50 protein-coding genes and 1 pseudogene (1 of these 51 running past the window's edge) are annotated in these 57,671 nt (G+C 72.4%); 21 read left to right on the top strand and 30 right to left on the bottom strand.

Going from position 1 to position 57,671, the window contains the following annotated elements:
* The 7 genes in view from sufC to ATL31_RS00230 are tightly spaced (at most 54 nt apart) and all read right to left on the bottom strand, a layout consistent with a single transcriptional unit that may run on beyond the window.
* Positions 1-46 carry the beginning of a Fe-S cluster assembly ATPase SufC gene (sufC, locus tag ATL31_RS00260; protein WP_101394006.1) on the bottom strand. 719 nt of this gene lie to the left of the window's left edge, so only the first 46 of its 765 coding nucleotides appear in the window; its start codon is at positions 44-46; its stop codon lies off the left edge, out of view.
* A 6-nt stretch (positions 47-52) separates the two neighbouring features.
* Positions 53-406 (bottom strand): non-heme iron oxygenase ferredoxin subunit, encoded by a 354-nt coding sequence (locus ATL31_RS00255; protein WP_101394005.1) that lies wholly within the window; start codon positions 404-406, stop codon positions 53-55.
* Positions 403-1,581 (bottom strand): Fe-S cluster assembly protein SufD, encoded by a 1,179-nt coding sequence (sufD, locus tag ATL31_RS00250; RefSeq protein WP_101394004.1) that lies wholly within the window; start codon positions 1,579-1,581, stop codon positions 403-405. The genes ATL31_RS00255 and sufD overlap by 4 nt, the downstream gene beginning before the upstream one ends.
* A gap of 46 nt (positions 1,582-1,627) precedes the next feature.
* Positions 1,628-3,049 (bottom strand): Fe-S cluster assembly protein SufB, encoded by a 1,422-nt coding sequence (sufB, locus tag ATL31_RS00245; RefSeq protein ID WP_101394003.1) that lies wholly within the window; start codon positions 3,047-3,049, stop codon positions 1,628-1,630.
* The gene (locus tag ATL31_RS00240; protein ID WP_101394002.1) at positions 3,046-3,741 is read right to left on the bottom strand and encodes a helix-turn-helix transcriptional regulator; all 696 of its coding nucleotides are present in this window, start codon (positions 3,739-3,741) and stop codon (positions 3,046-3,048) included. The genes sufB and ATL31_RS00240 overlap by 4 nt, the downstream gene beginning before the upstream one ends.
* A gap of 54 nt (positions 3,742-3,795) precedes the next feature.
* Positions 3,796-4,761 (bottom strand): CDP-diacylglycerol--serine O-phosphatidyltransferase, encoded by a 966-nt coding sequence (pssA, locus tag ATL31_RS00235; RefSeq protein ID WP_101394001.1) that lies wholly within the window; start codon positions 4,759-4,761, stop codon positions 3,796-3,798.
* Positions 4,758-5,426: a phosphatidylserine decarboxylase gene (locus ATL31_RS00230; RefSeq protein ID WP_101394000.1), complete on the bottom strand. Its 669-nt coding sequence runs from the start codon at positions 5,424-5,426 to the stop codon at positions 4,758-4,760. Before ATL31_RS00230 ends, pssA begins: the two co-directional genes overlap by 4 nt.
* A 25-nt stretch (positions 5,427-5,451) precedes the next feature.
* On the opposite strand from ATL31_RS00230, the gene ATL31_RS16710 reads away from it, so the two are divergent.
* From ATL31_RS16710 to ATL31_RS00215, 3 genes are read left to right on the top strand one after another with little or no spacing between them, the layout of a single operon-like run.
* Positions 5,452-6,162, top strand: a complete 711-nt coding sequence (locus ATL31_RS16710; RefSeq protein WP_101393999.1) for an ABC transporter ATP-binding protein — start codon at positions 5,452-5,454, stop codon at positions 6,160-6,162.
* Positions 6,159-6,902, top strand: coding sequence for an ABC transporter permease (locus ATL31_RS16705; RefSeq protein WP_101393998.1), 744 nt, complete (start codon positions 6,159-6,161; stop codon positions 6,900-6,902). Before ATL31_RS16710 ends, ATL31_RS16705 begins: the two co-directional genes overlap by 4 nt.
* A 53-nt stretch (positions 6,903-6,955) precedes the next feature.
* Entirely contained in the window at positions 6,956-7,888 is a 933-nt protein-coding gene (locus ATL31_RS00215) for a COX15/CtaA family protein (protein WP_211283935.1), read from the top strand.
* A 135-nt stretch (positions 7,889-8,023) separates the two neighbouring features.
* Here ATL31_RS00215 and ATL31_RS00210 read toward each other — a convergent pair whose 3' ends face one another.
* Positions 8,024-8,953, bottom strand: coding sequence for a heme o synthase (locus ATL31_RS00210; RefSeq protein ID WP_281256275.1), 930 nt, complete (start codon positions 8,951-8,953; stop codon positions 8,024-8,026).
* A 197-nt stretch (positions 8,954-9,150) separates the two neighbouring features.
* Between ATL31_RS00210 and tkt the strand changes: the two genes are divergently transcribed.
* From tkt to ATL31_RS00175, 7 genes are all read left to right on the top strand, one after another.
* Entirely contained in the window at positions 9,151-11,436 is a 2,286-nt protein-coding gene (gene tkt / locus ATL31_RS00205) for a transketolase (RefSeq protein WP_211283934.1), read from the top strand.
* A gap of 7 nt (positions 11,437-11,443) precedes the next feature.
* Positions 11,444-12,559, top strand: a complete 1,116-nt coding sequence (gene tal / locus ATL31_RS00200; protein WP_101393997.1) for a transaldolase — start codon at positions 11,444-11,446, stop codon at positions 12,557-12,559.
* On the top strand, positions 12,556-14,181 hold the full coding sequence (locus ATL31_RS00195) for a glucose-6-phosphate isomerase (protein ID WP_101393996.1): 1,626 nt from the start codon (positions 12,556-12,558) through the stop codon (positions 14,179-14,181). The genes tal and ATL31_RS00195 overlap by 4 nt, the downstream gene beginning before the upstream one ends.
* A complete protein-coding gene (zwf, locus tag ATL31_RS00190; RefSeq protein ID WP_101393995.1) occupies positions 14,178-15,722 on the top strand; it encodes a glucose-6-phosphate dehydrogenase in 1,545 nt (514 codons plus the stop codon). Before ATL31_RS00195 ends, zwf begins: the two co-directional genes overlap by 4 nt.
* Positions 15,723-15,822: 100 nt before the next feature.
* Positions 15,823-16,959 carry a glucose-6-phosphate dehydrogenase assembly protein OpcA gene (locus tag ATL31_RS00185; protein ID WP_101393994.1) on the top strand — a complete coding sequence of 379 codons (1,137 nt, stop codon included), beginning with the start codon at positions 15,823-15,825 and terminating at the stop codon, positions 16,957-16,959.
* The gene (pgl, locus tag ATL31_RS00180; RefSeq protein ID WP_101393993.1) at positions 16,956-17,702 is read left to right on the top strand and encodes a 6-phosphogluconolactonase; all 747 of its coding nucleotides are present in this window, start codon (positions 16,956-16,958) and stop codon (positions 17,700-17,702) included. The genes ATL31_RS00185 and pgl overlap by 4 nt, the downstream gene beginning before the upstream one ends.
* Position 17,703: 1 nt before the next feature.
* Positions 17,704-18,171 (top strand): hypothetical protein, encoded by a 468-nt coding sequence (locus ATL31_RS00175; protein WP_101393992.1) that lies wholly within the window; start codon positions 17,704-17,706, stop codon positions 18,169-18,171.
* Positions 18,172-18,249: 78 nt separating this feature from the next.
* Here ATL31_RS00175 and ATL31_RS00170 read toward each other — a convergent pair whose 3' ends face one another.
* The 11 genes from ATL31_RS00170 to ATL31_RS00120 all read right to left on the bottom strand — a co-directional run bounded on the left by ATL31_RS00170 (position 18,250) and on the right by ATL31_RS00120 (position 28,802).
* Positions 18,250-18,600 carry an RNA polymerase-binding protein RbpA gene (locus ATL31_RS00170; RefSeq protein ID WP_101393991.1) on the bottom strand — a complete coding sequence of 117 codons (351 nt, stop codon included), beginning with the start codon at positions 18,598-18,600 and terminating at the stop codon, positions 18,250-18,252.
* 14 nt (positions 18,601-18,614) lie between these two features.
* Positions 18,615-18,857, bottom strand: coding sequence for a preprotein translocase subunit SecG (secG, locus tag ATL31_RS00165; protein ID WP_055812386.1), 243 nt, complete (start codon positions 18,855-18,857; stop codon positions 18,615-18,617).
* Between the two features lie 100 nt (positions 18,858-18,957).
* Positions 18,958-19,755 (bottom strand): triose-phosphate isomerase, encoded by a 798-nt coding sequence (gene tpiA / locus ATL31_RS00160; RefSeq protein WP_101393990.1) that lies wholly within the window; start codon positions 19,753-19,755, stop codon positions 18,958-18,960.
* Positions 19,756-19,775: 20 nt separating this feature from the next.
* Complete coding sequence (locus tag ATL31_RS00155) at positions 19,776-20,975, bottom strand: phosphoglycerate kinase (RefSeq protein WP_101393989.1); 1,200 nt, start codon at positions 20,973-20,975, stop codon at positions 19,776-19,778.
* A 21-nt stretch (positions 20,976-20,996) separates the two neighbouring features.
* Positions 20,997-21,998, bottom strand: coding sequence for a type I glyceraldehyde-3-phosphate dehydrogenase (gap, locus tag ATL31_RS00150; protein ID WP_101393988.1), 1,002 nt, complete (start codon positions 21,996-21,998; stop codon positions 20,997-20,999).
* 160 nt (positions 21,999-22,158) lie between these two features.
* Positions 22,159-23,139: a DNA-binding protein WhiA gene (whiA, locus tag ATL31_RS00145; protein ID WP_101393987.1), complete on the bottom strand. Its 981-nt coding sequence runs from the start codon at positions 23,137-23,139 to the stop codon at positions 22,159-22,161.
* 20 nt (positions 23,140-23,159) lie between these two features.
* On the bottom strand, positions 23,160-24,116 hold the full coding sequence (locus ATL31_RS00140; protein ID WP_101393986.1) for a gluconeogenesis factor YvcK family protein: 957 nt from the start codon (positions 24,114-24,116) through the stop codon (positions 23,160-23,162).
* Positions 24,113-25,009 (bottom strand): RNase adapter RapZ, encoded by an 897-nt coding sequence (rapZ, locus tag ATL31_RS00135; protein ID WP_101393985.1) that lies wholly within the window; start codon positions 25,007-25,009, stop codon positions 24,113-24,115. Before rapZ ends, ATL31_RS00140 begins: the two co-directional genes overlap by 4 nt.
* 12 nt (positions 25,010-25,021) lie before the next feature.
* Complete coding sequence (gene uvrC / locus ATL31_RS00130; protein ID WP_101393984.1) at positions 25,022-26,962, bottom strand: excinuclease ABC subunit UvrC; 1,941 nt, start codon at positions 26,960-26,962, stop codon at positions 25,022-25,024.
* A gap of 187 nt (positions 26,963-27,149) precedes the next feature.
* Positions 27,150-28,067 carry a type IV toxin-antitoxin system AbiEi family antitoxin domain-containing protein gene (locus tag ATL31_RS00125; protein WP_101393983.1) on the bottom strand — a complete coding sequence of 306 codons (918 nt, stop codon included), beginning with the start codon at positions 28,065-28,067 and terminating at the stop codon, positions 27,150-27,152.
* 264 nt (positions 28,068-28,331) lie between these two features.
* Positions 28,332-28,802: a Rieske (2Fe-2S) protein gene (locus tag ATL31_RS00120; RefSeq protein WP_101393982.1), complete on the bottom strand. Its 471-nt coding sequence runs from the start codon at positions 28,800-28,802 to the stop codon at positions 28,332-28,334.
* A gap of 237 nt (positions 28,803-29,039) precedes the next feature.
* On the opposite strand from ATL31_RS00120, the gene ATL31_RS00115 reads away from it, so the two are divergent.
* The 6 genes from ATL31_RS00115 to ATL31_RS00090 all read left to right on the top strand — a co-directional run bounded on the left by ATL31_RS00115 (position 29,040) and on the right by ATL31_RS00090 (position 35,619).
* Entirely contained in the window at positions 29,040-30,272 is a 1,233-nt protein-coding gene (locus tag ATL31_RS00115) for a branched-chain amino acid ABC transporter substrate-binding protein (protein WP_101393981.1), read from the top strand.
* A 202-nt stretch (positions 30,273-30,474) separates the two neighbouring features.
* Positions 30,475-31,440: a branched-chain amino acid ABC transporter permease gene (locus tag ATL31_RS00110; protein WP_245861802.1), complete on the top strand. Its 966-nt coding sequence runs from the start codon at positions 30,475-30,477 to the stop codon at positions 31,438-31,440.
* The gene (locus ATL31_RS00105; protein ID WP_245861801.1) at positions 31,437-33,140 is read left to right on the top strand and encodes a branched-chain amino acid ABC transporter permease; all 1,704 of its coding nucleotides are present in this window, start codon (positions 31,437-31,439) and stop codon (positions 33,138-33,140) included. The genes ATL31_RS00110 and ATL31_RS00105 overlap by 4 nt, the downstream gene beginning before the upstream one ends.
* Entirely contained in the window at positions 33,137-33,958 is an 822-nt protein-coding gene (locus ATL31_RS00100) for an ABC transporter ATP-binding protein (protein ID WP_245861800.1), read from the top strand. Before ATL31_RS00105 ends, ATL31_RS00100 begins: the two co-directional genes overlap by 4 nt.
* Before the next feature lie 5 nt (positions 33,959-33,963).
* Entirely contained in the window at positions 33,964-34,668 is a 705-nt protein-coding gene (locus ATL31_RS00095) for an ABC transporter ATP-binding protein (RefSeq protein WP_245862575.1), read from the top strand.
* A 45-nt stretch (positions 34,669-34,713) separates the two neighbouring features.
* Positions 34,714-35,619, top strand: a complete 906-nt coding sequence (locus ATL31_RS00090) for an SCO6745 family protein (RefSeq protein WP_101393978.1) — start codon at positions 34,714-34,716, stop codon at positions 35,617-35,619.
* A gap of 41 nt (positions 35,620-35,660) precedes the next feature.
* On the opposite strand, the gene uvrA is transcribed toward ATL31_RS00090, so the two are convergent.
* Positions 35,661-38,702, bottom strand: coding sequence for an excinuclease ABC subunit UvrA (gene uvrA, locus ATL31_RS00085; RefSeq protein WP_101393977.1), 3,042 nt, complete (start codon positions 38,700-38,702; stop codon positions 35,661-35,663).
* 27 nt (positions 38,703-38,729) lie between these two features.
* Here uvrA and ATL31_RS00080 point away from each other — a divergent pair, with 27 nt between their 5' ends.
* From ATL31_RS00080 to ATL31_RS00065, 4 genes are all read left to right on the top strand, one after another.
* Positions 38,730-40,523: a glycoside hydrolase family 15 protein gene (locus ATL31_RS00080; protein ID WP_101393976.1), complete on the top strand. Its 1,794-nt coding sequence runs from the start codon at positions 38,730-38,732 to the stop codon at positions 40,521-40,523.
* 9 nt (positions 40,524-40,532) lie between these two features.
* On the top strand, positions 40,533-41,225 hold the full coding sequence (locus ATL31_RS00075; protein WP_101393975.1) for a maleylpyruvate isomerase family mycothiol-dependent enzyme: 693 nt from the start codon (positions 40,533-40,535) through the stop codon (positions 41,223-41,225).
* Positions 41,226-41,230: 5 nt separating this feature from the next.
* Complete coding sequence (locus ATL31_RS00070) at positions 41,231-41,893, top strand: MBL fold metallo-hydrolase (RefSeq protein WP_101393974.1); 663 nt, start codon at positions 41,231-41,233, stop codon at positions 41,891-41,893.
* A gap of 65 nt (positions 41,894-41,958) precedes the next feature.
* The gene (locus ATL31_RS00065; RefSeq protein ID WP_101393973.1) at positions 41,959-42,831 is read left to right on the top strand and encodes an EamA family transporter; all 873 of its coding nucleotides are present in this window, start codon (positions 41,959-41,961) and stop codon (positions 42,829-42,831) included.
* Between the two features lie 3 nt (positions 42,832-42,834).
* Here ATL31_RS00065 and ATL31_RS00060 read toward each other — a convergent pair whose 3' ends face one another.
* The 9 genes from ATL31_RS00060 to rpsA all read right to left on the bottom strand — a co-directional run bounded on the left by ATL31_RS00060 (position 42,835) and on the right by rpsA (position 53,895).
* The gene (locus ATL31_RS00060) at positions 42,835-43,866 is read right to left on the bottom strand and encodes a TerC family protein (protein WP_101393972.1); all 1,032 of its coding nucleotides are present in this window, start codon (positions 43,864-43,866) and stop codon (positions 42,835-42,837) included.
* Between the two features lie 71 nt (positions 43,867-43,937).
* Positions 43,938-46,049: an excinuclease ABC subunit UvrB gene (gene uvrB / locus ATL31_RS00055; RefSeq protein ID WP_101393971.1), complete on the bottom strand. Its 2,112-nt coding sequence runs from the start codon at positions 46,047-46,049 to the stop codon at positions 43,938-43,940.
* 55 nt (positions 46,050-46,104) lie between these two features.
* Positions 46,105-47,295, bottom strand: a complete 1,191-nt coding sequence (gene coaE, locus ATL31_RS00050; RefSeq protein WP_101393970.1) for a dephospho-CoA kinase — start codon at positions 47,293-47,295, stop codon at positions 46,105-46,107.
* 27 nt (positions 47,296-47,322) lie between these two features.
* Positions 47,323-47,793, bottom strand: a complete 471-nt coding sequence (locus ATL31_RS00045; RefSeq protein WP_101393969.1) for a PPOX class F420-dependent oxidoreductase — start codon at positions 47,791-47,793, stop codon at positions 47,323-47,325.
* A gap of 65 nt (positions 47,794-47,858) precedes the next feature.
* Positions 47,859-48,956, bottom strand: coding sequence for an ABC transporter ATP-binding protein (locus tag ATL31_RS00040; RefSeq protein ID WP_101393968.1), 1,098 nt, complete (start codon positions 48,954-48,956; stop codon positions 47,859-47,861).
* A gap of 16 nt (positions 48,957-48,972) precedes the next feature.
* Positions 48,973-50,268, bottom strand: a complete 1,296-nt coding sequence (locus ATL31_RS00035) for an ABC transporter substrate-binding protein (RefSeq protein WP_101393967.1) — start codon at positions 50,266-50,268, stop codon at positions 48,973-48,975.
* 98 nt (positions 50,269-50,366) lie between these two features.
* The gene (locus ATL31_RS00030) at positions 50,367-51,296 is read right to left on the bottom strand and encodes a carbohydrate ABC transporter permease (protein ID WP_211283933.1); all 930 of its coding nucleotides are present in this window, start codon (positions 51,294-51,296) and stop codon (positions 50,367-50,369) included.
* On the bottom strand, positions 51,293-52,252 hold the full coding sequence (locus ATL31_RS00025; RefSeq protein WP_101393966.1) for a carbohydrate ABC transporter permease: 960 nt from the start codon (positions 52,250-52,252) through the stop codon (positions 51,293-51,295). Before ATL31_RS00025 ends, ATL31_RS00030 begins: the two co-directional genes overlap by 4 nt.
* A 164-nt stretch (positions 52,253-52,416) precedes the next feature.
* A complete protein-coding gene (gene rpsA, locus ATL31_RS00020; protein ID WP_101393965.1) occupies positions 52,417-53,895 on the bottom strand; it encodes a 30S ribosomal protein S1 in 1,479 nt (492 codons plus the stop codon).
* Positions 53,896-54,049: 154 nt separating this feature from the next.
* On the opposite strand from rpsA, the gene ATL31_RS00015 reads away from it, so the two are divergent.
* Entirely contained in the window at positions 54,050-54,853 is an 804-nt protein-coding gene (locus ATL31_RS00015) for a class I SAM-dependent methyltransferase (protein ID WP_211283932.1), read from the top strand.
* Positions 54,854-54,868: 15 nt separating this feature from the next.
* On the opposite strand, the pseudogene polA reads toward ATL31_RS00015, so the two are convergent.
* Positions 54,869-57,578 (bottom strand): annotated as a pseudogene (polA, locus tag ATL31_RS00010) (DNA polymerase I).
* Positions 57,579-57,671: the final 93 nt, after the last annotated feature.

Here is a 57,671-nt window from a genome sequence, read left to right as displayed (position 1 = left end):
CGGTCTCGACGGTGACGTGGAGGTCCTTGATCTCAAGGGTGGACATGGTGGCTCAGCTCTCCTCGGACAGGGCGACGTGGACGTCGTCACCCTCGATACGGACGGTGTGGACGGCGATGGGGGTGATGGCCGGCGGGCCGGTGGGGGTGCCGGTGCGCAGGTCGAAGCGCGACCCGTGCAGCCAGCACTCGAGGGTGCAGCCGTCGAGCTCGCCCTCGGACAGCGCGACGTTGGCGTGGCTGCAGGTGTCGTCGACGCAGTGCACCTCGCCCTCGGCGGTGTGCACCAGGGCGACCCGGCGGCCCTCGATCTCGGCGGCCGCGGCCCCCACGGCGGGGAGCTCGTCGAGGCGGCAGACCCGCACGAAGCGCTGTGCGGTGTCGGGCTCGGTCTGCTGCTCGCTCATGCGGCACCCGCCGCGAGCTCACGCTCGATGGCCAGCATGAGGTGCTCCTGGACCTCGGGCACGTGGATGCGCCCGACCACGCTGGCGAAGAAGCCGCGCACGACGAGACGACGGGCCTCGGGCTCGGGGATGCCGCGGGCCATCAGGTAGAACAGCTGCTCGTCGTCGAACCGGCCGGTGGCCGAGGCGTGCCCCGCCCCCTCGATCTCGCCGGTCTCGATCTCGAGGTTGGGCACCGAGTCGGCGCGGGCGCCCTCGGTGAGCAGCAGGTTGCGGTTGAGCTCGTAGGTGTCGGTGCCCTCGGCGGCGGCCCGGATGAGGACGTCGCCGATCCACACCGTGCGGGCGGTGTCGCCCTGCAGCGCGCCCTTGTACTCGACGTTGCTGCGGCAGTGCGGCGCCTCGTGGTCGACGAAGAGCCGGTGCTCGAGGTGCTGGCCGGCGTCCGAGAAGTAGACGCCCAGGCCCTCGAAGGAGCCGCCGGGCCCGCGGTAGGTCGCATTGGTGTTGAGCCGCACGACCCCGCCGCCGAGGGTGACGGCGATGTGGCGGGCGGTGGCGTCGCGGCCCACGACCACGTCGTGCTGGGCCAGGTGGTGGCTGCGGTCGTCCCACTCCTGCACGGTGACCAGGGTGACGTCGCTGCCGTCGCCCGCGATCACGGTGAGCATCTCGGAGTAGTCGGCGACCCCGGTGTGCTCGAGGACGACGGTCGCCTTGGCGAACCGGCCGACGCGCACGAGCAGGTGGCCGTGGACCAGCCCCTGGTCGGTGCCGTCGAGCCGGATGCGCACCGGCTCGGTGAGCTCGGCCTCGGCCGGGACGTCGACCAGTGCCACGCCGCCGCTGTGCGCGGCGGCCACGGCCGCGGCCCGGTCCTGAGGGGCCGGCACGCCGAGGGCGCGCCACTCCTCGACCGAGACGGTCGAGAGGGTGACACCCCCCGGCAGCTCGTCGGCCCAGGTCAGGCTGGCGCCGGTGGCCTCGTCGCGGAAGAACGCCCCGAGGCGGTCGACCGGGGTGAAGCGCCACTCCTCCTCGCGCCCGTGGGGCACGGGGAAGGCGCTGACGTCGAAGGACGCCGTGCGCTCGGCGCGCGACTGGTCGGGGACCATGGTCGCGACGCTGTCGGTGTGGGCGCCCCCGCCGGGGCGCTGGGGGGTCAGCAGGCTCATGCAACGTCCTCGCAGGGGGTCGGGATGGTGGGTCGGCGCAACGGCATCAGCCGACGGCGCCTTCCATCTGGAGCTCGATGAGGCGGTTCAGCTCGAGGGCGTACTCCATGGGGAGCTCCTTGGCGATGGGCTCGACGAAGCCGCGCACGATCATCGCCATGGCCTCCTCCTCGGACATCCCGCGGGACTGGAGGTAGAAGAGCTGGTCAGCCGAGACCTTCGAGACCGTGGCCTCGTGCCCCATCTGCACGTCGTCCTCGCGGATGTCGACGTAGGGGTAGGTGTCGGAGCGGCTGATGGTGTCGACCAGGAGCGCGTCGCAGACGACCGAGCTGCGCGAGCCGTGGGCGCCCTCCATGATCTGCACCAGCCCGCGGTAGGACGTGCGGCCGCCACCGCGCGCGACCGACTTGGAGACGATCGAGCTGCTGGTGTTGGGCGCCGCGTGCACCATCTTGGAGCCGGCGTCCTGGTGCTGGCCCTCGCCGGCGAAGGCGATGGACAGGGTCTCGCCGCGGGCGTGCTCGCCGAGCAGGAAGACGGCCGGGTACTTCATGGTGACCTTGGACCCGATGTTGCCGTCGATCCACTCCATCGTCGCGCCCTCGGCGCAGGTGGCGCGCTTGGTGACGAGGTTGTAGACGTTGTTGGACCAGTTCTGGATGGTCGTGTAGCGCACGCGGGCGTTCTTCTTGACGATGATCTCGACGACCGCGGAGTGCAGCGAGTCGCTCTTGTAGATCGGCGCGGTGCAGCCCTCGACGTAGTGCACCGAGGAGCCCTCGTCGGCGATGATCAGCGTCCGCTCGAACTGGCCCATGTTCTCGGTGTTGATCCGGAAGTAGGCCTGCAGCGGGATGTCGACGTGCACGCCCGGCGGCACGTAGATGAACGAGCCACCCGACCACACCGCGGTGTTGAGCGCGGCGAACTTGTTGTCGCCGGCGGGGATCACCGAGCAGAAGTACTCGCGGAAGAGGTCCTCGTGCTCGCGCAGGCCGGAGTCGGTGTCGACGAAGATGACGCCCTTCTCCTCCAGGTCCTCGCGGATCTGGTGGTAGACGACCTCGGACTCGTACTGGGCGGCGACGCCGGCGACGAGGCGCTGCTTCTCCGCCTCGGGGATGCCGAGCCGGTCGTAGGTGTTCTTGATGTCCTCGGGCAGGTCCTCCCAGGAGGTGGCCTGCTGCTCGGTGGACTTCACGAAGTACTTGATGTTCTGGAAGTCGATCCCCGTGAGGTCGCTGCCCCAGGTCGGCATCGGCTTCTTCTCGAACAGCCGCAGGGACTTCAGCCGCAGCTCGCGCATCCACGCGGGCTCGCCCTTGCGGTCGGAGATGTCGGTGACGACCTCGTCGGACAGCCCGCGCCGGGCGGTGGAGCCGGCGGTGTCGCTGTCGGCCCAGCCGTACTCGTAGCGGCCGAGGTCCTTCAGACCCGGGTTGAGCTCTTCGATGTGGCTCGTCATCGCGATGGCCTCTCGGTGGTGGGGGTCGGTACGAAGGTGGTGCAGACGTGGTCGCCGTGGGCGAGGGTCGCCAGGCGTTGGACGTGGACGCCGAGCAGGCGCGAGAACGCCTCGGTCTCGGCCTCGCACAGCTCGGGGAACTCGGATGCGACGTGCTGCACGGGGCAGTGGCCCTGGCAGAGCTGCACCCCGGTCAGCGCATTCGGGGCGCCCGGTGTTCCCACGGGGCGGGCCGAGGCGGCGTAGCCCTCGACGGTGAGCGCTCGCACCAGGGCGTCGGTGCGGTCGCCGGGGTCGTCGCCCACGGCGTCGAGGTGCTCGGCGATGCGCTCCTCGAGCCCGGCGACGCGCTCCTCGGCGAAGGCCTGCACGGCGCTCTCGCCGCCCGTGCGGCGCAGGAAGCGCAGGGCCTCGCCGGCCAGGTCGTCGTAGTCGGAGGCCAGCGCGCGGTGCCCGGCGGCGGTGAGGACCCACACCTTGGCCGGCCGCCCGCGGCGACGGGGGCCGCCGGCCTCGCGGGCCTCGACGAGGCCGTCGGCGTGGAGGTTCTCGACGTGGCGGCGTACGGCGGTCTCGGTGAGGCCCACCCGGTCGACCAGGGCGGTGATGTTGACCGGCCCCTCCTGGCTCACGACGCGCAGCACCCGGTCGCGGGTGCGCGACTCGTCGGTGCGGACGTCGGTATTAACCACACACCCATGTTAGGTAATTGCGAGGACCACGTCCAAGGAAGGGTCGCCTAACCCTCAACCGCGGGGCTCGTCGGGCTCCCTGGCGCAGGCGCCTTCGAGGTCGAAGACGTCGATGACGTCGACCTCGTCGTCGTCCTCGATGCTGAGGAAGACCGACGGCATCCGGCTGCGGGGCGGCGCCACCGAGTCGGGGCCGAACAACCGGGCGCGCACCGGCGCGGTGAGCACGCCGAGGGGGGCGGTGAGCACGTAGCCGTAGGCCAGGACGAGGCCGGTGAGCCCCGGCGCCACCGCGAAGCCCAGCAGCACCAGGACCGCGACGACCGCGGTGCCCAGCCGCGCCCGCGGCGTGCCGGGCGCCAGCAGGTTGCGGAACGAGCGGAACCGGATGGTCATCACCATCAGCAGCGCCGGGACGATGCTGACCAGCATCGGGAACCAGGCCCGCCAGGGGCCGGAGCCGGGGCCCCACATCGGGGAGTCGAGCGCGAAGATCGTGGCCACGACGACCACGGCGGCGCCGGGCGACGGCAGCCCCACGAAGTAGCGCTTGTCGGCGGCCGGGTCGATGGTCACGTTGAAGCGCGCCAGCCGGAAGGCGGCGCAGGCGAGCCAGAAGAACGCCACGAGATAGGCGAGCAGCGGCCACTCGTCGAGCGCCCAGGTGTGCACGAGCACCGCCGGGGCCACCCCGAACGAGATGAGGTCGGCCAGCGAGTCGAGCTGGAGCCCGAACGGCGACGTGGCGCCCACCAGCCGCGCGACGAAGCCGTCGGCGATGTCCATGACGATCGAGAAGGCGATGAGCACGGCGGCCAGGGTGAAGTGGCCGCGGAACGCGAGCAGCACCGAGGCGAACCCGCTGATCATGTTCAGCGTCGTGAACACGCTCGGCGCCAGCAGGCGCGCCCGCTCGCGCTTGGGCAGCTGCCGCAGCGACACCACGGCGGCGCCGCTGGGCGAGACGAGCCGCCAGCGGTCGAGGATGCGGCGACGGCCCGGGGTGGGTGGCGTCGTCATCGCGCTCCCCCCACCACGGGCCAGCGGGCGATGACGGTCTCGCCGGCCACGACCCGCTCACCGGCCGCGACCAGCAGGTCGCACTCGAGCGGGACGAACACGTCCATCCGCGAGCCGAACTTCATCAGACCCACGCGCTGGCCGGTGGCGACCTCGTCGCCGACCGCGACGCGGGTGACGACCCGGCGCGCCATCAGGCCGACGATCTGGCGGAAGTGCACGCGACGCAGCTCACCGTCGACCTCGCGCTCGACGGTGATGTCGGCACGCTCGTTGAGGTGGGCGCTCTCGTGCGTGTACGCCGCCAGCCACCGGCCGGGGCGCTGCACGACCTCGGTGACCCGGCCGCCGTAGGGCGCGCGGTTCATGTGCACGTCGAAGGCCGACAGGAAGATGCTGACCTGCTGCCACTCCCCCGCGGGCGCCACCTTCTCCTGGCCCGGCCCCGCGTACATCACCTTGCCGTCGGCCGGCGAGAGGACGTCGTCCGCGGGGACGGTGCGCCCGTCAGGGGTGCGGTCGGGGTCGCGGAAGAACGCGGCGACGGCGAGGGGCAGGGCGGCGAGGGCCAGAGCGACCCGGGGGCGGCGCCCGAGGAGCGCGAGGGCGGCGGGGACGGCGGCGACCGCGGTGGCGGGTCCGGCCTCCCGGTCGATACGTGGCATGACCCCCACCCTAGGATGAACAGTCATGGGCGACGCCGTGTCGGTGCAGGGGCTGCATCGCGCGTTCGGCCCGGTCGTCGCGGTCGCGGGAGCCACCTGGTCGGCGCCCTCCGGCGCCGTCACCGCCGTGCTCGGGCCGAACGGGGCGGGCAAGACCACCACGGTCGAGTGCGTCGTCGGGCTGCAGCGGCCCGACGCCGGCACCGTGCGGGTCCTGGGGGCCGACCCGTGGCGCTCCTCCGCGGCCCACCGGGGCCGGGTCGGGGTGATGCTCCAGGACGGCGGCCTGCCCACCACCGCGCGGCCGCTCCGCCTGCTGGCCCACCTCGCGTCGTTGTACGAGCAGCCCCGCGACGTGGGCACGCTGGCCACCCGGCTCGGCATCGCCGGCTTCGCCCGCACCACCGTCCGCCGGATGTCCGGCGGCCAGCGCCAGCGCGTGGCCCTGGCCGCGGCGCTGGTCGGTGCGCCGGACGTCGCGCTCCTCGACGAACCGACCGCCGGGCTCGACCCGCACGCCCGCCGGGAGGTCTGGGACCTGGTGCGCGAGGAGGCCGCCGCCGGCACCTGCGTGGTCCTCACCACCCACTCCTTCGAGGAGGCCGAGCGGCTGGCCGACCGGGTCGTCGTGCTGGCCGCCGGGGCGGTGGTCGCCGACGGCACCCTCGCCGAGGTCCGCGGCGACCGCCCCCTCGAGGACGTCTACTTCGAGCTGACCGAGCGGGCGCCCCGGTGAGCGCCCCCGCCCCCACCGGCCGCCGCATCCTGGCCCAGGCGGCCTACGAGTGGCGCACCCTGCTCTCGAACGGCGAGCAGCTCCTCGTCTCGGTGGTCCTCCCGGCCCTGGCCCTGGTGGGGCTGGCGCTGAGCCGGGTGCCCTCGCTCGGCCCCGGCCGCCGCGCCGACCTCGCCACCGCCGGCGTGCTGGCCCTGGCCGTGGTCTCGACCGCCTTCACCGGGCAGGCCATCGCCACCGGCTTCGACCGGAGGGCCGGGGTGCTCCGGCTGCTGGGCACCACCCCCCTCGGCCGCTCCGGGCTCGTCGCCGGCAAGGCGCTGGCCGTGCTGGCGGTGTTGGCCGTGCAGGTGGTGGCGCTGGGTGCGCTCGGCCTGGCCCTCGGCTGGCATCCGGTCGCGTCCGGATGGGTGCCCGGCCTGGTCTCGGTCGTCCTCGGCGCCGCGGCCTTCGTGGCCCTCGCGCTGCTGCTGGCCGGCACGGTGCGCGCCGAGGCCGTGCTGGCCCTGGCCAACCTCGCGTGGGTGCTGCTGCTGGGGCTGGGGGTGCTGGTCCCCACCGGCGAGCTGCCCCGGGGCCTCGGCGCCGTCGCGCGCGCGCTGCCGTCGGGCGCGCTGGGCGACGCGCTGCGCACCTCCCTGGTGCAGGGCGGATGGCCGTGGGTCGCGTGGGCCGTCCTGCTGGCGTGGGCCGTCGCCGCCGGCCTCGGCGCCGTGCGCTGGTTCCGCTGGTCGGGCTGAGCGCCGACGGGGCTCGCGTCGGGTGCCCCGAGGCCCGGCCGTAAACTTCGCTCGTGAGCCAGCTGTCGATCCTGCCCCGCGCGGTCTCCACCCGCACCGTCCGCCGGTGGGCGTGGGCCACGCTGGTCGCGAACGTCGTCATCATCCTGACCGGTGGGCTGGTGCGGCTGACCAGCTCGGGGCTGGGCTGCCCCACCTGGCCCCGCTGCACGTCCGGGTCCTTCGTGCCGCACCGCGAGCTCGGGGTGCACGGTCTCATCGAGTTCGGCAACCGGCTGCTCACGTACGTACTGATCGCCGTCGTGCTCGCCACCGTGGTCGCCGTCTGGCGCTGGACCTCGAGCACCCGGCCGGTCCGCCGGCTGGCCGTGCTCATCGCCCTCGGGGTGCCCTTCCAGGGCGTGGTCGGCGGCATCACCGTCCTCACCCGGCTGAACCCCTGGGTGGTGGCGCTGCACCTCGTGCTCTCGATGGCGCTGGTCGGGCTGTCGGTGCTCCTGCTGGTGCGGGTGCACGACGAGCCGGTCACCGCCGTCGCGCCGTGGGTGCGCGGCGCGGCCGTGGGCGTGCTGGCACTGGCGGCCGTGGTCGTCTACCTCGGCACCGTCGTCACCGGCAGCGGGCCGCACGCGGGCGACGCGAACGCCCCGCGCAACGGCCTGGACCCCGCGCTCTGGAGCCACGTGCACGCCGCCGTGGTGTACGCCCTCGTGGCCCTCACGGTCGTCGTCACCTGGGTGGCGCGCGGCACCTCGCTGCTGCGCCCGGCCGCCGTGCTGCTGGGCGTCGAGCTGGCCCAGGGTGCCGTCGGGTTCGCCCAGTACTTCACCGGGCTGCCCGTGCCGCTGGTGGCCCTGCACCTGGTCGGGGCGGCCGCGCTGGTGGCGTCGGCCACCTGGCTGTTCCTCGTCGCCCGGCCCGCGCGGGTCGCAGGCAGCCCGGCCGCGCGCCGCGCCGAACCGGCCGAGGCTCCCGCCCAGCGCTGAGGCCTCGCGCCGCGGGCTGGCGGGACGGCCGACCGGGTCGGTCGGGAGGCCAGGACACGCAGAGCGGAGGGCTCGTCCTTCGGGGTGTTCTGGCCGGTCGACGGCTCGGTCCGCACCGGCCGCCCCCGCCGCCGCTCAGCGCAGGGGCAGGTGCGCGAGCGGGTCGACCGCCACGGCCAGGAAGACCACCGTCACGTAGGTGATCGAGTAGTGGAACAGGCGCATCGGCCGCAGCCCGGGGCCGGTGAGGCCGGAGCGGGCGGCCCGTAGCAGGCGGTGGGCCTCGGCCACGAACAGCGCCCCGGCGACCACCGCGGTGGCGGTGTACAGCCAGCCCATGCCGGCCACCGGCACCAGCACCAGCGAGGTCGCCACCATCACCCACGAGTACGCGACGACCTGGCGGCCGACGGCGACGGGGCCGCGCTCGACCGGCAGCATCGGGACCTCGGCGGTGGCGTAGTCGTCGCGGAAGGCCATCGAGAGCGGCCAGTAGTGCGGCGGCGTCCAGAAGAAGATGACGAGGAACAGCACCAGTGCGGGCCACTGCACCGTGCCGGTGACGGCCGACCAGCCGATGAGGGTGGGCATGCAGCCCGCGATGCCGCCCCAGACGATGTTCTGCGACGTGCGCCGCTTCAGCAGCACCGTGTAGCCGACGGCGTAGAGCGCGATCGCCAGCAGCGACAGCACCGCCGAGAGGACGTTGACGACCAGCGCGAACCACACGGTGGACGCGACCGTGAGGGCACCGCCGAAGACGAGCGCCTCGCGGACCCCCACTTCGCCGGTGACCATCGGGCGGCTGCTCGTGCGGTGCATCAGCCGGTCGATGTCGCGGTCGTAGACCGAGTTGAAGGTGTTGGCCGCGCCGGCGCTGAGGATGCCGCCGACCAGGGTCTCGAGGACCAGCCACAGCGACGGCACCCCGCGCTGCGCGAGGAACATCACCGGCACCGTGGTGACCAGCAGCAGCTCGATGATGCGCGGCTTGGTGAGGGCGACGAAGGCGGCCAGCCGGCCGCGGGCACCCGGCATGGCGGCGGCGGTCGCCGCGGTGGTGATGGGAGTGGTGGCCACGTCGTCCTTCACGCTCGGCCTCAGGGGTGCCCGGCGAGTCTAACCGCCCGCGGCAGAACACCCTCCGCCCGCCCCCGCCGTGCGTGCGCGGGGCGGGACTAGGGTGGGTCACAGAAGCGTCACGCGGCGCCCTCACCGCCGGTGGCGACGTCCAGAGCACGTCCCCGCGAGAGAGGTCCATCTTGACCACCACCACCCGCAAGCGCTCCGACTCCCTCCTGGCCGGCCGGTCCGCCGAGCTCAGCCGCCCCATCGCCAAGAAGGCCGGCTGGAGCGACCTGGACGTGCGCGCCGTCGACACCGCGCGGGTGCTGGCCGCCGACGCCGTGCAGCGCACCGGCAACGGCCACCCCGGCACCGCGATGAGCCTGGCGCCGGTGGCGTACCTGCTCTACCAGAACGTCATGCGCCACGACCCGGCCGACCCGGCGTGGCTCGGCCGCGACCGGTTCGTGCTGTCGTGCGGGCACTCCTCGCTCACCCAGTACGTCCAGCTCTACCTCTCGGGCTACGGCCTCGAGCTCGACGACCTCAAGGCGCTGCGCACGTGGGGCTCGCTCACCCCCGGCCACCCCGAGGTCCACCACACCAAGGGCATCGAGATCACCACGGGTCCGCTCGGCTCGGGCCTGGCCTCCGCGGTCGGGATGGCGATGGCCCAGCGCCGCCAGCGCGGCATGCTCGACCCCGACGCCAAGGCCGGCGAGAGCCCGTTCGACCACCACGTGTGGGTCCTGGCCTCCGACGGCGACCTGATGGAGGGCGTCTCCTCCGAGGCCTGCTCCCTCGCGGGCCACCAGGAGCTCGGCAACCTCACCGTCGTCTACGACGCGAACCAGATCTCCATCGAGGACGACACCGACATCTCCTTCAGCGAGGACGTCGCGCTGCGCTTCCAGGCGTACGGCTGGGACGTGGTCGACGTCGACTGGCGCCAGTCGAACGACCCTGCGGGGACCCCCGACTACACCGAGGACATCGACAGCCTGCTGGCCGCGCTCGAGAAGAGCCGACGCCCGGGGAAGCGCCCCACCCTGGTGCGCCTGCACACCGTCATCGCCTGGCCCGCCCCGTCGGCCCGCGGCACGGGCAAGGCCCACGGCTCCGCGCTCGGCGACGCCGAGGTCGCGGCCACCAAGGAGCTCCTCGGCTTCGACCCGAAGAAGACCTTCCAGGTCGACCGGGCCGTGCTCGCCCACACCCGCGAGGTGAAGAAGCGCGGCAAGGCCGCCCACCGCGAGTGGGACAAGGGCTACAAGGCCTGGCGCAAGGGCAACCCCGAGACCGCCGCGCTGCTCGACCGCCTCGTGGCCGGTGAGCTGCCGAAGGACTTCGCCAAGGCCCTCCCCGTCTTCGAGGCCGACCCCAAGGGCATCGCCACCCGCGCCGCGTCCGGCAAGGTGCTGAGCGCCCTCGGCCGGGTCGTCCCCGAGCTGTGGGGCGGCTCGGCCGACCTGGCCGAGTCCAACAACACCACCATGGAGGGCCAGTCCTCCTTCATCCCCACCAGCAAGCAGACCGCCGAGTGGAAGGGCGGCCCGTACGGGCGCACCCTGCACTTCGGCATCCGCGAGAACGGGATGGGCATGATCCTCAACGGGATCGCGCTCGAAGGCCTGACGCGCCCCTACGGCGGCACCTTCCTGGTGTTCTCCGACTACATGCGCCCGGCCGTCCGGCTCGCCGCACTGCAGCAGCTGCCGGTCACGTTCGTCTGGACCCACGACTCCATCGGTCTCGGCGAGGACGGCCCCACCCACCAGCCGGTCGAGCAGGTGGCGAGCCTGCGCGCCATCCCCCAGCTCGACATGGTCCGCCCGGCCGACGCCAACGAGACCGCCGAGGCCTGGGCCGAGATCCTGCGCCGCCGCCGCACCGCCGGGCTGGCCCTGTCGCGCCAGGCGCTCCCCACCATCGACCGCACCACCCACGCCAAGGCCAGCGGGGTCCGCAAGGGCGCCTACGTCCTGGTCGACGGCGGCAGGAACGGCGACGAGGCGCCCGAGGTCATCCTCATCGCCACGGGCTCCGAGGTGACCCTCGCACTGGCCGCCCGCGAGAAGCTCGAGCAGGCCCGGGTCCGCACCCGGGTGGTCTCGATGCCGTGCCGGGAATGGTTCGAGGAGCAGCCGCGCTCCTACCAGAGCAAGGTCCTGCCTCCCGAGGTCAAGGCCCGCGTCAGCGTCGAGGCGGGGGTGTCCATGGGATGGCACGACCTCGTCGGGGATGCCGGCCGCTGCGTCAGCCTCGAGCACTTCGGGGCCTCCGCCGACGGTGCGACGCTCTTCCGCGAGTTCGGGTTCACCCCCGAGGCCGTCGTCAAGGCCGCCAAGGACTCGCTCAAGTCCGCCCGCTCCGCCACCGGTGTCCCTGCCGTCAACGACACGTCCCCCCGGGCCAAGCAGTCCCGCTCGGGTGGGGCCTCGATCGCGCCGAGCCGCAAGTCCGCGGCCTCGACCGGGAAGTGAGACCCGCATGACCACTCCGCAGCCCCTCCAGGACCTCGCCGCGCAGGGGGTGTCGATCTGGCTCGACGACCTCTCGCGTGACCGCATCTGCTCGGGCAACCTCCAGGAGCTCATCGACGACCGCGGCGTCGTCGGCGTCACCACCAACCCGTCGATCTTCCAGGCCGCGCTCTCCGAGGGCCACGCCTACGACGAGCAGGTCGCCGAGCTCGCGTCGAAGGGCAGGACCGTCGACGAGGCCGTCTTCGCCCTGACCACCCGCGACGTCCACGACGCGTGCGAGATCATGAAGCCGGTCTTCGAGCGCACCGGCGGTGAGGACGGCCGGGTGTCGATCGAGGTCGACCCGCGGCTCGCCCACGACACCGCGCGCACCGTGGCCGAGGCCAAGGAGCTGCGGGCGGCGGTCGACCAGCCCAACGTCTTCATCAAGATCCCGGCCACCGTCGAGGGCCTGCCGGCCATCTCGCAGGTCCTGGCCGAGGGTATCTCGGTCAACGTCACGCTGATCTTCTCGCTCGACCGCTACCGCGCCGTCATGAACGCCTTCCTCACCGGCCTCGAGCAGGCGCGGGAGGCCGGCAGGGACCTCTCCACGATCCGTTCCGTGGCGTCGTTCTTCGTCTCCCGCGTCGACGCCGAGGTCGACAAGCGGCTCGACGCCATCGGCACCGACGACGCGTCGGCCGTGCGCGGCCGGGCCGGGCTGGCCAACGCCCGGCTCGCCTACCAGGCCTACGAGGAGGTCTTCTCGACCCCTCGCTGGTCCTCGCTCGAGGCGGCCGGCGCCCACAAGCAGCGTCCGCTGTGGGCCTCCACCGGCGTCAAGGACCCGGCCTACCCCGACACCATGTACGTCACCGAGCTCGTGGCCCCGGGCACCGTCAACACCATGCCCGAGAAGACCCTCGAGGCCACCGCCGACCACGGCGAGATCCACGGCGACGCCGTCACCGGCGCCTACGCCGAGGCCGCCGACGTGCTCGACACCCTCGAGCGGCTCGGCATCTCGTACTCCGAGGTCGTCGACCAGCTCGAGCGTGAGGGCGTCGACAAGTTCGAGAAGGCCTGGGGCGAGCTGCTCCAGGGCGTGCAGGACGAGCTGGGCAAGGCCTCCGCGTGAGCACCCTCTCCGTCACAGCCACCGGGGCGGCGGCCGACGCCGTCGCCCGGCACGTCCCCACCCTGGTGGCCGACGAGGTCGCCGGCCGGATCTTCGCGCAGGACCCCACCCTGTGGGGCGCGGCCGCCGAGGACGAGGCGTCCAAGCGCCTCTCGTGGACCGGGCTGGCGCGCAGCTCGCGTCCGCTCGTCGGTGAGATCGCGGCCCTGAGGGCCGAGCTCGAGGAGGTCGGCTACGACCGGGTCGTGCTCTGCGGGATGGGCGGGTCGTCGCTGGCGCCCGAGGTCATCTGCGCCACCGCCGGCGTGCCGATCGTCATCCTCGACTCCTCCGACCCCGACGTCGTCCGCGGGGCCGTCACCGACCTCGCGCGCACCGTCGTGGTCGTGTCGAGCAAGTCCGGCTCCACCGTCGAGACCGACAGCCAGCGCCGCGTCTTCGAGCAGGCGTTCCGCGACGCGGGGCTCGACCCCGCCCAGCGCATCGTCGTGGTCACCGACCCCGGCAGCCCCCTCGAGCAGGCGGCCCGCGGCGACGGCTACCACGTCGTCGTCGCCGACCCCGCCGTCGGCGGCCGCTACTCGGCGCTCACCGCCTTCGGGCTGGTCCCGAGCGGGCTCGCCGGCGCCGACATCGAGGCGCTGCTCGACGACGCCGAGGCCGTCGCCGACCTCCTGGCGGCCGACGACGACGCCAACCCCGCCCTGCGCCTGGGGGCGGCCATGGCCGGCACCGAGCCGCTGCGCGACAAGCTCGTCCTGGTCGACGCCGGCACCGAGAACGCCGGTTTCCCGGCCTGGGCCGAGCAGCTCATCGCCGAGTCCACCGGCAAGGACGGCACCGGCATCCTGCCCGTGGTGGCCATCGGCGCCGAGCCCGGCCGGCTCTACGCCGACGGCACCGTGGCCCGGCTGGTGGCCACCGACGCCGACGACGACGGCGGCCCGGAGTCGAGCGGCGAGTCCGTGGTCACCGTGGCCGGTCCCCTCGGCGCCCAGTTCCTGCTGTGGGAGGTCGCCACCGCCGTCGCGGGGCGCCTGCTCGGCATCAACCCGTTCGACCAGCCCGACGTCGAGAGCGCCAAGGCCGCGGCCCGCGAGCTGCTCGAGCAGGGCATCGGCGCCGGCGACGAGCCGGCGTTCACCGACGGGGCCGTCGAGGTCCGCGCGCTCGGGGGCGACTGGCTCACCGGCACCGCCACCCTGGCCACCGCCCTCGACGACCTCCTGGCCCGGCTCGACCCCGAGCACGGCTACGTCGCCGTGATGGCGTACCTCGACCGCGAGGCCGACGCCGACCTCGAGAACGTCGCCCGCGACCTGTACGACCGCACCGGCCGCCCGGTCACCTTCGGCTGGGGCCCGCGGTTCCTGCACTCGACCGGGCAGTACCACAAGGGCGGTCCGGGCACCGGGGTCTACGTGCAGGTCACGGCCACCCCGACCGAGGACCTCCAGGTCCCGGGGCGCGACTTCACGCTGGGGCAGTTCATCGCCTCCCAGGCCGCGGGTGACGCGCAGGTCCTGGCCGAGCACGGCCGGCCCGTGCTGCGCCTGCACCTGACCTCGCACGACGAGGGCCTGGCGCAGGTCCGCTCGCTCCTCGGCCAGGGCGGCGCATGAGCCCCGCCCGCGTCGCCGCCGGCGTCAACCCGCTGCGCGACCCCCGTGACAAGCGGCTGCCCCGGATCGCGGGGCCGTGCTCGATGGTCCTGTTCGGCGTCACCGGTGACCTCGCCCGCAAGAAGCTGATGCCTGCCATCTACGACCTCGCCAACCGCGGTCTGCTGCCGCCCGGGTTCTCGCTCGTGGGTTTCGCCCGCCGCGACTGGGCCGACCAGGACTTCGGCAAGATCGTCTACGAGGCGGTCAAGGAGCGCGCCCGCACCCCGTTCCGCGAGGAGGTCTGGCGCACCCTCGCCGAGGGCATCCGGTTCGTACCGGGCACCTTCGACGACGACGCCGCCTTCGACCTGCTGTCCGAGACCGTGGCCCAGCTCGACGAGCAGCGCGGCACCGGCGGCAACCACGCGTTCTACCTCTCCATCCCCCCGGGGCTGTTCGCCACGGTGTGCCAGCAGCTGGAGCGTTCGGGGCTGTCAACGTCCCGTCCGGGGTCGTGGCGCCGGGTCGTCATCGAGAAGCCGTTCGGGCACGACCTGACCTCGGCCCGCGAGCTGAACGACATCGTCGAGGGCGTCTTCCCGGCCGACTCGGTCTTCCGCATCGACCACTACCTGGGCAAGGAGACGGTGCAGAACCTGCTGGCGCTGCGCTTCGCCAACCAGATGTTCGAGCCGGTGTGGAACGCCAACTACGTCGACCACGTGCAGATCACGATGGCCGAGGACATCGGCATCGGCGGCCGCGCCGGCTACTACGACGGCATCGGCGCCGCCCGCGACGTCATCCAGAACCACCTGCTCCAGCTGCTCGCGCTGACCGCGATGGAGGAGCCGGTCTCCTTCGACGCGCACGGCCTCCGGCTCGAGAAGGAGAAGGTCCTCTCGGCCGTCCGCATCCCCGCCGACCTGGCCACCGGCACCGCCCGCGGCCAGTACGCCAAGGGCTGGCAGGGCGGCGAGGAGGTGGTCGGCTACCTCGAGGAGGACGGCGTCGCGCGCGGCTCGAACACCGAGACCTACGCCGCCGTGCGCCTCGACGTCGACACCCGGCGCTGGGCCGGGGTGCCGTTCTACCTGCGCACCGGCAAGCGGCTGGGCAAGCGGGTCACCGAGATCGCGGTCGTGTTCAAGAAGGCACCGCACCTGCCGTTCACGGACACCGCCACCGAGGAGCTCGGCCAGAACGCCGTCGTCATCCGCGTGCAGCCCGACGAGGGCGTCACGCTGCGGTTCGGGGCCAAGGTCCCCGGCGCCCAGATGGAGGTGCGCGACGTGACCATGGACTTCGGCTACGGCCGCTCCTTCACCGAGTCCTCCCCCGAGGCCTACGAGCGCCTCATCCTCGACGTGCTGCTGGGCGAGCCGCCGCTGTTCCCGCGGCACGAGGAGGTCGAGCTCTCCTGGCGGATCCTCGACCCCATCGAGCACTTCTGGGCCACCAAGGGCCGCAAGCCCGACCAGTACGAGGCCGGCGGCTGGGGCCCGGCCGCCGCCGACGAGCTCATGCGCCGCGACGGCCGCGAGTGGAGGCTCCCGTGATCACCACCCCGACAAGTTCGCCCACGCGGAGCGTGGGACCCGCGCTCGTCCCGCCCACGCGGAGCGTGGGACCCGGCTCCGATACTGATCGGGGACCCCGGTGATCGTCGACCTGCCCAACACCTCGACCGCCGCGGTCAGCAAGCGGCTGGTCAAGCTGCGCTCCGACACCGGGGCGATGGCGCTCTCCCGCGTCCTCACGCTCGTCGTCGTGGTCGACGACGAGGAGGCCGAGGCCGCCATCGACACCGCCAACGACGCGAGCCGGCAGCACCCCTGCCGGATCATCGTCGTGGTCACCGGCAACCGCCGCGGTGCCGCCCGCCTCGACGGCCAGATCCGGGTCGGCGGTGACGCGGGGGCCTCCGAGGTCGTGGTGCTGCGGCTCTACGGCCCGCTGGCCGGCCACGGCCGCGCCGTCGTCACGCCCCTGCTGCTCGCCGACTCCCCCATCGTGGTGTGGTGGCCGGTCGACGCGCCCAAGGACCCCGCCGCCGACCCCGTCGGCGCCATGGGCCAGCGGCGTATCACCGACGCCGCGCGAGCCCACGGCCAGCCGCGCACGCTGCTCAAGCGCCTCGCCGGGGCCTACGCCCCCGGCGACACCGACCTCGCGTGGTCGCGCGTCACCCTGTGGCGCGGGCTGCTGGCCGCCGCGCTCGACCAGGCTCCCTTCGAGCCGGTCACCGAGGCCACCGTCGTGGCCGCCCCCGACTCCCCCTCGGGCGAGCTCCTGGCCGGGTGGCTGGCCGTCCGGCTGCGCTGCCCGGTGCAGATGGCCCACTCGCGCCGTGGCACCGGCATCATCTCGGTGCGGCTGGCCCGCAAGAGCGGGACCGTCGACCTCGTCCGCCCCGAGGACGGCGACACCTCGGTGCTGCGCCAGCCCGGGCAGCCCGACCGCACCGTCGCGCTGCCGCACCGGGGTGACGCCGAGTGCCTGGCCGACGAGCTGCGCCGGCTCGACCCCGACGAGGTCTACGAGGACGCGCTCATCAAGGGGCTCGCCGCGGTGCGCATCTCCAAGCGCACCGCCAGCGAGGCCGTCCGCGCCGGGGACGCGCCCTCGGCCGCCGAGGCCGAGAAGGCTGCGGCGCGACTGCGCCGCTCCGCCCGGGCCGCCGCCAGCAGCGCCACCGTCGAGAGCATGGCGATGCCCGACGAGGGGGCCAGCACCGAGACGGTCAAGAAGGCCTCGGCCACCCAGCTCGCCGAGGCCAAGGAGCGCCGCTCGTGACCGGTCCCCACGCCTGTCCCGACGCCACCGTCGTCGTCCACCCCACCCGCCAGGCCCTGGCCGACGCCGCCGCGGCTCGCCTGGTCGTGGCGCTGGTCGACGCCCTCGCGGTGCGCGAGGTGGCGCACGTGTCGATGACCGGGGGCTCGATGGGCTCCGAGATCGTGCGGTCGCTGGTGGCGCTGCCGGCCCGCGACGCCGTCGACTGGGGCCGGGTGCACGTCTGGTGGGGCGACGAGCGCTACCTGCCGGCGGGTGACCCCGACCGCAACGACACCCAGAACGACGCGGCCGGCCTGAGCACCTTGTGCCTCGACCCGGCGAACGTCCACCGGGTGCCCGGCCCCGACGCCACCGGCTCGGCCGAGGAGGCCGCCGCCACCTACGCGCACACCGTGCGCTCCACCGGTACCGGGGCCTTCGACGTCATGGTCCTGGGGGTCGGGCCCGACGGCCACATCGCCTCGCTGTTCCCCCACCACCCGGCCGCGGGCACGCAGGGCGAGATCGCCGTCGCCGTGCACGACTCCCCCAAGCCCCCGCCCGACCGCGTCTCGCTCACGCTCGAGTGCCTCGAGCGCTCCCGCGAGGTCTGGTTCCTCGTCAGCGGGGCCGACAAGGCCGACGCCGTGCGCCGCGGCGTGCAGGGGTCCCCGTTCGCCGAGACCCCCGCCGCCCACGTGCGCGGCCAGGAGCGCACCCTCTGGCTCGTCGACCACGACGCCGCCGCGGACCTGGGCTGACGTGGGCGTCCTCGACCGCTTCCGGCGCCGCGACACGACCGCCGCGGCCCCCGAGCCCGACGACGTCCTCGAGCCCGAGCCCGTCGACGAGGTGGCCAGCCGGCCGCTGAACGCCGCCGAGGAGTCACGGCTCGAGGCCTACCGGCTCCGGTACGCGGGCCGCGGCATCGACCCCGCCGACCTCGCCAGCATCGCCGCCGCGTGGGACGCCGCCGTCGCCCACGGCGACGAGGCCGAGGCCTCCGAGGTCGTCACGGTCATCGCCACCGCCATCGGCGACCACCTCGTCGGTGCCGGCTACCGCTGGGTGATGAGCACCGACCCCTTCGGCACCGACCTGGCCGTCGAGCCGCCCCGGCGCGGGGTTCCGGTGGTGGTGCGCACCCTGGTCGCCGTCCGCTGGATGAAGCGCGAAGCCGGGTGGGTCGAGGGTGTCGCGGGCCACCTGGCGCGTTCCGCCCGGCGCTGACCCCACGGCATCCCGGCCCGACGCACAGCAGGACCCCGACCGGGTGGCCGGGGTCCTGCTGTGTGCTGCCTCAAGGCCTCACTGGATGAGGCCGCGCCCGCGCAAGCTCTCGAGGGCCTCGTCGAGGATGGCGGCGCCGTCCTCGTCGGAGCGGCGCTCCTTGACGTACGCGAGGTGGGTCTTGTACGGCTCGACCTTGGGGGGCGCCGGGGGGTTGTCGGCGTCCTGCCCGGCGGGGAGCCCGCACCGCGGACAGTCCCACGTCTCGGGGACGACCAGGCCGGCCTCCTCGGCGAAGCTCGGACGGGTCTCGTGCCCGTTGGAGCAGTAGAACGAGACGAAACGGCGCGGGGCCGCGTCACCACGCTCGGCCTCGCCCATGGGGCCCGCACCGACGCGCGAGCCACGGATCGCGTTACCACCAGCCATGAGTCATCCTCCGATCAGCTGAAGCGCTCGAGGACGCCGAGACCGACGACGCACGTGAACCAGACGAGGGCGACACCGACCGTGATGCGGTCGAGGTTGCGCTCGGCGACCGAGGACCCGCCGAGCGAGCTCGACATCCCGCCGCCGAACATGTCGGAGAGACCCCCACCCTTGCCCTTGTGCAGCAGGATGAGGAAGGTCAGGAACAGGCCGCCGAGGACCAGGAGGACCTGGAGGCCGATACGCACCGCATCCACGGGTGGATCCTTCGTGTGGGGGTCGGGGACAACCGGTACAGGATAACCGGTCGGTGCACCGGTCGACGGACGCGCCGGGGCGCGGCGACCGGTGGCGGGGTCAGGACGTGGCGAGGTGGTCGCGGAAGCGACAGATCGCCGCGAACTCCGCGGGGTCGATGGAGGCCCCGCCGACCAGGGCGCCGTCGACGTCCTCCTTGGCCATGATGGCCGCGACGTTGCCGGACTTGACCGAGCCGCCGTAGAGGATGCGGACGCCGTCGGCGACGTCCCCGCTGTAGAGCTCGGCGAGCTCGGTACGGATGGCCGCGCACACCTCCTGGGCGTCCTCGGGCGTGGCGACCTCGCCGGTGCCGATGGCCCAGACGGGCTCGTAGGCGATGACGATGCTGCGGGCCTGCTCGGCGGTGATGCCGTCGAGGCCGGCACGGACCTGGGCCAGCACATGCTCGACGTGGGTGCCCGCCTGGCGGATCTCGAGGCCCTCGCCGACGCAGAAGATGGGGGTGAGCCCGTGGGTGTAGGCCGCCTTCAGCTTCGCGTTGACGACGTCGTCGCCCTCGTGGTGGTACTCGCGCCGCTCGCTGTGCCCCACCGCGACGTAGGTGCAGCCGAGCTTCGCGAGGAAGGCCCCGCTGATCTCGCCGGTGTAGGCGCCCGAGGCGTGGACCGACAGGTCCTGCGCGCCGTGCTTGAGCTCGAGGCGGTCACCGTCGATGAGCGTCTGGACGCTGCGGATGTCGGTGAACGGCGGCAGGACCGCGACCTCGACGGCGGCGAAGTCGTGCTTGCCGTCGCGCAGGGTCCAGTCGAGCTTCTGCACGAGGTGGGTGGCCTGGAGGTGGTCCAGGTTCATCTTCCAGTTCCCCGCCATGAGCGGGGTGCGGCCGGAGGCCATGGGATGACTCCTTCGTCGGGTCAGTCGGAGAGGATCGTGATGCCGGGGAGGCTCTTGCCCTCGAGGTACTCGAGGGACGCCCCGCCGCCGGTGGAGATGTGGCCGAACTGCTCGTCGCGGAACCCCAGCTGCCGGACGGCGGCGGCGGAGTCGCCCCCACCCACGACGGTGAGCGCCCCGGCCTCGGTGGCCGCGACGAGGGCCCGGGCCAGCGCCTCGGTACCCGCGGCGAAGGGCTCCATCTCGAAGGCGCCCATCGGGCCGTTCCAGAAGACGGTGCGGGCGTCGGCCAGCCGGCTCGCGTAGAGCTCGGCCGAGCGCGGCCCGATGTCGAGGCCCATGGCGTCGGCCGGGATCGCGTCGGCGTCGACGACGTCGGTCGCGGTGTCGGCCGAGAACTCCTTGCCCACGACGATGTCGACGGGGAGCACGATCTCGACGCCGGACTCCTGCGCGCGGGCCAGGTAGCCCTTGCACGCCTCGACGCTGTCGGCGTCGAAGAGGCTGGTGCCGATCTCGTGGCCCTGGGCCGCGAGGAACGTGAAGAGCATCCCGCCGCCGATGAGGAGGCGGTCGGCCGTGCCCATGAGGTTGTCGATGACGGCCAGCTTGTCGGCCACCTTGGCGCCACCAAGCACGACCACGTAGGGGCGCTCGGGGTTCTCGGTGAGGCGCTTGAGCACCTCGACCTCGTCGTGCACGAGACCACCCATGGCCGACGGCAGCCGGGTGGCGACGTCGTAGACCGAGGCCTGCTTGCGGTGGACGACCCCGAAGCCGTCGGAGACGAAGGCGTCGGCCAGCGACGCGAGGTCGTCGGCGAAGGCGGCGCGGTCCTCGTCGGCCTTGGCCGTCTCACCGGCGTTGAACCGCAGGTTCTCGAGGAGGACGACGTCGCCGTCGGCCATGGCCTGGACCGCGGCGCGCGCCGAGGGGCCCACCGTGTCGTCGGCGAAGGTGACCGGGCGGCCGAGCAGCTCGGCCAGCCGGGTGGAGACGGGCCGCAGCGAGTACTTCGCCTCCGGCTCGCCCTTCGGCCGCCCGAGGTGGGCGCACACGACGACGCGTGCGCCCGCCTCGGACAGCGCGGTGATGGTCGGCACCGACGCGCGGATCCGGCCGTCGTCCGTGATCGTGGTCCCGTCGAGGGGCACGTTGAGGTCGGACCGGACGAGGACGCGCTTGCCGCGCAGGTCGCCCAGCGAGGAGATGTCAGCCATCAGGGAACCGGTCTCCGGTCCTCAGAGGCTCTCGCCGACGCGCACGACGAGGTCGACGAGGCGGTTGGAGTAGCCCCACTCGTTGTCGTACCAGCCGATGACCTTGACCTGGTTGCCGATGACCTTGGTCAGGCCGGCGTCGAAGATGCACGAGTGCGGGTCGGTCACGATGTCGGCCGACACGATCGGGTCCTCGGTGTACTTCAGGATGCCGGGGAGCTTCTCGGCGGCGGCCTTGACCGCGGCGTTCACCTCCTCGACCGAGGTCTCGCGGGAGGCCTCGAAGGTGAGGTCGGTGGCCGAGCCGGTGGGGATGGGCACGCGGAGGGCGAACCCGTCGAGCTTGCCCTTGAGCTCGGGCAGGACCAGGCCGATGGCCTTCGCGGCGCCGGTGGAGGTCGGCACGATGTTCAGGGCCGCGGCGCGGGCGCGACGCAGGTCCTTGTGCGGGCCGTCCTGGAGGTTCTGGTCCTGGGTGTAGGCGTGGATCGTCGTCATCAGGCCCTTGACGATGCCGACCGAGTCGTTGAGCGCCTTGGCCATCGGGCCGAGGCAGTTGGTGGTACAGGAGGCGTTCGAGATGACCGTGTGCTTCGCGGGGTCGTAGTCGCCGTCGTTGACGCCCATCACGATGGTGATGTCCTCGTTGGAGGCCGGCGCCGAGATGATGACCTTCTTGGCCCCGCCGTCGACATGCACCTTGGCCTTGGTGGCGTCGGTGAAGATCCCGGTGGACTCGATGACGACGTCGGCGCCGATCTCGCCCCAGGGCAGTGCGCCCGGGTCGCGCTCGGCGAAGGCCTTGAAGGACTTGCCGTCGACGGTGATCTCGGTCTCGGTCGAGGAGACCTCACCCGGGAAGCGGCCGAGGATCGAGTCGTACTTGAGCAGGTGCGCCAGCGAGGCGTTGTCGGTGAGGTCGTTGACCCCCACGATCTCGATGTCGGCGCCCGAGGCCGCGACGGCGCGGTAGAAGTTGCGCCCGATGCGGCCGAAGCCGTTGATGCCTACGCGAACAGTCACTGTGACGTTGCCTTCCGATGATGGGGAGAAGGCCGCGCGACGCTGCGCGGCAACGTGGTCCACCTCACACCCTAGACCCCGCGCCGATGACGGGCCCAACCGTCCGGTCTGCGGGCAGCGGGGGCCCGGAGGGGCCGTTCGCGGCTCCGGAGGGGCCGGCTCAGCCGTCGAGCATGTCGGCCGACAGGCCGGCCTCGGTGTTGGGGATGCCCTCGTCCTGGGCCTTCTTGTCGGCCATGGCGAGGAGCCGGCGGATGCGGCCCGCGACGGCGTCCTTGGTCATCGGCGGCTCGGCGAGCTGGCCGAGCTCCTCGAGGGAGGCCTGCTTGTGGGTGAGCCGCAGTTGGCCGGCCTCCTGCAGGTGGTCGGGGACCTCGTCGCCGAGGATCTCGAGGGCGCGTTCGACGCGGGCCCCGGCGGCGACGGCGGCGCGGGCCGAGCGGCGCAGGTTGGCGTCGTCGAAGTTGGCCAGGCGGTTGGCGGTCGCGCGAACCTCGCGGCGGATGCGCCGCTCCTCCCAGGCCAGGACGGCGTCGTGCGCGCCGAGGCGGGTGAGCATCGCGCCGATGGCATCGCCGTCGCGGATGACCACGCGGTCGACGCCGCGGACCTCGCGGGCCTTGGACTGGATGCCGAGCCGCCGGGCCGCGCCGACCAGCGCGAGGGCGGCCTCGGGGCCCGGGCAGGTGACCTCGAGGGCCGACGAGCGGCCGGGCTCGGTGAGGCTGCCGTGGGCCAGGAACGCCCCGCGCCAGGCGGCCTCGGCGTCGCACACCGACCCGCTGACGACCTTGGCCGGGAGGCCCCGTACGGGGCGGCCGCGGCTGTCGATGAGGCCGGTCTGGCGCGCCAGCGCCTCGCCGTCCTGCACGACGCGCACGACGTAGCGGCTGCCCTTGCGCAGCCCGCCGGCGGCCAGGACCAGCACCTCGGGCGTGTGCCCGTAGACCTCGGCCAGCTCGCGGCGCAGCCGGCGCGCGGCACTGGCGGTGTCGAGCTCGGCCTCGACGACGATGCGCCCCCCGATGATGTGCAGCCCGCCCGCGAACCGCAGCATCGACGCGACCTCGGCCTTGCGGCAGCAGGGCTTGGTCACGACGTGCCTGCTCAGCTCGTCCTTCACCTTCGCCGTCATCGCCATGCGCGTCATCCTGCCACGCGTCAGGAGGTGGGTCGTGGGCTGTACAGGATGTCCCGAAGGGCCGCGGCGTAGCGCAGCGGGTCGTGCTCGCCGTGGGCGTGGCGGCCCGCCACCGGCATCACGTGGAGCACCGCGCCCAGCCGGGCTGCGGTCTCGACGAGGGCCGGCTCGTCGTCGACCGCGCCGGGGTCGGCCAGCACGCCGTCGAGGCGGAGGCCGGGCGCCATCGCGGCGAAGGACTCCAGGTGGCGGGCGGCGCTGAAGCCCGCCGTCTCGCCCGACCCGGGGTCGAGGTTGAGCACCAGCAGGCGGCGGGCCCGGGTGACCTGGAGGGCCTCGCGGACCTCCGGCACCAGCAGGTGGGTGGTGACCGACGTGAACCACGAGCCGGGGCCCAGCAGCACCCAGTCGGCGGCGCGGATGGCGGCCACCGACTCGGGGTAGGCGGGCGGGTCGGCCGGGACGAGGCGGACGTGCTCGACCCGGCCCGGGGTGGCGGCGACCTGCGCCTGGCCGCGCACGACGGTGCGGGCCTCGGGGTCGCCCTCGACCAGCCCGCTGACGTCGGCCTCGATCGCCAGGGGCACGGCGGCGGCAGGCAGCACCCGGCCCTGGGCCTGCAGCAGCCGCCCCACGAGGTCGAGGCCGGCCACCGGGTCCTCGTGCAGCTCCCAGAGCGCGACGATGAGCAGGTTGCCCAGCGCGTGCCCGCCGAGCGGGCCGTCGCCCGCGAAGCGGTGCTGCAGCACGTCGCGCCAGGTGTGGCCCCACTCGCTGTCGCTGCAGAGCGCGGCCAGCGCCATCCGCAGGTCGCCCGGCGGGAGGACCCCGAACTCCTCGCGCAGCCGGCCGCTGGAGCCGCCGTCGTCGGCGACGGTGACCACCGCGGTGATGTCGTCGGTGACGAAGCGCAGGGCCGTCAGGGTGGCCGCGAGGCCGTGGCCGCCGCCGAGCGCGGCGACGGCGGGGCCGCTCACTCGCGCCCCAGGTCGCGGTGCACCACGAAGGTGGCGACCTGGTCACCGCCCAGCCGCGCCGACAGCGCCTCGGCCACCGCCACCGAGCGGTGCTTGCCGCCGGTGCAGCCGACGGCGACGGTGGCGTAGCGGCGCCCCTCGCGCAGGTAGCCCTCGGTCACCGGCGTCATGAGCTCGACGACGCGGTCGACGAACGGCACCGCGCCCTCCTGGCCCATCACCCACTCCGCGACGGGCGCGTCGACGCCGGTCAGGGGGCGCAGCTCGGGGACCCAGAAGGGGTTGGGCAGGAAGCGCATGTCGAAGACGAAGTCGGCGTCGAGCGGGACGCCGTACTTGAAGCCGAACGACATCACGGCGAGGCGCAGGCTGGGGCCGCCGATGACGCCGACGATGGGCGTCAGCTTGCGGCCGAGCTGGTGCACGTTGAGCCCGGAGGTGTCGATGACGACCTGCGCCTCGGCCCGCAGGTCGCCGAGCAGCTCGCGTTCGGCCTGGATGCCGTCGAGCAGGCGCCCCTCGCCCTGCAGGGGATGGGGCCGCCGGACACTCTCGAAGCGCCGCACCAGCGCCTCGTCGGTGGCGTCGAGGAACATCAGCTGCGGGCGCCAGCCGTGCTCACGGATGGCGGCCAGGCCGTCGCGCAGCTCACCGCTGAACGGGCGGGCGCGGACGTCGACGACCGCGGCGATCCGCAGGTCGCTGCGCCCGGCGTCACGGGCCTGCGACGCCAGCACCCCCATCGCCGGGATCAGCTGCGGCGGGAGGTTGTCGACCACGTACCAGCCGTGGTCCTCGAGGACGTTGGCGGCGGTCGAGCGACCCGCTCCGCTCATCCCCGTGACCACCAGGAAGTCCGCCCGGTCCGCCGGCGCCGCCGGTGCCTGGTCCACGAGGGTGCTCCTTCAGTCGCCGATGACCTCGCCGGTCGCGGGGTCGACCGCCGGGGTGCCCGGGTCGGCCGACCCCAACTCTGCCGCAACGACCGCCGCCAGCGCAGGCCCGATGCCCGGAACGTCGGCGAGCTCGTCGACGGTCGCCTCGCGGATGCGCTTGACCGAGCCGAACCGCTTGAGCAGCGCCTGGCGCCGCTTCTCGCCCAGCCCGGGCACGCCGTCGAGGGCGCTGGCCGTCATCGCCTTCGAGCGGCGCTGGCGGTGGAAGGTGATGGCGAAGCGGTGCGCCTCGTCGCGCAGGCGCTGCAGCAGGTAGAGGCCCTCGCTGGTGCGCGGCAGCACCAGGGGGTAGTCCTCGCCGGGGACCCAGACCTCCTCGAGGCGCTTGGCGAGCCCGACGACCGCGACGTCGACGACCCCGACCTCCTCGAGGGCGCGGGCGGCCGCGTTGACCTGCGGCAGGCCGCCGTCGACGACGACGAGGTTGGGCTGGTAGGCGAAGCGGGTGGGGCGCTCACGGCCCTCGGCGACGTCGCGCTCGTGCTCCTCGGCCTCCTTGCGGCCGCGGCGGAAGCGGCGGGTGAGGACCTCGTGCATCGCCGCCGTGTCGTCGCTGACGCCGTTCTCGTCGCCGCGCACGATGAAGCGTCGGTACTCGGACTTGCGGGGCAGGCCGTCCTCGAAGACCACCATCGAGCCGACGACCTGGGTGCCCTGCACGTGGCTGATGTCGAAGCACTCGATGCGCAGCGGGGCGTCCTCGAGGCCGAGGGTCTCCTGGAGCTGCTGGAGGGCCTGGCTGCGGGTGGTGAGGTCGCCGGCGCGGGTGACCTTGTGGCGGGCGAGGCTCTGGGAGGCGTTGCGCGCCACGGTCTCCATCAGGGTCCGCTTGTCGCCGCGCTGCGGGACGCGAACCTGGACGCGGCTGCCCTTGAGCCCGCTGAGCCAGCCCGAGACGGCCTCCTCGTCGTCCGGCAGGACGGGCACGAGCACCTCGCGCGGCACGCCCTCGCCGGACTCGTCGCCGTAGACCTGCAGGAGGAGGTGCTCGACGACGTCGGGGGTGGTCTCGGCGTCGCGCTCCGCGACCCATCCGCGCTGGCCGCGCACCCGGCCGCCCCGCACGTGGAAGAGCTGGACCGCGACCTCGAGCTCGTCCTCGGCCAGGCCGAACACGTCCGCATCGGTGGCGTCGGGCAGGACCACGGCCGACTTCTCGAGCACGCGCTCGAGGGCGCCGATGTCGTCGCGGAGCCGGGCGGCGCGCTCGAAGTCGAGCTCGGCCGCGGCCTGGCGCATGTCGGTGGTGAGCCGGCCCAGGAAGCGGCCGCTGTTGCCCGCCATGAAGTCGCAGAAGTCCTCGGCGATGTCGCGGTGGTGGGCGGCGTCGACCCGGCCGACGCAGGGCGCGCTGCACTTGTCGATGTAGCCCAGCAGGCAGGGGCGCCCCACCTGCCCGGCGCGCTTGAAGACACCCGTGGTGCAGGTGCGCATCGGGAAGACCCGCATGGCGAGGTCGAGGGTCTCGCGGATGGCCCACGCGTGCGCGTAGGGCCCGAAGTAGCGGGTGCCCTTCTTCTTGGCCCCGCGCATGACCATGGCCCGGGGGAACTCGTCGGCCATGGTGACGGCGAGGTAGGGGTAGGACTTGTCGTCGCGGTACTTGACGTTGAACCGCGGGTCGAACTCCTTGATCCACGCGTACTCGAGCTGGAGGGCCTCGACCTCGGTGGTGACCACGGTCCACTCGACGCTGGCCCCGGTGCGCACCATCCGGGCCGTGCGGTGGTGCAGGGCCGAGATGTCCTGGAAGTACGACGACAGCCGCTGGCGCAGGTTCTTGGCCTTGCCGACGTAGATGACGCGCCCGTCCTTGTCGCGGAAGCGGTAGACGCCCGGGTCCGTCGGGATCTCACCCGGACGGGGACGGTACGTCGACGGATCTGCCACGCACCCGAGCCTATGCCGCGCCCCCGACACCCCCTCCCCCGCCTCAGCTTTTCGGGGTCACCCCGAAAAGGCCACGAGACAAGACCTGGCAGCCGGGGTCTCCTGCAGGAGCTCTTGTCTCGACCTCAGCCGGCTCGCACCGCCGACCGGCGGCGCCACTCCCCGGCCCGCGCCTCGCGGTTCTGCGTCACGCCGCCGACGCCGCAGCCAGTGCCAGGGCTCGGCGTACGATCGCGAAGAGCCGCGCCGGGTCGGCCAGCTCCGCCCAGGTGACCCGCACGACGACCCATCCGAGAGCCCGCAGCCGGTCCTCCCGCCGCTTCTCCCGCACGAGGGCGTCGACGCCGCCGTCGATGTACTTCACGACCCCGTCGAACTCGATCAGCACCCGGGTCCCGGCGACGCGGAAGTCGGCGCGACCGACGAGCTCGCCGTCGACATCCCACACGGCGAACTGCGGCTCGAGCTCGAAGCCCGCCGCGCTCAGCGTCACCCGCAGACGACTCTCCCCCGGGCTCTCGGACGTCCCGTCGGCGAACGCCATCATCGCCAGCGCGCGCTGGATGTGGCGGTGGCCGCCACGTTCGGAGACCTCTGCCACGAGAGCCTCCCTCGACAGCAGACCGCGATGCAGGGCCGCGTCGGCGCACACGACGGCGGCGGGGCATCCGTGGTCGAGCGCCACCTGCACGACGGCGGACGCCGGCGTCGTCGCCGGCCCCACCGCCGTGTCGACGGTGCCGACCACCGGCGACAAAGGGCGGACGGTCGCGCCGCTCCGGCGGACCTGCCGCTCGACAGGCCGCAGCAACAGGGCCGAGGCGAGCGGGACGCCCCACACCGGGAGCCCGTGGGCGACCACCGCGGACCGACCTCCCAGGACGGCGTCCGGGTACTCGAGCCTCAGCGCCCGACACAGCTCCAGATGCCGGCCCTCGGACGAGTCCGGGCGCTCCCCCGCGGCGTAGAGCCCACGGGCGAGACGCCGGATGCTCCCCGCACGCACGGCACGCTGCAGCACCTCGCCGCAGACCCCGAGCCGAGTGGCCTCGGCGGTCGTGAACACGCCGTCGTGCAAGTGTGCGAGGAGGCTCAGATCATCCATGCCGTCACTCTGGACGGGTCCTTCCGCTGCATCCAGAGCCGTGCGGCGACCTGTGGACGAAGCGCCCCGCGACCATGGCCTGTGGACGACCGGCGAGGTCGCCGGCTCTCGCGTGCCGAGACAAGACCTCGCCGTCCGGACAAGACCTGCCAGGTCTTGCCTGGTGAGCTTTTCGGGGTCACCCCGAAAAGCCGGGGACGGTGGGGCTCGGGACGAGGTTGGGGGTGGGAATCGGGGGTGGGAATCGGGGGTGGGAGGTCGGGGTCAGGTGACGGTGATGCCGTCGCCGCTGACCTTGACGGACTTCGCGGGCAGGGGCGCTGAAGCGGGGCCCTGCTTGACGGCGCCGGTGGCCGCGTCGAACTGGCTGCCGTGGCACGGGCAGGTGATGACGTTGTCCTGCACCGAGCCCACCTGACAGCCCGCGTGGGTGCACACCGAGGAGAACGCCTTGAACTCCCCCGCGGTCGGCTGGGTGACCACGGCCTGGATGGACTCGAAGACCTTGCCGCCGCCCACCGGGATCTCGGCGGCCCTGATCGCCTGGGACGCCGCCGAGCCCGCGGCGGATGCCACCGAGCCCGCCGCGGCGCCGACTTGGCCGCCCTCCCCGCAGGCGCTCAGCATCCCGACGCCCGCGACCGCGGCCCCCACGGCACCGGCTGCCCGGAAGGTCTGTCGCCGGCTGAGGCAGGCGCACTCGCGCTCGCGGGGGGTGCCGTGCTCGCTGCTCATCGCTCTGGCCTCTCGTCCGGTCCTGGGTCCGCACCAGTATCCCGAGCGTGGCTGGGAGCCGGCTGTGGGCCACCGGACACCGCCCGGCGGGCCCGGGCCGGGGCGCGCCAGGTAACAACTCGACACCGTTGTCCGTCCAATGCTGGGCTCCGGAGGATCTGATGGATACATTCCCCGTGTCCGCCATCGCGGGCCCGAGCACGTGTGCTCACAGAACAGATCCCTACAGGAGGAAACGTGCCTCAGCGTTCCGTGGTCGCCGTTGGCGCCTCGTTGCTCGTGGCCTCGCTCGCGCTCGCCGGTTGTGGCACGCGCGGCGGAAGCAGCAGCGACGGCGGCAGTGGTGGCGGTTCCGGCGACACCAAGACCGCCAAGATCGGCGTCATCGCGCCCCTCTCCGGTGACCTCGCCGCTCTCGGCAAGGGCATCGAGCACTCTGTCGACCTCGCCATCAAGCAGGCCAACGAGTCCAACGCCATCCCGGGCTGGAAGCTCGAGCTCGCCGCCGAGGACGACCAGGCCACCCCCGACGTCGGCAAGAACGCCGCGACGAAGCTGGCGTCCGACAAGGACGTCGTGGGTGTCGTCGGCACCCTCAACAGCTCGGTCGCCCAGAGCGTCCAGCCGGTGCTCGCCTCGGCGAACATCACCATGGTCTCGCCGGCCAACACCAACCCGTCGCTCACCCAGGGCGCCGACTTCGCGACCGCTCCGAAGCGCTCGTACCCGAACTACTTCCGTACCTGCACGACCGACTCGATCCAGGGCCCCTTCGCGGCGCGCTACCTGTTCGACAAGGCCGGCATCAAGGAGGTCGCGACGGTCCACGACAAGAAGACCTACGGCCAGGGCCTGGTCGAGGCCTTCACCAAGGAGTACACCAAGCTCGGCGGCAAGATCGTCGCCGCCGAGACGATCAACCCCGACGACGACAAGTACGACGCCGTCATCAGCAAGATCAAGCCCAGCAACCCCAAGGCCGTCTACTACGGCGGTGAGTACCCGCAGGGCGCTCCCTTCTCGCAGCAGATGAAGGCCGCCGGGCTCAACGTCCCGCTCATGGGCGGCGACGGCGTCTACTCCGGCGAGTTCATCAAGCTCGCCGGCGCCACCGCCAACGGCGACCTCGCCACCGCGATCGGCGCTCCGACCGACACCCTGCCCTCGGCCAAGGACTTCGTGGCCTCCTACGGGAAGGCCGGCTACGCCGAGCCGTACGAGGCCTACGGTGCCTACGCCTTCGACGCCGCGAACGCGATCATCAACGCGCTCAAGGTCTCGCTGAAGGACGCCACCTCGGCCGACGCCGCCCGTGAGGCGACCGTCAAGGCGATGAGCGACGTCTCGTTCGACGGTGTCACCGGCAAAGTCGCCTTCGACGAGTACGGCGACACGACCTCCCGCGTCCTCACCGTCTACCAGGTGACCGGCGACGCGTGGAAGCCGGTCAACACGGAGGAGTTCAAGTAAACCGCTCGTGACCCTCGGGTCATGAGCACCCCGACGGCGGGGACGGTCCACCCGACCGCCCCCGCCGTCGGGCGTTCACGCCCCGGCGTCGGCCGGCGGCAGCACCCGCACGAGGCCGCCCGGACCGAGGCCTGTTCCCGTGAGGTCACGCAGCCGCTACTCTCCCCCCAGCCCACCAGCACGTCACCCTAGGAGGTCGGTGGTGGAATTCGCCCAGCAGCTCGTCAACGGGCTGACCCTGGGATCGCTGTACGCCTTGATCGCGGTCGGTTACACCGTGGTCTACGGGATCATCCAGCTGATCAACTTCGCCCACGGCGAGATCTTCATGATCGGTGCGTTCGGCGCCCTCTCGACCTGGCTCGTGTTCTTCGACGGCAACACCTCCGTCTGGGTGCTGCCGATCATGATCATCGGCGCCATCGCAGCCTCGGTGATCGTGGCCGTCCTGATGGAGCGGGTCGCGTACCGGCCGCTGCGCAACGCGCCCCGGCTCGCCCCGCTCATCACCGCCATCGGCATCTCGGTCTTCCTCCAGGAGCTCGTGCGCCTCGGGTACAACAACCCGCTGCTCTTCATCAGCACCTGGAACCCCTTCAACTTCCCCAGCGCCAAGCAGAAGGTGCCGTTCCCGCAGATCGACGTGGTCACCGGCGCGGCCTTCAACCTCGGCGGTGTCACCATCCAGCGCTCGACGATCTTCACCATCGGCGCCCTGATCGTCTGCGCCGCCGGGCTCTTCTACTTCGTGTCCCGCACCCGTACCGGCCGCGCCATGCAGGCCGTCTCGCAGGACCCGGACACCGCGCGCCTCATGGGCATCAACGTCGACCGGATCATCGTCGTCGCCTTCGTCATCGGCGCCACGCTGGCCGCCGTGGCCGGTGTCGCCCAGGGGCTCCAGGTCACGAACATCAACTTCAAGATGGGCTTCCTGGCCGGCCTCAAGGCGTTCACCGCCGCCGTGCTCGGCGGCATCGGCAACGTCTGGGGTGCCGTCCTCGGCGGCCTCACCCTCGGGCTGGTCGAGTCGATGGCCGTCCAGTTCATCCCGGGCACCTTCGGTGGCAGCCCGTGGAAGGACGTCTGGGCCTTCGCCATCCTCATCCTCGTCCTGGTCTTCCGACCGCAAGGACTCCTCGGCGCGAAGGTGGTGGACCGGGCATGAGCACCGTCGACAGGACCGAGGGCGAGACCCCCGTGTCGAGCACCGAGCGGATGCAGACCCGCTTCGGCTCCCGGGCGGCCCTGCTGGGCATCGCGGGCGGCGCGCTGCTGCTCCTCAGCGGCCTGCTGTCGTGGTCCTTCGACGACCGCGTCCTGGGCGACCTCAGCATCCGCTTCTACCCGGCCGGCATCCAGATCTACGCCATGGTGGTCGGCGTCGTGGGCCTCGTGCTGGGGCTGCTGCTCCTGCGCCGGCCGGCCTGGCTCGACCCGGGCCGCGGGCTGCGCGCCCTCGGGTACGGCTCGCTCGCCTTCGTCCTCGCGGCCCTCATCTCCATCGCCTACCAGGCCGGCGGCCTGGTCAACGTCAACGAGGGCGGATGGGTCGGCCTGGTCGGCGCCGCGCTGCTCCTGGCCGCGGGGCTGCTCTCCCCCGCGCGGCACCTGGACGTGCACGCCTGGCCGCGGCTCGCGAGCTGGCAGGAGATCTCGATCATCGTCGTGCTCCTCGCCGTGCTGCTCTTCACCACGGCGTACACGCTGAACATCGACGACGCCGCCACCTTCGGCTGCCTCCTGATCGTCATCCTGACCGTCGCGATCTCCCTGCTGGGCTCCGGCTTCGGCGGGTACGTCGGCTTCATCGGGCAGAACAACCGGCGACCGCTGCTGCTGGCCGCGTTCCTCGTGGCGTTCCTCTTCCCGTTCACCCAGGACGGCTCCGACGCGAACATGTCGATCGCCACCCAGATCCTCATCTTCGCGGCGACCGCACTCGGGCTGAACATCGTCGTCGGGCTCGCCGGCCTGCTGGACCTCGGCTACATCGCCTTCCTCGGCACCGGCGCCTACGTCGGGGCGATGCTGTCGCAGTCGGCCTTCGCGACCATCGGCTGGAAGCCGCCGTTCCTGGTCGTCATGCTCCTCGGGATGATGGTCGCCTCGATCTTCGGCCTCATCATCGGCACCCCGACCCTGCGGGTCTCCGGTGACTACCTGGCGATCGTCACCCTGGGCTTCGGGGAGATCTTCCGCCTGGCCATGTTCAACCTCGACGGCAACAACGGCCCCGAGCTCACGAACGGGCCCAACGGCATCCCGGCCATCCCCGACCTGAACTTCTTCGGGTTCGACTTCGGGGCCACGCACACCCTGGCCGGCATCCCCCTCGGGCGCTTCAGCAACTACTACTTCCTGCTGCTGGTGCTCATCGCGTTCGTCATCCTCGTGTTCACCCGGCTCAACGACAGCCGGATCGGGCGCGGCTGGGTCGCCATCCGCGAGGACGAGCGGGCGGCCGAGGCCATGGGAGTCAACGTGTTCGGGCTCAAGCTGCTCGCGTTCGCGGTCGGCGCCTCGCTGGCCGGCCTCGCCGGGACCATCAAGGCGCACCAGGACACGTCGGTGACCCCGGACCAGTACATCTTCCTGGAGTCCGCGTTCCTGCTGGCCGCCGTCGTCCTCGGCGGCATGGGCACCGTCGCCGGTGTCCTGGTCGGCGCCACCATCCTGAAGCTGCTCCCCGAGAAGGCCCGCGTGGTCAACGACTACCGGCTGCTGATCTTCGGGCTGCTGCTCGTCATCATGATGCGCTTCCGGCCCGAGGGCATCGTGCCGAGCAAGCGGCGCCAGCTCGAGTTCCACGAGGACGACGAGGAGCTCGTCGAGCTCGCCCAGACCGAACACCTGGAGGCGAAGTGACCGTCACCGAGCCCACCGCTCCCGCCACCGAGGCGGGGCACCGCATCGTCCTCGAGGCCGCGGGCGTCACGATGCGCTTCGGCGGCCTGACCGCCGTCGACGACGTCAGCATGCAGGTCCGCGAGGGCGAGATCGTCGGTCTGATCGGCCCCAACGGTGCCGGCAAGACCACGTTCTTCAACTGCCTCACCGGGATGTACATCCCCACCGAGGGGCGCGTCACCCTCAACGGCGAGACGCTGCCGCCGAAGCCGCTCAAGGTGGTGCGGGCCGGGATGGCCCGTACCTTCCAGAACATCCGGCTGTTCGCGAACATGACGGCCCTCGAGAACGTCATGGTCGGGCGGTACTGCCGCACCTCGTCGATGGCGCTCACCTCGATCCTGCGCGGGCCGAAGTTCCGCCGCGAGGAGGCCGCCACCCGCGAGCGGGCCCAGGAGCTGCTCGCGTACGTCGGGCTCGCCGAGTCCGCCGAGATCCTGGCGCGCAACCTCCCCTACGGTGACCAGCGCCGGCTCGAGATCGCCCGGGCGCTCGCCACCGACCCGCAGATCCTGCTGCTCGACGAGCCCACCGCGGGGATGAACCCCAAGGAGACCGAGGAGACGATGCACCTGATCTTCAAGATCAGGGACAGCGGGCTCGCGGTCGTCGTCATCGAGCACGACATGCGGTTCATCTTCAACCTCTGCGACCGGGTGCTCTGCCTGGTCCGCGGGACCGTCCTCATCGAGGGCTCCCCCGGTGAGGTGCAGTCCGACCCCCGGGTCATCGAGGCCTACATCGGTGGCGACGACGACGAGGAGGAGGACCAGTGAGCGCCATGCTGGAGGTCAAGGACCTCGTGGTGTCCTACGGCAAGATCAAGGCCGTCAAGGGGATCAGCTTCTCGGTCGACGAGGGCGAGGTCGTCTCGCTCATCGGCACCAACGGCGCTGGCAAGACGACCACCCTGCGCACCATCTCGGGGCTGCTGCGCCCGGTGTCGGGGTCGATCACCTTCAAGGGCACCGACCTCACCACCGTGGCGGCCCACGACATCGTGCAGCTCGGGCTGGCGCACTCCCCCGAGGGCCGGCGCATCTTCCCCAAGCTCACGGTCGAGGAGAACCTGCTCCTCGGCGCGTTCGCCCGCAAGGACAAGGGCATCAGGAGCGACCTCGAGGCGGCCTACGCGCTGTTCCCGATCCTCCAGGAGCGGCGCACGCAGCCGGCCGGCACCTTCTCGGGCGGTGAGCAGCAGATGCTCGCGATGGGCCGGGCCATGATGAGCCGCCCCAAGATGCTGATGCTCGACGAGCCGTCGATGGGCCTGTCCCCGCTCATGATGAAGCGCATCATGACCACGGTGTCGACGCTGCAGTCGCAGGGCACGACGATCCTGCTCGTCGAGCAGAACGCCCAGGCGGCGCTGAAGCGGGCGACCAAGGGGTACGTGCTCGAGGTCGGGCGGATCGTGCTGTCCGGCACCGGGCGTGAGCTGCTCGCGAGCGACGACGTCCGCAAGGCCTACCTCGGCGAGGACTGAGACCGGATGCAGGGGGTGGCCTCGGGCAGCCCGTAGCCTGAGCCGATGACGACGACGTCCCGCGATGACGAGGCGGTGGCCGCGGCCGCCCTGGCCTACCGCACCCTCGAGCCGTACCACCTGACGGCGTACTTCGGCCCGCACGTCGATGCGGTGCGTGAGGAGCTCGGCATCGGCTGGCTCGGGTCGTACACCGGGATGCGGGCCGCCCCGCTGGGCGCCGTCCCCGGCCCCGTCGTCGCGGCCGCGTTCTTCGGCTTCCGCCCCCCGGCGGTCGAGAAGGCGTGGGGGCTCGCCCGGCAGGGTCGCTCGCCCGCCGACCTCGACGCGCTCCGCACCCGATGCGTCGACGCCGGCCTGCGCGAGGCCCTGGGCGACGCGGCCTCCTCGCCCGAGCTGGCGCGCGTCGCCGACGGCCTGCGCTCGGTCCTCGACGGCGCCGACCACGGGGGCCGGGTGCTGAGCGCCGCGTACGCCGCCCTCCCCTGGCCCGACGAGCCCCACCTGGCGCTGTGGCACGCCGCCACCCTGTGGCGGGAGTGGCGCGGCGACGGGCACAACGCCGCCCTGGTCGCCGCCGGCCTGCGTCCCCTGGAGGCCCTGGTCCTCTACGACGCGTGGGTCCGCGAGACCAGCCCGGCCACCGCCGGCACGCGCGGGCGCCCGTTCCTGCAGCCGAGCCGCAAGTGGACCGACGACGAGTGGGATGCCGCGACCGTGGCGCTGACCGGCGCCGGGCTGCTGGCCTTCCCCTCGCGCGGCGAGGCCGGCGCGGCGCTCACCCCCGAGGGACGACGGCTGCGCGACGGCATCGAGAGCACGACGGACGCCGTCTCCGCGACGGTCTGGGTGGGCGTCGACGACGCCGCCGGGCTGCTCACCGCCGCCCGGCCCTTCGTCAAGGCCGTCATCGACACCGGCTGGCTGCCCGGGACCCGGCGCAAGGGCTGACGTCGCGGCGGCCCACCCCCGGTGGGGGCGGGCCGCCGGGCTCAGCTGGCCCGGCGCGTCCCGGTCGACTTGGTCGCCCGCTTGGTCGCCGTCTTCGCGGCCGCACCCCGGGCGGGGGCACCCTTGGCCGCAGTGGGGGCCGTGGTGGCACGGGCGCCTCGGTCACGGGTGGCGGTGCGGGCCGTCTTGGCCAGCACCGGGGCGAGGAAGCGGCCGGTGTGCGAGTGCTCGAGCGTGGCGACGTGCTCGGGGGTGCCCTCGGCGATGACCCGGCCGCCGCCGCTGCCGCCCTCGGGGCCGAGGTCGATGAGCCAGTCGGCGCTCTTGATGACGTCGAGGTTGTGCTCGATGACGATGACCGTGTTGCCCTTCTCGACCAGGCCCTGCAGCACGCCGAGCAGCTTGCGGATGTCCTCGAAGTGCAGCCCCGTCGTCGGCTCGTCGAGCACGTAGACGGTGCGCCCGGTGGACCGCTTCTGCAGCTCGGTGGCGAGCTTGACCCGCTGGGCCTCACCCCCCGAGAGCGTGGGAGCGGGCTGGCCGAGGCGGACGTAGCCGAGGCCGACGTCGTTGAGGGTGCGCATGTGCCGGGCGATGCCGGGGACCGCCGCGAAGAAGTCGGCGGCCTCCTCGATCGGCATGTCGAGGACGTCGGCGATGGACTTGCCCTTGAAGTGCACCTCGAGCGTCTCGCGGTTGTACCGGGCCCCGTGGCAGACCTCGCACGGCACGTAGACGTCGGGCAGGAAGTTCATCTCGATCTTGATGGTGCCGTCGCCCGAGCACGCGTCGCAGCGGCCGCCCTTGACGTTGAACGAGAAGCGACCGGGCTGGTAGCCGCGGACCTTCGCCTCCTCGGTGGTGGCGAAGAGCTTGCGGATGGCGTCGAAGACCCCGGTGTAGGTCGCGGGGTTCGAGCGGGGGGTGCGCCCGATCGGGCCCTGGTCGACGTGGACGACCTTGTCGAGGTGCTCGAGGCCGGTGACCGACTTGTGCCGCCCCGGCACCTGGCGGGCACCGTTGAGCTTGTTGGCCAGCACCGTGTAGAGGATGTCGTTGACCAGCGTGGACTTGCCCGAGCCCGAGACGCCGGTGACCGCGACGAGGTTGCCCAGCGGGAACGAGACCGTGACGTCGTCGAGGTTGTGCTCGGTGGCCTTGACCACCGTGACCTCGCGGCCCTTCTCCTGCGGCCGTCGCACGGTGGGCATCGGGATCTCGCGCCGCCCGGAGAGGTACTTGCCGGTGATCGAGTCGGGGTGGGTGAGCAGGTCGGCCACGGTACCGGCGTGCACCACCTCGCCCCCGTGCTCACCGGCGCCGGGGCCGATGTCGACGACCCAGTCGGCGGTGGCGATGGTGTCCTCGTCGTGCTCGACCACGATCAGGGTGTTGCCGAGGTCGCGCAGCCGGGTGAGGGTCTCGATGAGGCGGTGGTTGTCGCGCTGGTGCAGCCCGATGCTCGGCTCGTCGAGGACGTAGAGCACGCCGACCAGGCCGGAGCCGATCTGGGTGGCGAGCCGGATGCGCTGGGCCTCGCCGCCCGAGAGGGTGCCGGCGGGCCGGTCGAGGCTGAGGTAGTCGAGCCCGACGTCGAGCAGGAACCCGAGGCGGGCGTCGATCTCCTTGATGACGCGGGCCGCGATCTGCCGCTCGCGCTCGGTGAACTCGACGGTGGAGAAGAAGCGCGCGGCGTCGGCGATGGCCAGACCCGCGACCTCGGAGATGGACCGGCCACCGATGAGCACCGCGAGGGACTCGGGCTTGAGGCGGGCGCCCTTGCAGGTGGGGCAGGGCACCTCGCGCATGTAGCCCTCGTAGCGCTCACGGCTCCACTCGGAGTCGGTCTCGGAGTGGCGGCGCTTGACGAACGGCACCGCCCCCTCGAACCCCGTGGAGTAGGAGCGCTCGCGGCCGAAGCGGTTGCGGTAGCGGACGTGCACTTTGTGGTTGCGCCCGTGCAGCAGGGCGTCCTGGGCCCGCTTGGGCAGCGCCCGCCACGGCGCGTCCATCGAGAACTTCATCTCGGAGGCCAGGGCGGTCATGACGCGCTGGAAGTACTCGGAGGCCCCGGAGGCGGTGGCCCACGGAGCGATGGCGCCCTCGGACAGGCTGAGGTCGTCGTCGGGGACGATGAGCTCGGGGTCGACCTCGAGCTCGGTGCCGATGCCGGTGCACGCCGGGCACGCGCCGAACGGGCTGTTGAACGAGAAGGAGCGGGGCTCGATCTCGTCCATCGCGAGGGCGTGGTCGTTGGGGCACGCCATCTTCTCGGAGAAGCGGCGTTCGCGCTCGGGGTCGCCCTCCTCACGGTCGACGAAGTCGACGACCACGACGCCGCCGGCCAGCCCGAGTGCGGTCTCGACGGAGTCGGTGAGGCGCCGCTTGGCCGAGGTGTCGGCCGAGCCCTTCGCGACGAGGCGGTCGACGATGACGTCGATGGTGTGCTTGACCTGCTTCTCGAGGGTGGGCGGCTCGGCGAGGGTGACGATCTCGCCGTCGACCCGGGCCCGGGAGAAGCCCTTGGCCTGGAGCTCGGCGAAGAGGTCGACGTACTCGCCCTTGCGGGCGCGCACGACGGGGGCCAGCAGCTGGAAGCGGGTCCGGTCGGGCAGCTCGAGGAGGCGGTCGACGATCTGCTGCGGGCTCTGCCGGGTGATCGGCTCGCCGCAGACGGGGCAGTGCGGGCGGCCCGCGCGGGCGAACAGCAGGCGCAGGTAGTCGTAGACCTCGGTGATGGTGCCGACGGTCGAGCGCGGGTTGCGGTTGGTGGACTTCTGGTCGATCGAGACCGCCGGCGAGAGCCCCTCGATGAAGTCGACGTCGGGCTTGTCCATCTGGCCGAGGAACTGGCGGGCGTAGGCCGACAGCGACTCGACGTAGCGGCGCTGGCCCTCGGCGAAGATCGTGTCGAAGGCCAGGCTGGACTTGCCGGAACCGGACAGGCCGGTGAAGACGACGAGGGCGTCGCGCGGCAGCTCGACGCTGACGTCCTTGAGGTTGTGCTCGCGGGCACCGCGGACGACGAGGTGGTCATGACTCACGGGCTTCACTCTAGGTGGACCCACCGACAGGGCCTTCATCGCAGGTTGGCCGTCTAGGGTCGCCCCGTGAGCACCCCCATCGCCGACTACGCCCTGCTCGGTGACACCGAGCGCGCCGCCCTCGTCAGCCGCTCCGGCTCGGTCGACTGGCTGTGCCTCCCCCGCTTCGACGCCCCGGCCTGCTTCGCCGCCATCCTCGGTGACGACGAGCACGGCCGCTGGCTGCTCGGCCCGGCCGGTGAGGCCCGCTCGACGCGCTCCTACCGCGAGCAGAGCTTCGTCCTCGACACCGTGCACGAGACCGACACCGGCCGCGTCCGGGTGACCGACCTCATGCCCTTCGGCGACGGACGCGCCGACCTGGTCCGGGTCGTCGAGGGTCTCGACGGCGAGGTCGAGATGCTGCACGAGTGGGTCGTCCGCACGCAGTACGGCAAGGTCGTGCCCTGGGTGTCCCGCATCACCGACGACGCCGGCACCACCGTCATCCGGGCCGTGGCCGGCCCCGACATGCTGGTGCTGCGCGGCGACCGGCTGCCCGACCCCGAGGACCACCATCACCGCGACCGGTTCACCGTGGCCGCCGGCGACCGCCTGACGTTCTCGATGACCTGGGTGCCGTCGTGGTGCGACGTCCCACCCGCCCTCGACGTCGACCGACGGGTCGAGGACACGGTGGCGCACTTCGACGAGTGGGCCTCACGGCACACCCACCGGGGGCAGTACCGCGAGGCGGTGACGCGCTCGCTGCTGGTCCTGCGCCTGCTCACCGACGAGCTGCGCGGCGGGATCGTGGCCGCCCCCACGACCAGCCTGCCGGAGAACATCGGCGGCGAGCGCAACTGGGACTACCGCTACTGCTGGCTACGCGACGCCTCGCTGACCCTCGAGGCGCTGCTCTCCTGCGGCTACGTCGACGAGACCCGGCTCTGGCGTGACTGGCTGGTCCGCGCGGTGGCGGGCACGCCTGCCGACCTCCAGATCATGTACGCCGTCGACGGGGGCCGTGAGCTGCCCGAGCGCGAGCTCGACCACCTCCCCGGATATGCCGGGTCGCGCCCGGTGCGGATCGGCAACGGCGCGGTCGACCAGCGCCAGAGCGACGTCCTGGGCGAGGTGATGATCTCGCTCGACGCCGCCCGGCGGCTGGGCGTGACGGAGTCGAGCGAGTCGTGGGCGGTACAGCGGGCGATGGTCGACGACCTGGCCGACCACTGGGACCAGAGCGACCACGGCCTCTGGGAGATCCGGGGCCCGGCGCAGCACTTCACGCACTCGCGGGTGATGGTGTGGGCCGCTTTCGACCGGGCGGTGCGGGCCGTCGAGGAGAACGGGCACGAGGGCGACGTCGAGCGCTGGCGCGACCTACGCGACCGGGTGCACGCCGAGGTGTGCGAGCGCGGCTACGACGCGCAGCGCAACACGTTCACCCAGCACTACGACACCCGCGAGGTCGACGCGGCCCTCCTGCTCATCCCCGTGGTGGGCTTCCTGCCGGCCGACGACGAGCGGGTGCTCGGCACCGTGCGGGCCGTCGAGGAGGACCTCCTGCGCGACGGCTTCGTCCTGCGCTACCGCACCCAGAGCGGCGTCGACGGCCTCGCCGGTGACGAGAACCCGTTCCTGGCGTGCTCGTTCTGGCTGGCCGAGGTCTACGCCCGGACCGGCCGCCTCGCGGACGCCCACGCCCTCATGCAGCGGCTCCTGGCGGTGCGCAACGACCTCGGGCTGCTCTCGGAGGAGTACGACCCCCGCACGGGGCGGCTGGTCGGCAACTTCCCTCAGGCGTTCTCGCACCTGGCGCTGGTCCAGGCGGCCTGCGCGATCGCCGAGGCCGAAGGCACCCGGGTCCCGGAGTAGCGTCGCCCCATGGCCACCGACGTCGACGTCCTCGCCCTCCTCGAGCGCCACACGGCCCGCCTCGAGGCCACCGCCGACGCGCTCGACGACGTCACGGGCCCCAGCCTCTGCGCCGGCTGGACGCGCGGCCACGTCCTCACCCACCTGGCGCGCAACGCCGAGGCCATCGCCCGGATGGTGGGCGCCGCCGTCGACGACACCGGTGAGGCCATGTACCCGTCCGACCAGGCCCGCGACGCCGACATCGACGCCGGGGCCGGGCGCGACGCCGCCACCCAGGCCGCCGACGTCCGCGCCACCGACCACGCCGTCGCCGCCGCCCTGGCCCGGCTCGGCCCCGAGCACGCCGAGCGGCCGGTCGAGCGCACGCCCGGCGGCCGCCTGGTCCCGGCGGGTCGCCTCGGCGCGATGCGGCTGCGCGAAGTGGTCCTCCACCACCTCGACCTCGACGCCGGCTTCGACCTCGGCGACGTCGAGCCCGAGCTGGTCGGCTTCCTGCTCGACGAGGAGGTCACCCGGCTGCGCGCCGTCGACGACCCGCCCGACCTCACCCTCCGCGCCTCCGACGGCTCCCAGTGGACCGTCGGCGTCGGGACCACGGCGGTCTCCGGCAGCCCGGCGGCCCTGCTCGGCTGGCTCGCCCGCGGCCTCACCGCCGGTGTGGCCGGCCATCCCCTCCCCCGCCTCCCCGACGGACGGTGACCCCCATGACCTACTCCGGCGACGTGACCCCCGGCGGCCCGAGCGACGTGCGCGAGCTCGGCGCCGCCACCATCCGCAAGATGTCGGTCTCCGACATGCACAACAACGTCTACCTGCTCACCTGCACCGCCACCGGCCGGCAGCTGCTGGTCGACGCGGCGGACGACGCCGAGCGCTGCCTGGCCCTCGTGGCCGAGGGCACGGGCCGGCTCGACCATCTGGTGACCACCCACCAGCACTGGGACCACGTCCGGGCGCTCGAGGAGGTGGCCCGGGCCACCGGGGCGCGGACCTACGCCGGGGCCGAGGACGCCGACGCCCTGCCCCTGGCGCCCGACGTCCGCCTGGTCCAGGGCGACACGATCACGGTCGGCGACCTCGTGCTCGACGTCGTGCACCTGCGCGGGCACACTCCCGGCTCGGTGGCGCTCTCGTGGCGCGACCCGGAGGGCACCACCCACCTGTTCACCGGCGACTCGCTCTTCCCCGGCGGGGTCGGCAACACCAAGCAGCCGGGCCAGAGCTTCGACGCCCTCTACGGCGACGTGGTCGAGCGGGTCTTCGACGTCTACCCCGACGACACCTGGTTCTACCCCGGCCACGGCGGCGACTCGACCGTCGGCGCCGAGCGCCCGCACCTGCCGGAGTGGCGCGAGCGCGGCTGGTGATTGCGGCCGGACGGCCGCCGTGGACCCCTCCGGCCGTGCCGCGCCGGGCTGGCTAGCCTGGGCCGGTGACGACCGCCGACCGCATCCCCGCGCCGGTCCTGGTCCTCTGCGGCATCGTCTCGGTGCAGTTCGGCGGGGCCCTGGCACAGACCCTGGTGCCGGTGATCGGCGCCGGTGGCTCGGTCACGGTGCGCCTGCTGTTCGCCACCCTCCTGCTGCTCGTGATCGCGCGGCCCCGCTGGCGAGGGCACTCGCGGCGGGCGTGGGCCACCGTGGTCGCGTTCGGGGTGGCCCTGGGCCTGATGAACTTCGCGTTCTACGGCTCACTGGCCCACCTGCCGATCGGGGTGGCCGTCACCATCGAGTTCATCGGCCCCCTGGCGCTGGCTGCGGCCCTGTCGCGCCGGCTGCTCGACGGGCTCGCGGTCCTGGCCGCCGCGGGGGGCGTGGTCCTGATCTCGGAGGCGCTGCACGTGCCGTTCGCCGACCTCGAGTGGACCGGCATCGGGCTGGCCCTGACCGCCGGCGCCTTCTGGGCCGCCTACATCGTGCTGTCGGGGCGCACCGGCGCCGAGTTCCCGCAGCTCGAGGGGCTGGCCCTCGCCATGGTGGTGGCCACCGTCGTCACGCTGCCCTTCGGCGTGGCGAGCATCCCCGGCTGGACCCCGGCCGTCCTGGCGAAGGGTCTGGGGATCGCGGTGATGTCGTCGGTGCTGCCGTACTCGCTCGAGCTGCTGGCGCTGCGCCGGCTGAAGGCCCAGGTCTTCGGGATCCTGCTCAGCCTCGAGCCGGCCTTCGCCGCCCTCGCGGGGCTGCTGGTGCTCGGGCAGCATCTCCGCGCGACCCAGCTGGTGGGGATGGCGCTGGTGGTGGCGGCGTCCGCGCTGGTGCTGGGCCTGGGCGCCCGGCGCGACCCGGCCGAGACCGCCGCGACCTGAGCCCTACGCCTCGGGGGTGTCGTGCATCAGCTCCGGGTGCCGCCCGGTGCGCCAGAGGCTGAGCACGGTGGTGACGCCCAGGATGACGACGATGGCGCCCAGCGACACACCGATGGGCACCTCCGGCACCGGGAAGCCCTCGCCCCCGTTGAGGAACGCCAGGTCGTTCTCGTGCAGCGCGTGCAGGACGAGCTTGACCCCGATGAACGCCAGCAGGACGGCCAGCCCGTAGCTGAGGTAGATGAGCTTCTTCAGCAGGCCGCCGATGAGGAAGTACAGCTGGCGCAGGCCCATCAGCGCGAACAGGTTCGTGGCCAGCACGATGTACGGCTCGCTGGTGAGGCCGTAGATGGCCGGGATGGAGTCGAGCGCGAAGAGCAGGTCGGTGGTGCCGAGCGCCAGGATGACGAAGAACAGCGGGGTCGCGACCCGGGCGCCGTTCTCGTGGGTGAAGAGCCGGGTCCCGGCGTACTCCTTGGTGGCCGGGAAGCGCTTCTCCATGAGGCGCATGAACCGGTTCTCCTCGTACTCGTCGTCGTCGGTCTCGCCGCCCTTGGCGAGCTTGACGGCGGTGTAGACGAGGAAGGCGCCGAAGAGGTAGAAGATCCAGCTGAAGTTGTTGATGGCGGCCGCGCCGACGGCGATGAAGAGGCCGCGGAGCACGATGGCGATGACGATGCCGACCATGAGCGCGAACTGCTGGTACTTCTCGGGCACCGAGAAGCTCGCCATGATGAGGATGAAGATGAAGAGGTTGTCGACCGAGAGCGAGTACTCGGTGAGCCAGCCCGCGAAGAACTCCCCGGCCAGCCGGCCGCCGGCCAGCCACCACAGCCCCAGCCCGAAGACCACGGCGGCGCCCACGTAGATGCCGAGGGCCACGGTGAGCTCGCGGGTCGAGGGCCGGTGCGGCCGCCGCGAGATGACGACGATGTCGAGGGCGAGGACGGCGGCGGCGACCCCGAGGGTGACCCACCACACCCAGGGCGCCAGGTCGAGGGACGGCGTTGCGGCAGGAAGGGTCGCAGGGAGCACCGCGTGAGTCTATGCGGCGGCCGCCGGGGGTTCGCGTCGGCGGCCCGCCGCCGGACCGCGGCGCCCGGAGGTCAGCCCGTGGCGGCACTCATCTGCCGCAGCTCCTTCTTCAGGTCGCCGATCTCGTCGCGCAGGCGGGCGGCGAGCTCGAAGTGCAGGTCGCCGGCGGCCTGGTGCATCTGCGTGGTGAGCTCCTGGATGAGGTCGGCGAGCTCGCTGGCCGGCACGCCCTCGACCCGCCGCGTGACGAGGGAGGCGTCGGCCGCGGCCGCCCCGCGCCCGCCCCGGCCGCCGTCGGACTTGCCGCGCGAACGGGCCCGGCCGGAGCCCAGCAGCTCCTCGGTGTCGGCGTCCTCGCGCTGGAGCATGTCGGTGATGTCGGCGATCCGCTTGCGCAGCGGCTGGGGGTCGAGGCCGTGCTCGAGGTTGTAGGCGACCTGCCGGGCCCGGCGACGGCTGGTCTCGTCGACGGCCTCGGCCATGGAGGGCGTCATCTTGTCGGCGTACATGTGCACCTGCCCCGAGACGTTGCGGGCGGCGCGGCCGATGGTCTGGATGAGGGAGCGGGCGCTGCGCAGGAACCCCTCCTTGTCGGCGTCGAGGATGGCGACCAGCGACACCTCCGGCAGGTCGAGACCCTCGCGCAGCAGGTTGATGCCGACCAGCACGTCGTACTCCCCCAGCCGCAGCTCGCGCAGCAGCTCGACCCGGCGCAGGGTGTCGATGTCGCTGTGCAGGTACCGGACCCGTACCCCCTTGTCGAGGAGGTAGTCGGTGAGGTCCTCGGCCATCTTCTTGGTGAGGGTGGTGACCAGCACGCGCTCGTTCTTCTCGGTGCGCAGCCGGATCTCGTGCAGGAGGTCGTCGATCTGGCCCTTGGTCGGCTTGAGCACGACCTCGGGGTCGACCAGGCCGGTGGGCCGGATGATCTGCTCGACCACGCCGTCGCCCTTGGCCAGCTCGTAGGAGCCCGGGGTCGCCGACAGGTAGACGGTCTGGCCGATGCGGCCCAGGAACTCCTCCCACTTCAACGGCCGGTTGTCCATGGCCGACGGCAGCCGGAAGCCGTGCTCGACCAGGGTGCGCTTGCGGGACATGTCGCCCTCGTACATCGCGCCGATCTGCGGCACGGTGACGTGCGACTCGTCGAGGACCAGGAGGAAGTCCTCGGGGAAGTAGTCGAGCAGACAGTTGGGCGCCGAGCCGGGCGCGCGGCCGTCGATGTGCAGCGAGTAGTTCTCGATGCCCGAGCACGAGCCGACCTGGCGCATCATCTCGATGTCGTAGGTGGTGCGCATCCGCAGCCGCTGGGCCTCGAGCAGCTTGCCCTGCTTCTCGAACAGCTCGAGCTGGGCCTCGAGCTCCTTCTCGATACCGGCGATGGCGCGCTCCATCCGGGCCGGCCCCGCGACGTAGTGGGTGGCGGGGAAGACGTACATCTCGTCCTCCTCGCGCAGCACCTCGCCGGTGAGGGGGTGCAGGGTGTAGAGCCGCTCGACCTCGTCGCCGAAGAACTCGATGCGCAGCGCGTGCTCCTCGTAGACCGGGATGATCTCGACGGTGTCGCCACGCACCCGGAAGGTGCCCCGGGTGAAGGCCAGGTCGTTGCGGGTGTACTGCATCTGGACGAAGCGCCGGATGAGGTCGTCACGGTTGACCTCGTCGCCGACCCGCAGCGGCACCATCCGGTCGACGTACTCCTGCGGGGTGCCGAGGCCGTAGATGCACGACACCGACGCCACCACGATGACGTCGCGGCGGGTGAGCAGGCTCTGCGTGGCGGAGTGCCGCAGCCGCTCGACCTCGTCGTTGATCGAGGAGTCCTTCTCGATGTAGGTGTCGGTCTGGGGGACGTAGGCCTCGGGCTGGTAGTAGTCGTAGTAGCTGACGAAGTACTCGACCGCGTTGTTGGGCAGCAGCTCGCGGAACTCGTTGGCGAGCTGCGCCGCGAGGGTCTTGTTGGGCGCCATGACCAGCGTGGGGCGCTGCACCTGCTCGATGAGCCAGGCCGTGGTGGCCGACTTGCCGGTACCGGTGGCGCCGAGCAGCACGACGTCCTGCTCGCCGGCGTTGATGCGCCGGGTGAGCTCGGCGATGGCCTTGGGCTGGTCACCGGCCGGGGAGAACTCGGAGATGACCTCGAAGGGCGCGACGCGACGCTTGAGCTCGGTGGTGGGACGCATGCCTCTACGGTAGGCCCGGCCACCGACAGCCGGGCCCGGCGCCACCGGACCCGCGTCAGGGCGCCGGCGGCGGAGCCCACCCCGTGGCCTCGGCCCACGCCCGGGCCCGGTCGTACGCGGCGTCGAACCAGGGCTCCTTGGCCTCGACGTAGGCGTCGAGTCGCGGCATCCGGGCCGCGAGCTCGGTCTTGACCCTGGCGTAGGCGTCGCGCTCGGCCGGCTCTGAGCGCAGCCAGTCCCGGAAGAGCAGGGCGAACCGCCAGCCGGGCGACCCCACCTCCCGCACGTGGACGTGCACCACCCGGCCCGGGTCGGCGCTGCCGTGGAAGCGCTTCGGCCACGGCCGGCCGTCCTTCCCGTGGTCGGCCCAGTCGCCCGCCGGTCGCGGGAAGCCCATCGCGGCCATCGCCGCCACGAAGGCCGGGGCGTCGGCCTCGGCCAGCGAGCGCACGCCCACCTGGAGGTCGACGACGTCCTTGGCGAGCAGGCCCGGGACGGCCGTGGACCCGATGTGGTCGAGGGTCATGGCGGCGTCGCCGACGGCGTGGCGGACGCGGGCGAGCAGCCGACCGGCCTGAGCGGGCCACGTGGGGTCGGGCGGGCTCAGCACCAGCGCCGGCAGCCGGCTCCGGGCCCCGGCGGCCAGGTTCTCGGCGAAGGGCTCGACCCGCGCGTGCCACAGCCGGCGCACGGCGCCGTCGAGCGCGCCCCGCGGGCCGTCGTTGTCGAGCCACACGTCGGCGGCCGCCCTGCGAGCGTCGTCGTCGGCCTGGGCGGCGATCCGCGCCCGCGCGTCGGCCTCCGGCATCCCGCGGTCCTCGACCAGCCGGCGCCGGCGCTCGGCCTCCGACGCGCCCACGACGACGACCAGGTGGTACTCCCCCGCCATCCGCTTCTCGACCAGGAGGGGCATGTCGTGCACCACCACCGAGCCCTCGGGCACCGCGGCCATCAGGGCGGCGGTGCGCTCCCAGATGGCCGGATGCGTGATGGCCTCGAGGTCGCGCAGGGCGGCGGGATCGCCGAACACGACGCGCCCCAGCGCCGCCCGGTCGAGCACCCCGTGGGCGTCGACCAGACCCGGGCCGAACCGCTCGGCGACGGCGGCCAGGGCCGGTGTCCCCGGCTCGAGCACCGACCGGGCCACCGCGTCGGCGTCGACCACCACGGCCCCGAAGGACGCCATCGCGGCGGCGACCGTGGACTTGCCCGACCCGATGCCCCCGGTGAGGCCGACGCGCAGCATGCGCCCGACCCTAGCGGCGTGCGGGGCTCAGGCGTCGGCCAGGCGGGCGGGGAAGCCGCCGGTGGCCACCGGCGACCAGCGGGTCGGGGTGATGCGCAGCAGCGACTTCCCCTGCTCGACCATGGCGCGCCGGTACTCGTCCCAGTCGGAGTGCTCGCCGGCGATGTTGCGGAAGTACTCGACGAAGGGCTCGACGTCGTCGGCCGCGTCGACCACCTCGGCGTCGCCGTCGACCTGCACCCACGCGCCCCCGAAGTCGTCCGAGAGCACCACCACGCTGCAGCGGGGGTCGCGGCGCGCGTTGTGCACCTTGGCCCGCTCGGGGTAGCTGGTCACCACGATGCGGCCGGAGTCGTCGACCCCGCCGGTGACCGGCGAGGCCTGGGGGCGCCCGTCGGAGCCGCGCGTCGTCATCAGCACCATGTGGTGCCGGGGGCGGACGAACTCCAGGAGCCCGTCGAGGTCGACCGTCGTGTTCGTCGCGATGCTGCGTGCCATGCCCTCAGCCTGACACGCCGGGCGCCCGTCGCGTCCACCCGGGTGGACGCGACGGGCTCGAGGGGTCAGGCGCCGAGCCGGTTCCCGGTGGCGGCGTCGAAGACGTGCGCCTCGGCCTCGACCGGGCGCACCCGGATCCGCTCGCCGACCGCGACGCCGGCGCGCTTGTCGGTCTTGATGGTGACCCGCTCGCCCTCGGCCCCGTCGGCGTCCTCACCGAGCCGGCGGCCGTAGACGAACGACTCCGACCCGAGGGACTCGACCAGCTCGACGGTGAGCGGCAGGCCGCCCTCGTCGGACTCGGGCACGATGCGCCAGGACTCCGGGCGGAACCCCACGACGACACCGCCCGTGGCCTGCGCCGCCACCTCCCGGTCGAGGGCCACCGGCAGTCCGTGCACGTCGGCCCGTCCGTCGGTGACGGTGGCGTCGACGAGGGTGATGGCCGGTGACCCGATGAACGCGGCCACGAAGGTGTTGACGGGCTTGTCGTAGAGCTCCTCGGGGGCCGCCGCCTGCTGCAGGCAGCCGTCCTTGAGCACCGCGACGCGGTGCCCCATCGTCATGGCCTCGACCTGGTCGTGGGTCACGTACACGGTGGTGATGCCGAGCCGGCGCTGCAGCCCCGCGATCTGGCTCCGGGTCGAGACCCGGAGCTTGGCGTCAAGGTTCGAGAGCGGCTCGTCCATGCAGAACACCTTGGGCTGGCGCACGATGGCGCGGCCCATGGCCACCCGCTGGCGCTGGCCGCCGGACATCTGCCCCGGCTTGCGGTCGAGCAGGTCCTCGAGCTCGAGGATCTTCGCGGCCCGGGCGACCCGCTCCTTGGTCTCGGACTTGGGCACCTTGGAGTTGTCGAGCGCGAAGGCCATGTTCTGCGCGGCCGTCATGTTCGGGTAGAGCGCGTAGCTCTGGAACACCATCGCGATGTCCCGGTCACGCGGGCGCACACCCTTCTGGTCGTGCCCGTCGACCAGGATGCGACCGTCGTCGATGGGCTCCAGGCCCGCGAGCATCCGCAGGCTCGTCGACTTGCCACACCCCGAAGGGCCGACGAGGACCAGGAACTCCCCGTCGGCGATGTCGAGCGTCACCGCGTCGACCGCCGGCGGGGCGTCCTTGGCGTAGCGGCGCGTGGCCGCGTCGAAGTAGACCGTTGCCATCAGGCGTCTTCCGTCCTCAGAGCTTGGACTTGATCTGGCTCTCGAACACCTGCTGGGACTCCGCGTCCAGGGCCTTGAAGACCGTCGCGACGTCCTGGCCCTGGGCGACCTGGTCGAGGGCCTTGCCGATGCGCGCGCCACCGCCGGGCAGCAGCACGCGCGCGTTGTCCTGGCTGCGGGTGTGCTCGAGCTGGTCGATCGCGGTCTTGGAGTTGGGGTTCTTCTCGAGGAAGGTCTTCTCCTCGGGCAGCTCGACGGCCGACTTGCGCACCGGCATGTACCCCGTGGCCTGGGTGAAGGTGACCGTGTTCTGCGCGTTGGTGAGGAACTCGGCGAACTTCACGGCGTTGGCCTTGCGGGCGTCCGAGATGTTGGCCGGCACGGCCACCCCGGCGCCGCCGGTGGGGCAGTTGTCGGTGCCGGGCAGGAAGGCGGTCCCGAACTCGAACTTGGCGTCCTTGGTGATGCCGCCGAGGGAGCCGGTGGACTGCAGGATGCAGCCGGCCAGACCGGCCGAGAAGTCGGCCTCCGGGGTGGCGTTGTACTTGACGACCCCGGCCTTGGTGAGGTCCTGGAGGTACTGACCGGCCTTGATCGTGTTGGGGTCGGAGAAGGTGGGCTGCCACTCCTTGGAGTAGGCGCCACCGAAGTCCCAGGCGATGTTCTGGAAGTACCAGTCGAGGTAGTTGGAGCCGTCGGCGAGCTCCATGGCGAACTTGCCCGAGCCGACGGCGGCCTTGAGCGCGGTCGACCACTCCTTGAACTCGTCCCAGTCCTTGGGGCCGCGGTCCTCGAGGCCGGCCTTGGCCCAGAGCTCCTTGTTGTAGTAGAAGAGCGGCGTGGAGCGCGCGTACGGCAGCGCGAAGTGGCCGTCGGCGTAGGTGTAGTCGTTGTAGAGCGCGTCGACGTAGTCGCCGGTCTCGACCTTGGCGGTGCCGAGCAGGTCGTCGAGCTTCGAGAGCTGCTTGTTGAGGGCGAAGTTGAACCAGGTGACGTCGGAGACGACGACCAGGTCGGGCAGCTGGCCCCCCGCGAGGGAGGCGTTGAACTTCTGCGCCACCTCCTCGTAGTTCTTGCCCGCGTCGACCAGCTTGACAGTCAGGCCCGGGTTCTCCTTCTGGAAGGCCGCGATGATCTGCTGCTCGACCGGCTTGCTGCTGCCGGGGTGGTTGCTCCAGAACTCGATGGTGTTGCTGGCGCCACTGGCCTTGTCGGGGCTGGCGCTGCTACCGGTTCCGGCGCAGGCCGAGAGCCCTGCGATGCCGGCCGTGCCGGCCAGTCCGAGGAGTCCGCGACGGGTGAGCTGGTTCATGTCGTGCCTTCCGTGTCGCCCGGGCGGGTGTCGCCCGGGTGGGGGTTCGTGAGGGGGTGTGCTCGGTCGGTGGTCGGTGGTCGGTGGTCTTCGGTCGGTCAGCTCTTCACGGCGCCGGCGGTGAGGCCCTTGATCATCTGCCGCTGCAGGACCAGGAAGAGCACCAGGACCGGCAGCATGGCCAGCACCGTGCCGGCCATCACCGGCCCCCAGTTCGTGACGCCGTCGTTGTTCTGCAGCAGGGTCAGCCCGACCGGCAGCGGGGCGGTGCGCTCGTCGTCGGACATCAGGAACGGCCAGAGGTACTCGTTCCACTCGTTGACCACGGTGATGAGCGAGAACGCCACCAGGGTCGGCCACGACATCGGCAGCACCACGCGCCAGAGGAGCTTCAGCGGCCCGGCGCCGTCGAGGCGCGCGGCCTCGATGATCTCGCTCGGCAGGCTGAGGAACTGGTTGCGCATCAGGAAGGTGCCGAAGGCGACGCCGGCCAGCGGGATGATGATCCCCTGGAAGGTGTTGCGCCAGCCGAGCTGGGCCACCAGCGCGTAGTTGCTGATGACCGTGATCTGGTTGGGCACCATCAGGGCCGCGATGACGACGAGGAACACCAGGCCGCGGCCGGGGAAGCGCAGCAGCGAGAGTGCGTAGGCGCTCAGCACGCCCAGCACGATCTTCGAGACCGAGAGCACCACCGTGATGATCACCGAGTTGCGCATGTACCGCAGGAACGGGATGCGCGTGGTGACGTCGTGGTAGTTGTTCGTGGTCCCCGGGTCGGGCAGCCACTGCGCGGGCTGGACGTAGATGTCCTGGCGCTCCTTGAGCGAGGTGACCACGATCCAGAACAGCGGGACGGCCACGACGAGGACCACGAGGAGCATCGCGACGTAGCCCGCGGCGGTCATCGCGGGCGAGCGGTGCGAGGCGGCCTCGGCGCCGTGGGCGACCCCGCGCCCCCGGCGACGGCGCGACGGCTGCTCGGGTGCCTCGTCGACGCGGCCGACGGGCGTGGTGGTGGCGCTCATGTCTGCGGCCGATCCATGACGCGGACCTGGACGATCGTGACGACCAGGAGGATGAGGAACATGACGGTGGCCACCGTCGCGCCGTAGCCGGCCCGCAGGTTGACGAAGGTCTCGCGGTACACCTGGTAGACGAGCGTCATGGTGCCGTCGCCCACCGGCCCGCCGCGGGTCATCACGTTGATGATGTCGAACACCTGCACCGAGCTCAGCAGCACCGTGATGGACAGGAAGAACGTCGTCGGCCGCAGCTGGGGCAGCAGCACCCTGCGGAAGTGCGTCCAGGGCGAGGCGCCGTCGATCTCGGCCGCCTCGTCGAGGTCGGCCCGCCGGCCCTGCAGCGCCGCCAGGTAGATGACGAAGCTGTAGCCGAGGGTCTTCCAGATGTAGGTGAAGGTCACCATGAACAGCGCCCATCCCGGGCGCTGGTAGAAGTCGGGCACGGCGACCCCGACGCGGGTCAGCAGGTCGCGCACCAGGCCGAAGCTGGGGTCGAAGACGAACTGGAAGGCCACGCCCACCGCGGCGCCGGAGATGACGAACGGCGCGAACACCACCGAGCGCACGACGTTGCGGCCGCGCAGGCGCTGGTCGAGCAGCATGGCCAGGGCCAGGCCCAGCCCCATCGAGATGCCGACGGTCGCGACGGTGAAGATCAGCGTGTTCGACAGCACCGTGCGGGTGTCGTCGCGCCCGAACCACTCGACGTAGTTGGCGAAGCCCACCGGGTTGGCCACCGGCGCCGAGATGTTCCAGTCGGTGAACGAGAGGCGGATGTTGTCGAGCAGCGGCCGGTAGGTGAACACGATGAGGAGGACCAGGTTGGGGGCCAGGAGGAGCCCGGCGAGGCTCCACTCCCAGGCGCGCCCGCTGGAGCGCCGCGGCGGGGGCCCGACCGGCTCAGGTGGCCCTGAGCGTTCCCCCGGCGCGACGTCTCGGTCCGAGGTCGTCGACTGCACGTCGACAACCTAGCCCGCAGAGTTACGTGGCGGCGTGCACGGCGTGAACGACTTTCGTCGAGGGGGCCAACGCTCGGCCCGGGCTCCGGACGCCCCCTGCGCGGCTCCGGGAACGCGCAGGGCCCCGGACCGTGACGGTCCGGGGCCCTGCGGTGACGCGGGCGTCAGTTGCCGGTGAGCTTCTCGCGCAGCGCGGCGAGCGCCTCGTCGGAGGCGAGGGTGCCCTCGTTGACGGGAGCGGCCGGGCGCACGGCGGGCGCCTCGTCGGTGCTCTCGGACGAGTACGAGGTCGCGGCCTCGCCGGCGGCCTCGGCGTCGGCCTTGACGGCCGCCTCGACCTGGGCCCGGTGGGCCTCCCAGCGGGCGTGGGCCTCGGCGTACTGCTTCTCCCAGGCCTCGCGCTGGGTCTCGTAGCCCTCGAGCCACTCGTTGGTCTCCGGGTCGAAGCCCTCGGGGTACTTGTAGTCACCCTTCTCGTCGTACTCGGCGGCCATGCCGTACAGGGTCGGGTCGAACTCGACCTGGCCGGCGCCGTCCTCGTTGGCCTGCTTCAGGCTGAGCGAGATGCGGCGACGCTCGAGGTCGATGTCGATGACCTTGACGAAGATCTCCTGGCCGACGGTGACGACCTGCTCGGGCAGCTCGACGTGACGCTCGGCGAGCTCGGAGATGTGCACCAGGCCCTCGATGCCGTCGTCGACGCGCACGAACGCACCGAACGGGACGAGCTTGGTGACCTTGCCCGGGACGACCTGGCCGATCGCGTGGGTCCGGGCGAAGTGCTGCCAGGGGTCCTCCTGCGTCGCCTTGAGCGACAGCGAGACGCGCTCGCGGTCCATGTCGACGTCGAGCACCTCGACGGTGACCTCGTCGCCGACCTCGACGACCTCGGACGGGTGGTCGATGTGCTTCCAGGACAGCTCGGAGACGTGCACGAGACCGTCGACGCCGCCGAGGTCGACGAACGCACCGAAGTTGACGATGGAGGACACGACACCCGTGCGGACCTGGCCCTTGCCGAGCTCCTTGAGGAACGTCGTGCGGACCTCGGACTGGGTCTGCTCGAGCCAGGCACGGCGCGACAGGACCACGTTGTTGCGGTTCTTGTCGAGCTCGATGATCTTGGCCTCGATCTCCTTGCCGACGTACGGCTGGAGGTCGCGCACCCGGCGCATCTCGACGAGCGAGGCGGGGAGGAACCCGCGCAGGCCGATGTCGAGGATGAGGCCGCCCTTGACGACCTCGATGACGGTGCCGGTGACGACGCCGTCCTCCTCCTTGATCTTCTCGATCGTGCCCCAGGCGCGCTCGTACTGGGCGCGCTTCTTGGACAGGATCAGACGACCCTCCTTGTCCTCCTTCTGGAGGACCAGGGCCTCGACCTCGTCGCCGACCTTGACGACGTCGTTGGGGTCGACGTCGTGCTTGATGGACAGCTCGCGGGAGGGGATGACACCCTCGGTCTTGTAGCCGATGTCGAGGAGGACCTCGTCGCGGTCCACCTTGACGATGCGACCCTCGACGATGTCGCCGTCGTTGAAGTGCTTGATCGTCGCGTCGATCGCGGCGAGGAGGTCTTCCTCAGAGCCGATGTCGTTGATGGCAATCTGAGGGGCGGTCGTGGCGACCGTGCTGGCAGTCATGTAGTAGGAACTCCGATGTGGACAGGTGGACTCGAGTGGATGAAGCGGGCGCACACCGGTGTCGCGAACGGCACACGGGTGCTCGCACAGCCTACTCGTGCCCGCACACCACCGGCAAAACGGTCCAGGCCCGCCGGCCGAGCGGGGGTCGACGGTGACCCAGGAGGCCGGCCGCCGCCCGGTGGGCGCCGGCGAGACGGTGGCCGCCAACCGGGCCTGGTGGGACGCCGAGGCCGAGGACTACCACGCCGAGCACGGCTCGTTCCTCGACGACGCGGGCTTCGTGTGGGGCCCCGAGGGCTGGACCGAGGACGAGCTGGACCTCCTGGGTGTCACGCCCGGCCACACCGTCGTCGAGATCGGCGCCGGTGCGGCCCAGTGCTCGCGCTGGCTCGCACGCCACCGGGGCGCGCGGGTCGTCGCCAGCGACCTCTCGGGCGGGATGCTCGCCACCTCCCGTCGCATCGACGCCGGCCGGGCCGACGGCACGGCGCCGGTCCCCCTGCTCCAGTGCGACGGGACGCGTCTGCCGCTGGCCGACGCCTCGGTCGACCGCGTCTTCACGGCCTACGGCGTCGTCCCCTTCGTGGCCGACAGCGAGGCGGTGCTGCGCGAGGCGGCCCGGGTGCTGCGCCCGGGCGGTCGCTTCGTGTTCTCGACCTCGCACCCGGTGCGGTGGGCCTTCCCCGACGTCCCGGGCCCCGAGGGGCTCACGGCCACCACGTCCTACTTCGACCGCACCCCCTACGTCGAGAGCGCCGCCGGGGTCCCGACCTACGTCGAGCACCACCGCACGCTGGGCGACCTGGTGCGCCAGGTCGTGGCGGCCGGCTTGACCCTCGTCGACCTCGTCGAGCCGGAGTGGCCCGCGCGCAACCGGCAGTCCTGGGGCGGCTGGTCACCGCTGCGCGGCCGCCTCCTGCCCGGTACCGCCATCCTCGTGTGCGAGCGCCCGTGAGCCGAGCCGCCGGGCTCAGTGCGCGGCGTCGTGCCAGGAGCGGCCGACACCGACGCTGACGTCGAGCGGCACGTCGAGGGCGATGGCGGCGCCCATCTCGCGGCGGACCAGCGCCTCGACGTCGGCCCGCTCGCCCTCGGCGACCTCGAGCACGAGCTCGTCGTGCACCTGGAGCAGCATCCGGCTGCGGGCGCCCTCGGCGCGCAGTGCGGCGTCGACCCCCTTCATGGCGAGCTTGATGATGTCGGCGGCCGAGCCCTGGATGGGCGCGTTCAGCGCCATCCGCTCGGCGCCCTCGCGGCGCTGCCGGTTGTCGCTGAGCAGGTCGGGCAGGTAACGGCGCCGGCCCAGCATGGTGGCGGTGTAGCCGGTGGCCCGGGCTTCGACGACGATCTCGCGGAGGTAGTCGCGCACCCCGCCGAAGCGGGCGAAGTACTCGTCCATCAGGCCCTGGGCCTCGCCGGTACCGATGGTCAGCTGCTTGGACAGGCCGAAGGCCGACAGCCCGTAGGCCAGGCCGTAGCTCATCGCCTTGACCTTGCTGCGCATCTCGGGGGTGACGTCCTCGGGCGCGACGCCGAAGACCCGGGCACCGACGAACCGGTGCAGGTCCTCGCCGGTGCGGAAGGCCTCGATGAGCCCCTCGTCGCCGGAGAGGTGGGCCATGATCCGCATCTCGATCTGGCTGTAGTCGGCCGACATCAGCGACTCGTAGCCCTCGCCGACGACGAAGACCTCACGGATGCGGCGCCCCTCCTCGGTGCGGATGGGCACGTTCTGCAGGTTGGGGTCGGTGGACGACAGCCGCCCGGTGGCCGCGATGGTCTGCAGGTACGTGGTGTGGATGCGCCCGTCGTCGGCCACCGACTTGATCAGCCCCTCGACGGTGACCCGCAGCCGGCTGGTGTCGCGGTGGCGCAGCAGCGCCTCGAGGAAGGGGTGCTGGGTCTTCACGAACAGGTCGGCCAGGGCGTCGGCGTCGGTGGTGTAGCCGGTCTTGGTGCGCTTGGTCTTGGCATCCCGAGCTGCTCGAAAGAGCACCTCCTGCAGCTGCTTGGGGCTGCCGAGGTTGACGTCCTCGCGCCCGATGGCGTCGTAGGCGTCCTGCTGGGCCTGGCGCATCTTGGCGGCGAAGTCGGCCTCGAGCGCGGTGAGGGCGTCGCCGTCGACGGCGATGCCGGTGCGCTCCATCGTGGCCAGGATGTCGACCAGCGGGAGCTCCAGGTCGCGCAGGAGGTCCGAGCCGCCGGTCTCGTCGAGCTTGACGGCCAGCGCCTCGGACAGCTCGAGCACCGCCCGGGCCCGCACCATGGCGTCGCGGGCCGCGGTGTCGTCACCCTCCTCGACGTCGAAGGAGAGGGTGCCCTGGCGGCCCTGGTCGGCGGTGGCGGGGGCGTCGGCGCTGAGCTCGCGGCCCAGGTGGCGCACCACGAGGTCCTCGAGGTCGTAGGAGCGCTGGTCCGGCCGCACCAGGTAGGCGCCAGCGCGGTGTCGCTGGTGACCCCGGCCAGGGTGAGCCCGCGGGTGGAGAGGGCCTGGAGCTGGGGTTTGGCGTCGTGCAGGACCTTGGGCGCGGACGGGTCGGCCAGCCACGAGGCCAGGGCGGCCTCCTGCTCGGGGGTGAGCGTGCCGAGGTCGAGGTGGGCGGTGGCGCCGTCGGTGCCCGCCAGCGAGATGGCGCCGGCGTCGCCTGCCCCGGCCCGGTACTCGCCGGCCACCACGACGCCGTGGGGGAGCGTGCGGCCCACCCCGCCGTCGCCGAAGCGCACCGTGAGGTCGTCGGCGGTGAAGACCTCGCCGTCGAGCTCGAAGCCGCCCTCGACCTCGTCGGCCTCGACCTCGAAGGTCTGGAAGAGCCGGTCGCGCAGCACCCGGAACTCGAGCCCGTCGAAGACCCGGTGCACCTCCTCGCGGTCCCACGAGGTGCGCTCGAGGTCGGCGACATCGAGGGGCAGCTCGAGGTCGTCGACCAGCCGGTTGAGCCGGCGGTTGCGCAGCACGTCGTCGAGGTGGGCCCGCAGGTTCTCGCCGGCCTTGCCCTTGATCTCGTCGACGTGGGCCACCACGCCCTGCAGGTCGCCGTACTGGGCGAGCCACTTCGCGGCGGTCTTGGGCCCCACTCCCGGGACGCCGGGCAGGTTGTCGCTGGACTCGCCCACGAGGGCCGCGAGGTCGCTGTAGCGGTCGGGGGGGACGAGGTACTTCTCCTCGACGGCGGCGGGGTCCATCCGCCACACCTCGGACACCCGCGCACCGGGTAGACCAGGGTGACCTTGTCGGAGACGAGCTGGAAGGCGTCGCGGTCGCCGGTGCAGACGACGACCTCGCCCCCGGCCTCGACCGCCTGCCGCGTGAGGGTGGCGATGACGTCGTCGGCCTCGAAGCCCTCGACCCCGACGTGCCGGATGCGCAGGGCGTCGAGCACCTCGCGCAGGAGCGGCAGCTGGCCCGAGAACTCGGTGGGGGTCTTGGCGCGGCCGGCCTTGTACTCGGCGTACTGCTCGAGCCGGAAGGTCTGTCGCGAGACGTCGAAGGCGACGCCGACGTGGGTGGGGGCCTCGTCGCGCAGGACGTTGATGAGCATGGCCGTGAAGCCGTAGACGGCGTTGGTGTTCTGGCCGGTGCTGGTCGAGAAGTTCTCGACCGGGAGGGCGAAGAAGGCCCGGTAGGCCAGCGAGTGTCCGTCGAGGAGGAGGAGCTTCACGCATGGCAGCCTATCGACCATGACCGACACCCCCGCCGCCCCGGACCCCGCCTCCTCCCCCGCCGGCGAGCATGCCTCCGCCCTGGCCGCGATGACCGCGGCCAACCCCGACTC

The organism is Phycicoccus duodecadis, assembly GCF_002846495.1.
Classification (GTDB): Bacteria; Actinomycetota; Actinomycetes; order Actinomycetales; family Dermatophilaceae; genus Phycicoccus; species Phycicoccus duodecadis.
The sequence above is the reverse complement of the archived record's forward strand: the minus strand, read 5'-3'. Positions and strand labels throughout refer to the sequence as shown.

Excerpts from the sequence above, each read along its gene's own strand:
- ATL31_RS00255 (WP_101394005.1), bottom strand. The coding sequence starts at position 406 with ATGAGCGAGCAGCAGACCGAGCCCGACACCGCACAGCGCTTCGTGCGG.
- sufD (WP_101394004.1), bottom strand. The coding sequence starts at position 1,581 with ATGAGCCTGCTGACCCCCCAGCGCCCCGGCGGGGGCGCCCACACCGAC.
- sufB (WP_101394003.1), bottom strand. The coding sequence starts at position 3,049 with ATGACGAGCCACATCGAAGAGCTCAACCCGGGTCTGAAGGACCTCGGC.
- pssA (WP_101394001.1), bottom strand. The coding sequence starts at position 4,761 with ATGACGACGCCACCCACCCCGGGCCGTCGCCGCATCCTCGACCGCTGG.
- ATL31_RS00230 (WP_101394000.1), bottom strand. The coding sequence starts at position 5,426 with ATGCCACGTATCGACCGGGAGGCCGGACCCGCCACCGCGGTCGCCGCC.
- ATL31_RS16710 (WP_101393999.1), top strand. The coding sequence starts at position 5,452 with ATGGGCGACGCCGTGTCGGTGCAGGGGCTGCATCGCGCGTTCGGCCCG.
- tal (WP_101393997.1), top strand. The coding sequence starts at position 11,444 with ATGACCACTCCGCAGCCCCTCCAGGACCTCGCCGCGCAGGGGGTGTCG.
- zwf (WP_101393995.1), top strand. The coding sequence starts at position 14,178 with ATGAGCCCCGCCCGCGTCGCCGCCGGCGTCAACCCGCTGCGCGACCCC.
- ATL31_RS00170 (WP_101393991.1), bottom strand. The coding sequence starts at position 18,600 with ATGGCTGGTGGTAACGCGATCCGTGGCTCGCGCGTCGGTGCGGGCCCC.
- tpiA (WP_101393990.1), bottom strand. The coding sequence starts at position 19,755 with ATGGCCTCCGGCCGCACCCCGCTCATGGCGGGGAACTGGAAGATGAAC.
- ATL31_RS00155 (WP_101393989.1), bottom strand. The coding sequence starts at position 20,975 with ATGGCTGACATCTCCTCGCTGGGCGACCTGCGCGGCAAGCGCGTCCTC.
- whiA (WP_101393987.1), bottom strand. The coding sequence starts at position 23,139 with ATGGCGATGACGGCGAAGGTGAAGGACGAGCTGAGCAGGCACGTCGTG.
- ATL31_RS00125 (WP_101393983.1), bottom strand. The coding sequence starts at position 28,067 with ATGGATGATCTGAGCCTCCTCGCACACTTGCACGACGGCGTGTTCACG.
- ATL31_RS00120 (WP_101393982.1), bottom strand. The coding sequence starts at position 28,802 with ATGAGCAGCGAGCACGGCACCCCCCGCGAGCGCGAGTGCGCCTGCCTC.
- ATL31_RS00105 (WP_245861801.1), top strand. The coding sequence starts at position 31,437 with ATGAGCACCGTCGACAGGACCGAGGGCGAGACCCCCGTGTCGAGCACC.
- ATL31_RS00095 (WP_245862575.1), top strand. The coding sequence starts at position 33,964 with ATGCTGGAGGTCAAGGACCTCGTGGTGTCCTACGGCAAGATCAAGGCC.
- ATL31_RS00090 (WP_101393978.1), top strand. The coding sequence starts at position 34,714 with ATGACGACGACGTCCCGCGATGACGAGGCGGTGGCCGCGGCCGCCCTG.
- uvrA (WP_101393977.1), bottom strand. The coding sequence starts at position 38,702 with ATGAAGGCCCTGTCGGTGGGTCCACCTAGAGTGAAGCCCGTGAGTCAT.
- ATL31_RS00075 (WP_101393975.1), top strand. The coding sequence starts at position 40,533 with ATGGCCACCGACGTCGACGTCCTCGCCCTCCTCGAGCGCCACACGGCC.
- ATL31_RS00070 (WP_101393974.1), top strand. The coding sequence starts at position 41,231 with ATGACCTACTCCGGCGACGTGACCCCCGGCGGCCCGAGCGACGTGCGC.
- uvrB (WP_101393971.1), bottom strand. The coding sequence starts at position 46,049 with ATGCGTCCCACCACCGAGCTCAAGCGTCGCGTCGCGCCCTTCGAGGTC.
- coaE (WP_101393970.1), bottom strand. The coding sequence starts at position 47,295 with ATGCTGCGCGTCGGCCTCACCGGGGGCATCGGGTCGGGCAAGTCCACG.
- ATL31_RS00045 (WP_101393969.1), bottom strand. The coding sequence starts at position 47,793 with ATGGCACGCAGCATCGCGACGAACACGACGGTCGACCTCGACGGGCTC.
- ATL31_RS00040 (WP_101393968.1), bottom strand. The coding sequence starts at position 48,956 with ATGGCAACGGTCTACTTCGACGCGGCCACGCGCCGCTACGCCAAGGAC.
- ATL31_RS00035 (WP_101393967.1), bottom strand. The coding sequence starts at position 50,268 with ATGAACCAGCTCACCCGTCGCGGACTCCTCGGACTGGCCGGCACGGCC.
- ATL31_RS00030 (WP_211283933.1), bottom strand. The coding sequence starts at position 51,296 with ATGAGCGCCACCACCACGCCCGTCGGCCGCGTCGACGAGGCACCCGAG.
- rpsA (WP_101393965.1), bottom strand. The coding sequence starts at position 53,895 with ATGACTGCCAGCACGGTCGCCACGACCGCCCCTCAGATTGCCATCAAC.